This window comes from Tolypothrix sp. FACHB-123 (genome assembly GCF_014697075.1).
Lineage (GTDB): Bacteria > Cyanobacteriota > Cyanobacteriia > Cyanobacteriales > Nostocaceae > Aulosira.
Genome location: NZ_JACJRE010000043.1, coordinates 1 through 57,671 on the forward strand (window position 1 = coordinate 1; position 57,671 = coordinate 57,671).

Sequence of the window (57,671 nt, forward strand, 5' to 3'; positions counted from 1 at the left end):
TGTTCGCACTTGTTTTTAATTTTCTTGATTTTTCCCTATACCCGACACCCTACCCCCTAAACCCTGCCCTGACTAGGTTTCACGTTTTCTTAGTGCCATTCGAGCAAGACCAATGGCAGCCAGAAGGTGCAAGCTACTACAACGGCGAACTAATTTTGCAACCCCAACAGCGCTGGACAAGGGAGGAACAATTAGAGTTACTTGATTGGCATCCAATGTTTACTGGCAAATGCCCTCGGTGTGGTGCTGAGTTTGAGCGCGATTATACCGCACGGGTACATTGGGATTGCCCTGAATGTGGGTGGATGGATGATAGCGTGTAGGGCGTGTCGTGTTTTTTCTAATATGATTCATTTTTTAAAAGGTGTGCATTTAAAAGTTGAGCCATTGCTTTGCCACCTTGCTGCATAATGACGTTGTGATTCCATTCCATCAAGGGGCGAATGAAAATTGCTAGTAGATTCATCCAAACTTTGGTAGTTTTCACAGTCCAGGTATAGCGAACAATTGTGCCATTTTCGACTGCTTCTAGTTCCCATAAACCCATTCCTTCTACTTCACCGTGGGCAACTGCTTCCATTAAAACAGGAGCATCAATTCTTTGAATGCAAGTGTCAAAGGCCAGTTTATAAGACAGGGGAGTTTTCCAAGTAAAACGCCGAATGTTCCCCACCCCACTGGGTTCACCTACCTGTAGCTCAACTACGCTTTCGACTGCTTTCCAGTAATCTGGCCAGCGTTCGGAATGGATAATTGCATCCCAAACCTTCTCAATAGGCGCATCTAAGTGCCAAATAGTCAAAAAGCGGTAGTCTGCCATACTTCCTAGATGAGCCTTACAAGTAGCGATCGCGATTATTTTAGCTGATAGTACAGCCTATCTCTTGATGAGTATAATAACGAATCTCAACTTGAGTAAATCCTGTTGGGAAATGTAGTTTCTAGGCGATCGCTCAAGTTTCCTCGCTTGAAACTACTGCCTTTAAGCGATGCCTAACGGCGGCAAGCAATTTCCCCCTGACCGCGTTCCTTGCTCGGTTGATGCTAGCTGCGGCTCGCCTGAGATAGCGGAGATTGGCTTTTTTCTAGCAATTGTATGGAAACTAGCGTGCTTGGCTGAAACTTAGGCAGAGCGAACTTTTTTAGTCTTAATATTTTTTTTGAGGTAAATACCGAATCCAAATACAGTTAGGGAGCCGAAGATAGTCAGTGGTTCAGGAACTGATTGGATAGTGACAACTTGTTCTGGTGCTGTATCCCAAAACACAGCGTTTGGGTTAGAGATCGATTGACCCAGTGTACCTGGTGGACACCCTTCACCAGGTAAGCAGCTACGGTTGAGTTCGTACACTCCCTCAAACAAATTAATCTTTGTATTGAATACGAATGGATAGAATGAAGAGAAAGACCAACCCGTGCCATTAAAGCCAGATACATTAATTAAAGTCCTTAAGGCATTGAAACTAATATTGTTAAAAGAAACTAAGCCTTGAGGATCTATAGATGCAGAATCAAAGGAAAAATTTCCTGTTAATGTAGATCCGGGATAAAGGCTAGGAATTAAAGGATCAGTAAAGCTACCCTTAATAATTACAGCAGATGCTGATTCATTAATAGGTACTAATGAAGTGAAAGTTGCTGCTAATACTGGAAGAAGTTTAGCGAATTGCATATTTATCCTTTTTCTCCTAGATTTTGTAGGTAAATGAGATCTCAAGAATATTTTTAATTTATGACATAATCTGTCCTAAAAATCAGAGTATAAGACTAAGAGATTTTGTCAATATCTCTAAAGCTAGACTTCAATTGATACAGCCAAAACAAGCTTTTTCTCTGTTTTTTGGGAAAAAGAGCAATTTTATTTTTGTAAGCCTTTCCTAGCAAGACTTACAGGCTTTGCGTGGCGGCTCGTGTCAGACTCGCTACTTTCACCCCTAATCCTACTAGTGATCACTCTTAGGCGGTGATGTTAAACCTGCGGCAGGTGCAAAGCGCTGCTGTCGCCTGGTCGGATATGAATATAACCTGATGTTGTAGCAATATCTGCATGACCTAATGTTTGCTGAATCAACGGTACAGGCGTTCGCCTAACAGCGTTGTGCGTAGCGTGACTATGCCTGAGCCAGTGACAGCTAACTTTTTCTGTCAGTCCTGCCCTTAAGAAAATGCAACTGAGCGATCGCTTTCACTTTACAATCAGTTCATTGCTATCAAAATTGATATCATGGCTGACCACAAGACTCCACCAAGCGAAATGATTCGCGTGCCTAATGCTTTAATTCCAGTAGTACGCCAACTATCTAAACTACATCGTCAAGGTCATACAATTGCCTTGCTGCAAGCCTTAGAGGAATTAGTATCGCAATTTGATAGCAAAATTGATATCGATATAACAGCAGGCAGTAAATCAGTTAAGCAGCTAGAACAGAAGCTAGAGAACCTGGAATCTCGTCTTGCTGCAAGTGGCTCCTCGGTGGATACAAAACTAGAAGCCATCACCAAGAAGCTGGAGCAAATCGAACGGGCGGTTGCTTCTGGTAGATATAACAACACTCGACCTCAAAGACAAGTGTACTCGCACCAACAACCCCAAGTTGAACTGCAACCCAGGAATAATGAAAGTTTAGCTCAAAGACTAGCTGTTAGCCCCCAAAGCTTGATTGCGGAAAGAAAAAAATTAAGCACCAAAGAATTTATCAGCTGGTCACGTAACCGCGACCCCATGAGTACGGGATGGGAATGGAACGCTAAAACTGAACGCTACCATCCAGTGAAATAATCCTTTTAATCGGATATATCTACTAATATATGAAGCAAAAATGTTGGCAATATTTTAGGCGTTGCGCTTTGGTAGTTCTTCTAGCGTTGACTTTGGGGGGATGGGGTGTGGAATCAGCACACGCTCTGCTGCGGCAACATCACGAAACAAGTGGCGTTTTGCGCTACCATGTCACCTGACCCGAAAAAGCGCGGGTTGCCATTGAGCGATCGCGCAATTAAACGGTTGATTCAGGATATATCTGAAGTGGCCAAAATAGAATTTTCTTGTCACTGGCTAAGGCACTCTCATGCAACCAGGGCGGTGGATAGTAAATCAATTTTTGAGGTGCAAGACCAGTTGGGGCATAGAAAGTCTGATACTACCAAGGGATATGTTCGTCCCAAAAAGGATGCTGGGACGGGTACAGTGCTGCCAAGGTTTTAACCCACATTCCGCAGGTGTGATCGCATCTTCTATTGCAGTGTGGATGCACAAGCATGATTATACGTTAAAAATTGTGTTGGTTCGTTTATGTAGGTTCGCACATTTAAAATGGTTGTCTGTCAGGTAATCTACAGAAATTTACCTATTTCTTTATCAATAACTCTTTAACAATATCCCAGATTTTATCTAAGAAATATGTAAGTATAGCAAGACTAACAATAAATTGAGTTTTTACCCATTGAAAGCGTCTTTCCATAAACTCACATTCTTTTCTAGTAGATTCTATCATTTCAAAAATACCAAAATTTTTATAAGCAGCTTTTAGAAGTCCTTCAGCTTCTACCGAGCTAATGGGAGGAGCTATTACAAAGTTTCTCTCTAGCCTAGAAAAAGAGCTTTGCAGTTTATTGACAGCCCAAGGATTAGGGTTTATTACTGATAAAGAAGAAGAAATTTTCTCACTTTTTGCAGAAATATTTTTAAACACTCTGCGTAAAAGAATACAGGTTTCAAAAATTTGGGCTGCACGAAATAAAGATAACTCATATTCATTATCTTTAATATAATTACTATAAACAGCTAGTGCATCTGTCCAACGAATAAAAAGTCTCTCATAGTGGCGGCTACTAATATTATTATGTTTTATGTATTTTTCGAGCCTTTCCTCCTCTTCATGCTCATAACCACCTGTAAATAATCTTCCAAGCATTGCTGCATTTTCAGAACAGAATTGCGAAATATTATCTGAGTTTATTTGGATAGAAGCAAAAGGATAATGGCGTTCTATTCCTTCAATATCTAAATCAGAAAATAATTTAAATACAGAATCAATTTCTGAACACCTAGTACCATCAAAATTCCAAACTTTCTGTTTAGATTCTATTGGATTATTAACATTTCTAAATGTTTGCCATATTGAAACAATTCCAATACCATATTCTTGATTTACAAGAATAGAACAATCTTTACCTGTAGAGGTTGATATTGGTATCTTAAAGTAAAATCTCTGAAAATCTCGAAATAAACCTTGATAAAATATCCATCGGTAGCTTGATTTATAAATAGTTTCAATCTCTGTTTTTTCATTCATTTTCTCCAGCTTGTGCATAGTTGATGAAGAAATTGAATCTCCTACAAAATCTAAATCAAAAATCGAAATAATATCTGTTCTCAAATAATTCATAAATTCCTTATGTCTTTATAGTCACCTTTTATACCACATAAGGAGGGATAATTTATCGGATACAACAAAGGCTTATGTCCGCACGAAAAAAGACGCAGGGACGGGTACAGTGCTGCCAAGGTTTTAAATAAGCGATCGCGCTACGCTATATATAAGATATGCTGCAAATTTCTCACAAAATTCTCATTCCAGATAGCGAACTCGAAATTAGCGCGATTCGCTCACAAGGAGCAGGCGGTCAAAATGTTAACAAGGTTGCTACCGCTATCCACTTACGCTTTGACATTGGAGCTTCATCATTACCCGCTTTTTATAAAGAGCAGCTTTTGAAGCTAAACGACCGACGCATTACCCAAGAGGGAGTAATTGTCATCAAAGCCCAAGAACACCGCAGCCAGGAGCAGAACCGAGAGGAGGCTTTAGAAAGACTCAAAGAACTTATTAAAAGCGCAATTGTATTGAAGAAAAAACGTAAATCTACTAAGCCAACGCGCAGTTCTCAAAAAAAACGCCTAGATAGTAAAACTAAGCGCGGACAGATTAAATCCGCTAGAAGGCAGGTCATTGATTAAAATGCGATCGCCAAGCAAGCGCGATTCTTCAGGTCTTTACTTGCCGGGGTAGTTCTCATCGAAAGTGCGAAGGAGCGATCGCAACCATGAGAGGAGGAGATCGCTTGTCTGTGGTTCTCTTAGAAAAGTAGGCAATTGAGGAGTTCGCTACTAATCTTTATTTAGCATTGGGTATCTTTAGCTGTTCGCATTCCCCCAATCAAGGTTTCAAAAATAACGCATCGCTTCAAATTACCGGCTGTTGTCAAACTACCTGGTCTTGGTAATGCTACAACAACTTTTAAACCTGTATCAGCAGCACTACCATCTGTTTTTGCGGCTAAAGCACCCATGTAGTCAAAAGTAATGGTTTTTGCTGTAGTTAAATTGTTAAATACTACAGTATTAGGGGATGCTAACGTATTAGCGCCGTTGAGATTTGTACCAATTATTACTTGTCCTTGCTTAATACCAACATCTTTGCCGAAAGTTTGCCAGTTACTTGGTGTAGTACCAGAATAAATGGCAATTTCTGATAGGCTATTGTTAGTTCTAAAACTGACACTATAATTACGTTTATTTCTCTTTGCTTGTCGCTGTGCTTCCTGTAAAGCTGCCACAATGTTATCACTAGCTTTATTTAGGCGTTGTCGATTCAAAAAAGCAAGCCAATTAGGAGCAATAATTGCTGATAAAATCCCTACTATCAACACCACTACTAAGACTTCTAGTAGGGTAAAACCATACTGGGCTTGCTGTTTTAGCTCTTTTGGTTTGGGTTGAGAGAATAAGAGTAATTTCATTTGTCACAAGGGGAAGCAACTATAAACAGTGTTCCCAACTTTAGGGTGCGTAGATACACCCCCTAAGCTAGAGAGTGCGATCGCTCGCGTATTCGGATTAAGCGATGTTGCCGCTTGCAACAAAGCCTGACGATGCTCCTCCCGTTTCAAAATGGGCAGGCAATAAAAATGGGGGCGAAGGCCGCCTTTGAATAGGGCATTACGGTTAAACAACAAATGTTGTGGCGTAATTGTTGCCGCGATGGTGTTGGCAGACAGGACATACTGCACCGCATCGGAGGTGGTGATATGCTCAAGCACCACCCGCAGGTTGGGAAATCGCTGCTTAAGTTCTATTAAATGTCGCTCGATAAACACCTTCTCGCGATCAAACGTATCAACATCGTTAATAAGGGAACTCCAAAAAATAAATTATTCCGTTCAAGTCGTTGACGGTTGACAATTCACTGTTAACAGTCAACTGTCAACAGTGAACAATAGTAATGGTAGTAATGGAATATTTTTTTACTTGGAAGTCCCTAAGGGCCTCATGAGAATAGGGGCGATCGCCATTGAACGCAGGCTCAAGGCTCAATGTCGAATGGCACTAAGAAAAGCTGAAAGCTCGTCTGGGTAGGGTGTTGGGGGCAGGGTGTTGGGTGTAGGGGGAAATTAAGAAAACGAAATATCGAGTACGAACATAAATATTTTCCTTCTTGCCTACGGCACGCTACGCGAACACTACACCCGACACCCGACACCCGACACCCCACACCCAAAAGCCTTATAGGTAATGGGTTTGGCGTTATCTTAGTGCCATTCGCTCAATGTCAAAGTAAGCAAGAATTAAGCAATCGCATATATGACTTGCTTAAAAGTCATGTAAGGCAAGGATTGTAGCAGCCAATGTGGTTCACCATTCTTGCCCGGTCGCGGCAGCCGCAGATTCCTAAGCTTAGGAAATCTTTTTTGGCATAGTGATCCCTGGCATTAAGTAAAGAAATATAACTTATTTACAAATTTGCATAAATGCGGTCGGTAGTTGCAAGGAATTCGCCCAGGCTACTGGATGAGAGGAAACCACCTTTGTTGAGCGATCGCCCTTGAACGAATTTACTCACAGAGAGTGGCAATCGCCAAGCAAAATTCAATTTCAGAATGTGCCAAATCTTTGATACTCAATCTAATTTGGCAATATCCATCCCACATTAATTGTAAGAAACGGAAAAATATTATGTCACCTCAATGGTTCAAGCCTTCGGGGCCCGATGTTGCCGCCTTTGCTGAATTTGATGAAGCAATGCAGGCATTTATGACCCAAGCAAATGTACGAGGCGGATCGTTAGCTCTAATAAAAGATGGTCGCCTTGTCTACGCTCGCGGTTACACCTACGACGAACCAAATAGCATACAAATACAGCCTACGCATCTATTTCGCATCGCTAGTTGCACCAAACCACTTACCAGTCTGACAATCTATCAACTGATCGAAAAATTCAACGATCCCAACAAAATCAGTTTAGACAGCAAAATAGAATCGCTTGTGCTGCCACTGTTGCAGTCAAAAGTGCCTAATGCACCATTACCCGCTAACGATCCAAAGCCATCTGATCCACGGCTTGATGGAAATTATTTTAATGCCATTACTGTCCGCCACCTTTTGTCTCATCAGGGAGGCTGGAATCGCGATGTAGCGGGCGAACCTACCTTCTATCGCGATCCTGATGTTGCCGCTGCTTTAGGGGTTAGTCTCCCAATTTCCTCTTATCAGCTTGCAGCTTGGGGAGTGGCGCAACAGATGCAGTTCTACCCTGGTAGTGAAACTCACTATAGTAATTTCGGCTATAGCCTCCTAGGCCGGGTCATCGAGCAAATGACCGGACAAACATATATTGAAGCGGTAAAGCAGCGACTCTTAAAGCCACTTGGAATTAATCACCCTCGCCTTTCGTTGCCAGAGGCAAGCGATCGCGCTCCTGGTGAAGTTACATATCAAGTGATTCCGCCTGAAAATCGCCCTAGTATGATGCACAGCGATCGCCGTAACGTTCCGATCCAGTATGGCGGGGAAAATAATGCCAACTTCGACTCATTCGGCGGTTGGATTATGTCTGCACCGGATTATGCGCGCGTCCTTGCCGCTTTCACAATGAAGCAGGCACCAATGCCCAAGGTTAGTGCTGATGACATGTTGGGATGGAATAAGTATAGTCTGTCTTCAGGGATTAAAGTCTACGATCATGGTGGCATGTTACCTGGTACATGGTCGTACGCAGCAGCGCGCTCGGATAACACTGGCATTGTCGTGCTTTGGAATACGACAACAGCAGTGCAGAACTTCACCTTTAAGGGTACAACCTACGGAATCGGCAATCATCCCACTCTTTGGCACAAACTTCTAGACAGCATCCCAGCAAATCAATGGCCGACCCACAACCTGTTTCCTCCCATGCTGAATGAGCTGCCAATCAATAACCCCAGCATGATGGTGACGGCAGCTTGGCAACCAGGTGGAGTTGATGAAATTCGGATACACGATTGGTCATACGCTGACTATCGCCAGAAGTATGATGAACTGTGGAATCAGGGCTGGCGGCTACATATACTTGAAAACCGCGTGGTCAATAATCAAGTTCGTTATACAGCAGTGTGGCGACCCAGTACCTCTGGTGAAGTCCAGGTTTATGAATGGTCATACGCTGACTATCGCCAGAAGTATGACGAGCTGTGGAATCAGGGTTGGCGCTTGCACATCCTCAATAACTTTGTTGTAAATGGACAAGTTCGTTATACAGCAGTGTGGCGACCCAGTACCTCTGGTGAAATCCAAGTTTACGGCTGGTCGTATGAAGACTATCGCAAAAAATATGACGAACTCTGGAATCAGGGTTGGCGCTTGCATATTCTCACTAACTTCGTTGTGAATGGACAAGTTCTCTATACAGCAGTGTGGCGACCCAGTACCTCTGGTGAAGTCCAAGTTTACGGCTGGTCATATGAAGACTATCGCAAAAAATATGACGAACTGTGGAATCAGGGTTGGCGCTTGCACATTCTCAATAACTTCGTTGTGAATGGGCAAGTTCTCTATACAGCAGTGTGGAAGCCAAGTAGCGAAGGAGAAATTCAGATTTACAGCTGGTCGTATCAAGACTATCGCCAGAAATATGACCAACTGTGGAGTCAGGGTTGGCGCTTGAAGTTAATCGCCACCTATTAGCCCATTCCATCGCCTCATAAAAGTAGCGATCGCTCGTTTGTAGGTGCGTTATCAAACAAGCGCTCGCCTATCTCGGCTCAACCCCGATTACCTATCCACTCACGCCCTGCTCTCTTTGCAGATTCAGTCGTGTAATAAATCTTGCGTTCACTCCTCACCGCACCAGCAGGGAATGGCACTAAGAAAACGTGAAACCTAGTCAGGGCAGGGTTTAGGGGGTAGGGTGTCGGGTATAGGGAAAAATCAAGAAAATTAAAAACAAGTGCGAACATTAATAAACTTCTTTGCTACGCAACGCTGCGCGAACGCCACTACACCCCACACCCTAGACCCCACACCCAAAAGCCTTATGAATATTGGATTTGCCGATATCTTAGTGCCATTCGCACCAGCAGGACTAATCAAGCGAAACTGCCAGCAATGGGCTTCGGTATAAAACACCAACAAGGTAAATTCCTCAATGCCAACGACGAGGTGAACTGTGGTTTTAGCCATCAGTTATTTCAGATGGTTCTAATTTGACTTGACTAAGCAACCCCTGCCGAATTGCTTTTTCAATTAACTCACTTCTAGTTATCCCCAATTCCTCAGATACCTTGTCAAGTTCAGCCGAAGCAGTTTCAGTCAACATAATCTGATATCGCTGCTTCGTCTCGCCGTATTTATCTTTTTGCGCTCGTTTTGGTCTTGGCATTATATACACATATCAACACCTCAACACTTTACAAATCTATTAGACTACGTAACTACATATATACACACCTACACACTATAATTAAGTGCATAACAAAGGCGATCGCTCTCCGGCCAAGAAGTTGCGATCGCCCTTTGTAGACCTGTAGTAAAAGGTTTATTTAATAATGACACAGAAAGATACTTGGGATGCTCAAGCCCAGGCTCAGTTTGAGTTGGAGCAGTACATCAACGAGCAAGCCCAGGATGTAGCACCAGAGTTTGAAATTGACTCTGTGGATGATGCTGATTTCGGTACTCTTTACCGAGTTTGGTCTGGTATGAAGCTGCTGGGCACTTTCTACCGTGCTGTTGATGGGTTATGGGTAGCCCAGCCGTGCAATGTTGAACAGCGCCCCCGGTGCGAAACTCCAGAACAAGCACAACTCATCATCGTTGTCCTGAGTGGGTTGCTAGTAGCTGACGCTGCGTAACGAATATTTTCCCATCACATTGAGGTGCGCTTTAGGCGTACCTCTTACTTGACCATACAATTTTCAAAGTATTTCACCATGAACGAATGGCACTAAGATATCGGCAAATCCAATATTCATAAGGCTTTTGGGTGTGGGGTGTAGGGTGTGGGGTGTAGTGGCGTTCGCGCAGCGTTGCGTAGCAAAGAAGTTTATTAATGTTCGCACTTGTTTTTAATTTTCTTGATTTTTCCCTATACCCGACACCCTACCCCCTAAACCCTGCCCTGACTAGGTTTCACGTTTTCTTAGTGCCATTCGTTCAAATCCCCTTGATTCCATTGATGGTGTCTGAAGCCAAAGCGGTCGCGGCGCTGGTTTGTGTGACATGGAAGGGGAAACATCCGGTGGTTAAGCTAGTGCATGAAACCTATGAAACTGGGGTGAAGCTTAAAAAAAAGCTATGTCTCATATTGAAAGACAAATCCAACGTTTAACTAATTCTACCCATGAACTTTATCCGAATATAGGTAATTGGTTTATTGATATCTGTTGTAGAAAAACTTAATTATTTGATTTAGGTAAAAGCAATTATCAAACTTTAAGTCATATTAAATCATGACAATTTTACAGTTTACCCTGTCGCGAAATGATAGGTGTATAAATTCTTTATGACTAATTACAAACTGCTTAATTGGTAAGCTTTACAGCTTTTCTTAGTGCCATTCCTCTCATCACCCCAAATTCCGGATAATTCCATATGACTTGTCAAAAAACACTGTTGCTGTGCCTGTATCGGCGTGGCGAGATTTAGCCACGATCAGTTCTAAAATTCCTTGGTCTTCTGTGTCTGGGTTATAGTACTCATCCCGGTAAGCCAAGATGATATTATCGGCAACCATCTCTAAAATTCCCGACTGGCTGAGGTCACTCATCATAGGACGCTTATTCTGCCTACCCTCTACTCCTCTGGAGATTTGAGAAAGTGCCAACACAGGAACATTTAAATCACCAGCCATTTTGTAAAGTCCCCTGGCGACATCTCCTAGTTCATAACTGCGATTACCCCCTGAGTCTTCTGCCATCATTTGCAGGTAATCAACTACAACTAATCCCAGCTTTCCTTCTTTGGCTTTTATCTGACGACATTCGGAAGCAATTCCAGAAACAGTAATGCCTCTTGAGTCATTCATATAAAGCGGTAATTCTGAGGCGATACCAACAATTTTGGCAATACTGGTGAATTCCCAGCCTTCTAAAGGTTGATTACCTGAACGATGTCTGCGGATGCGATCGCTCTTCAGTGGGATCAAGTCTAAATGCTTGTAGGCATTGGTAACACTAATTAAACTCCACAGTCTGTACTCCAATTGCTTTTTTGTCATCTCCAGAGAGAAGATAGCTACAGGTAAGTCGTGGAGCAGTATCATCTGGAACGCCAGGAACAGCGCGATGAAAGATTTCCCCATTGATGGCCTACCCCCAACTATGGTGAGTGTACCATCTTCAAATCCCAGCATTAAATTATCAAGCTCATGAAGTCCTGTGGGGTAGATGGGATTATCTGAATCTAATTCTTCGTAAGCAGCAATATTAATCGTGCTGTTGTGTTCAGTATTGTTTGTAATAGTTTGATTAGATAGTTGAAAAACCTTTTGCTCTGCCTGATCTAGGACAATTGGTAACTCCTTTTCGGTCTCATAACCCAGATGCACAATTTCATTACCCGCTTTAATCAACTGCCGTCGCAGATACTTGTCCATCACCAAAACAGCTAAGGCATCGATGTTAACTGCTGACACTGTGCGGTCTACAAGGGTGGCTAATTTATTTTTCCCGCCAATCCGGTCAAGTAAATTGTGGTCAGCTAGCCAACTGGTGACTGAGAGTAAATCTGTGGGTAAAGATTGGCTCAACAGCCGCAGCGCAGCTTGATAAATATCTTTATGGGCGCTGATGTAAAAAGCTTCTGGAATTAAGCGATCGCAAATCCTGCTTATTGCTTCTGGGTCTAGCATAATTCCGCCCAAAATGGCCTCTTCTGCCTCGATGTTTTGGGGTGGCAGGCGGTCAGCTGTCCCTTGAAAACTTAGTTCTTCAGTCATAAGCAACTTGAGATTTTCAATTCACACAGACCCTTCTCTACGAGAGGCTGCGCCAACGGGGCGGGAACTCTTAACAGGGAATAGGGAACAGAGGGGAAATTAGCCCTGAAGCAAGGTTTAAAGCCTCGCCCCTTGTGGGCGAAGGAATCCTTGTATCGCAAGGTAGGTTGAAACCCCAACGCCAGTTCTCTCAAGTCACGGTCGCTACGGAGACTGGCTCCCCCTTGTGGGTGGCTTTGATTTCCCTGTTGCCCGTTGCCCGTTCCCTGTTCCCTTTCATAGGAAAAAGCTTTTTTAAGGGGGTTCAAGCTCACTCTACCGATTGCTTCTGGGTTTGGCATTATCCAACCTAAACTGGCTTTTCTAATTTCAAGAACACTCGCAGCAATCATAATTTCTCCTTATAAGTTTCCATAGCTTGCTGACGTTGTTGCTCAATTTCTTCTTGAAACTTTTTCATCATTTGGCTACTGCGACGATTTTGAGATTTTTTGGATTGTGCTTGTTGCCAAGCCAGAAATTTCTTGTAGTAAACCTCCCAGCGATTTTGTCCAGCTTTATTCTGGTGAGCCAACCAAGCTTCAATGTCGTTGACTGGCTGACTAAGATTCTTGGTTTTTTCTTCACAAAAGTTCAAAAAATTCGCTCGCTCATCTTCTGAGAGAGTCTGAATAAATTCTGTATAAGTCTGAGAGATCTGAGGGGATCTAGAACCATTACTGTACAAGGGTTCTAGCTCTTGATTTGGACAATTCTGTCCAACTCCGGACAATTCTGTCTTAGTTTGGACAATTTTGTCCAACTCCGGACAATTTTGTCCAACTCCGGACAATTCTGTCATTTTTCTCTCGTGAGAAAATTTAGTTTTACTATCTGATTCTGGACTGTCCAACTCCGGACAATTCTGTCCAACTCCGGACAATTCTGTCATTTTTCTCTCGTGAGAAAATTTAGTTTTACTTTCAGATTGATTTGCTTTTTTCTTTTGGCGTAGTTCTTTGGCTTGCTTACCTGCTAAATTCTGTCCACGAATTACTACAGGTTCCCATCGGTAAAGTTCTAAATCTTCAAGTTTTGCCAGAGAACGTTTAACCTGTCTTTCACTGACACCGATTGCTTCTGCAATTTCTGGAATTCTTGGTAGTTCTACCATGCGATCGCCGAAAGGCTCAATCATTTGTAGATAAGCCCATAGTGACCAGTCAGCAGCAGTTAACTTGCCGCGAATAGCTTTAATTGCCATTGAGTTAGGAGTTTGGTAGAAACCATCTAATTCGATACCAAGCATTGGGCAATCAGGGACTACCGTAAGTTGAGTTTGGTTTGACATAGCTAGTCCCTTTGTGCTGGTGTGAGTTCACGGTAGGCTTTCAGCCACTCTTCATGCTGAAGTGGGTAAAAACGTCCTTGATTTTTTGAATTTGGCTGTGTCATAGTTCTGCTCAGACAAAATAACAGGACAATAAGACAAAATAACAAGACAAAATTTCACCTCTTTCCCAACGGGATCGAGGCTGATTTTTTAGATGTCTATCATTTATGCTCAGTCAACAAATTTTTATGTTTAATCGTGACAAGGCATTAATTTGATGGTTATGCTAGTGGTTAGAAGATTAAAGATATGTCTAGTGAAAAGCACTTCTAGCAAGAGTTTGGTAAGATTAAGTTAGACATCATCGTTGTTGTTTCATCGGACAACACATAGTATAACCGTTAAACCTAAGTATAATTAACAAAGCAATGCAAAGTTTTGTATCAGAGAAAACTCAACGTTATCAGCAGTTATTCGATGAGATGATGAATCGCTTCCAAATTGAAGGGAAGACAACGGCTGAACAGGCAAAAGTTTCAGAAGTGATGTTATCCCGCTTTCGTCGCGGGAAGGCGGATTTAGGAGCATCAAAACTAATAGCGCTACTTTTGGCTGTTCCGGTAGAAGCCAGGGTATGGTATTTATCTGAGTTATTTGGTCAAAGGCCAGGAGTTAGCCTGCGATCGCTGATTGCTGAAGCACCTCCTGAAGAACAAGCTGAAGTTTTACGACTAATTGCTGACATTTTTGTGAATAATAGCCGTGAGGCTACAGACTCAGTGCAGTTACTTAAAGCTTTTTGACACTCCCCGACCTAAAGGTGCGGGGATTCTTAAGACATTACTGACTTAATATCCCTATTACTAGGGTTCCCAGGCTCAACACGATTGCCGCGAGGGCGTGCTGATAACTCCTTGCATTGTTTTGGGCGTTTAAGTTCCGGGCAGTCCACCCGTACTATAGAATAAGCTCTATCTCTGATGTTTTTAGCTGCATTAATGTCAGCGTGGTCAAAATGTCCACACTGAGTACAAATGAACTTTTCGCCATCACGATTAGACGCATCAACATGACCACAGTTTTGACATTTTTGGCTGGTGTATTTTGGGCTTACCTTAAGTACAACCTTTCCATGCTTTGCAGCAAGATAATCGATTTTCAATACCAATTCACCCCAGCTAGCATCAAAGATTGAACGATTTAAACCTTTCTTTCTTGATTGTCCATTCTTTAAAAATCTACCACTCTCTTCATCTACTTTCGGCTTACAACGTCTCTTCATTGCTGAAACATTTAAGTCTTCAATGGCAATAGCATCAACGTTTCTAGAAACAATTTTGTTAGCTACATACCATTGATAGCAGTCGCGTTTATCTGCAATCTTTTTGTGAAACTTACCTACATTTGTAGCTGCTTTTTTACGATTTTTACTCCCTTTAGCTTTCCGATTAACTCTACGTTGTCTGATTTTTAAAGTGACTTTAGTTTTCTTATTGGTAGCAAATTTAGGATTTTCAATCTGGTAGCCATCAGATAGATGCACTAACTTGGTGATACCTAAATCGCACCCGATTATATTGTTAACTTCAGTGAAAGGTTTAACAATATAATCTGGTACTGCTCTATCCTCAATTCTTAGCGATACATACCACCCATCTTGACGTTTACGGATTGTGGCAGCTTTAATTTTAAAACCATCAGGTATTGGTCGAGAGTTAAAGAATCTCATCCAACCAAGCTTGGGGAGGTAGATTTTATTCCCTTGGACTTTCACACCAATTACGTATGTAAAAGATGTGAAGTTAGAACGGTTTTTAAATTTAGGAAATCCACGTCCATCAAAGAAATTTTTGTAGGCAACATCCAAGCGTTTTACATTTTGCTGCAACACTGTTGAATCAATATCAGCATACCAAGGTCTAGCCTTTTTTAATGTAGGTAATGCCGCATCTTGAATCATTCCCGCACTACGTCTAGGATTTTTATCTCCTGAATTCTTCCAAGGTTCTCCCGTTGCACCATTTTTGCTAACAAAACAAGTTATAGGACAAGCAAGAGCCTTGGTTCTAATATTACAATAGTCACCCTGGATAAATTGTTGGGCATATTGGGTTAATCTGTCATTCAAACACCAGTTGTAGTGCGAACGTAACATATCCACCCAATTACTCATTGTTGATGATTGTGTAATGTTAGGACGTAGCTTATACACATAGTTTGTTAGCAAGTTGTATCACCTCCTTGTTTGTTTCATCTCCAAGTAAAGTACCATTAATATGTACAAATTAAATACATATCATGGCTAAAAAAGGTTTGCATATTCTTTTAAGCGAACGCCGCATTAATAAGTTACGCTTATTAGCTGTTGAAAAAGATAAAACCATGACTCAAATCATTGAAGATTTGATTGATACGCTTCCAGAACCAAAAAAATCTAACAGCACTCAGCCCTAAAGGGCTTAAACGGCTTTCATCCCTTGTCTGAAGCACGTATGTGTATCTTTGCCACGCTTCGATACACATACTCAAGGGCTTTCAGCCTGTCTTTCTGTAAGTTTAAATAAATAGCCGAAGAATTGGTTGATAAAAGGCTACTGAATCAGGTTAATTTAAGAAAATATTGAGCATTGCGATCGCCGATCAGTTGCAGAAAAACCTAACTGATGAAACACTGGTAAGGTTACTATTCAAGTAAGATTTCATTCTCCTTTAATTTTGCTAAAAGCCTCATCTGTTTGTTAACAAGCGAATTAAGCAAAAGAGTTGACTTTTAGCCCATGAAGTAGCCATGCAATGAGTATGTATTGCTGGTGATTATAGTTACAAATCAAAATCAAGGGTGAACGTTTCACCGTTTAAATCCTTTTGTTCTTCGAGTGCAGATGGATTTGTAGTCTGCTCCTCAAGTTGATTTTGGTTTATGGTAATAGGATTAACAACAGGTGTATGTGAAACTGCTTGTTGTATTGGGAATGCACCCTTTTTAAAGGCAAAATAGCAGTCAATAATAAAGTAAAGCGTTTCCAGATAACTTTTATCTAGTTGTTGTGACTCAGCAAAGATACGTTCACGATAGCTATCTTTAATCCGGATTTTTTCTGGTGTTAAATTTTGTTTATCTGCCATTGTGATTATTTCTCAAATGTGATGAGCTTTCTTTTAGGGTTTGGATTTCAGAGTACGAGAGTTCACCAATCTATAATTTTCAACGAGGCATTGAGCCAATCTGATATGGGTTCACGAATTTTTTTTCACAATCGCTTTAGCCATTTCTAGAAGTCCACAAGCATTAGCTTCTACGGGATTATCCAGAATTTTGAACCCGTTCTTCTCTAAGAGCTTCTTAAATCCAGGCAACAAGCAACCTCCACCAATCGCCCAAATTTCATCTCCAGTGTGTTTGGCATCAAGTGTGAGATTCACAACTTTCTTCAAGTATTTTTCATACCAGTCTTTTAAACAAGCGCTATAAACATCTTTGATATCAATGTCACGGCTATACTTGGTATGTCCCATTTCTAGACAAAATCTAATTTTTGATGGGTCACCGATTTTCCCGCCATTAAGATGTTTCATCTTTTGGGAGATATCCTCTATGAGGACTTCTACACCCGTGGGATAAGGAGTGTGAACTTCACGCTTACCTTGGCTGTAACGGGAATACAGAGTAGTACCGTTGCCAAAGTCTAAAACAGTTAATTTTGGGGGAAGTTGTTGCCCAAACAATGCACCCATTCCCTCTGGGACGACTTTGAGTACTTCAATCTTTACCTCTGAAACTTTGCCAGCAAGTATTGGTTGGTATTCACCGTTGAGTACTTGTTTCAAGTCTTCTGCCAAAGCGACATCATGTAAACTAACAACTAACTTTAAATGCCAAGCTTTACGATGTGGTAAATGTGCCAAGGCACCCAATAATGTAATTAGTGCATTATTGACTTTGTTCTCGTTGTTATCTGTATTGCGGTCGAAATGATAACCTGTACGAAAAGCAGATTCTCCTACTGTGTAGGCAGTACCATTGAAAACTACTCTTCCGGGAACATCTTCCATCTCAACAGAAGAGATATAACTGGGGACGCGAACAACATCAAAGCCATCGACTAAAAGTTTGATGCTACCGTAACCGTTATCAAAGCCGGAGGGAAAAATTTTTTGTAAGGCATGAATGTTGGTCATAGGGGTCAAGTGGGGTATAAAGTATTAATGAGTCAAAAATACCCTAAGCATCACCTATATATACCCTAAATAGGGGTTAAATTGAGAAAGAAAATTCCCAAGTATTTATGGGGTATATATAGCACCCATTTATACCCCATAAAAAATTGTGAAACTTTTTAGGAGAAGTTTTGCAGCTCTACTTAACTGCTATTCTGCTCTGAAATACTTACCTAAACTTATTTAAACTTGTTGATTACTCCCGGTTCGCTCATTTTTTGAGGAGTTAGGAAAAGAAGTATACCGAAAGACATATTTCCAAAAATGAGTAAATCGGTATAGGTTCAGAATTATGGCAACTGAACCCATAATTACAAACGAAAGAGTCGATGATATACCCGTACTTCTGACACAAATACAGAAGATGGGGATAGGCAAGTTAATCGATAAGCACTTTCCGACACATGGAAATTGGCAAGGTGAGAGTTTGGGGAGCGTAGCGGTAATTTGGTTAACACACATATTATCGCAAGCAGATCATCGTTTAAATCACGTCCAAGGCTGGGCTTCCAAGCGTTTGGAAACTTTAAAAACACTGATGGGCGATTCCTTACAGGAATTAGACTTGACGGATGATCGGCTAGAAGCGGTATTACGCTACCTTAATTGTGATGAAAACTGGTCTGTATTTGAGTCAGAACTAGGGAGTAATTTGCTGTGTGTCTACGATCTCAAACCAGAACGGGTACGTTTGGATAGTACAACCGCATCGAGCCACTGTGGGGTAAATCCCGAAGGACTATTTCAATGGGGACATAGCAAAGATCATCGTCCGGACTTGGCACAAGTCAAGGAGGATGTTATCGACATTAGACCCATTAGGGATGCCAATTGCAACGGAAATCTTGTCAGGGGAAAAAGCCGATGACCCGTTATATATTCCAGCCATAGAAAGAGTACGTTCAACAATAAAACAGTCAGAATTACTATATATTGGTGACTGTAAAATGGCATCAATTGGGACGAGAACCCATATTGTGTTGGGTGGTGATTTTTATCTATGTCCTTTAAATGCCAAGCAATCGCCAAGAGAAAAATTAATAGAATATCTTCAACCAGTTTGGGATATAAAACAAGAGTTGACTATTATCAATTACGATTATGCAGACGGAAAAACTAGAGATATTGCTGTTCGCGGAGCGTCCCGCAGGGAAGGATTTGAACTAAAATTTCTCCAAAAGGTAGAGATTGACGGACAACGCCAGTTCGCTCAACGGGGGGAACCCCCGCACGCGACTGGCTCAGAAATATCTTGGGAAGAGCGACAATTAGTAGTACGTTCATTTGCCATTGCACAGACAGAAGAAAATTATCTACGCGAACGTATACAGAAAAGCTCTGATGCTCTCGAACAACTCAAAATACCTCGGCGTGGCAAGAAAAAACTCACCTCACCTGATGAATGGGAATCATCTGTAGCAGCTATTCTTAAACGTTATCGAACTAATGGTTTATTTAAAATTGATATTCAAACCCAACGAGTTCAAAAAGCTAAAAGGCGATATTTAGAACGTCAACCTCAAATAGTAGAAGAAGTTTCGTTTCACCTGGATTTTAGAATTGATGAAGATGCGCTTCGACAACAAGTTCAACTGTTAGGGTGGCGTGTATATGTCACTAATAAACCTGAGTCTCAACTGACTTTGAAGCAAGCAGTTCGTGCTTATCGAGATGAGTACTTAACAGAACGAGGATTTGCTCGACTTAAAGGCTTCCCTCTCTCTTTAACTCCGATTTATTTACAATGGATTCTATAGAAAATTAATTATTCGCGAAGCATTACTCTTGCTGCATTAATGCTTCGAGTTGTGCCAGCAGTTTTTCTACTTGTGTTTTTTTCTTGGGGTCATCCCACAATTTAGCTTTTTTGAATCGTCGCAGGGTATCATCAACACGCTCTTTGAGGTCTGTCGTCTCTGTTTGAGAAGATGAGCGCGATTCAGACTGCTGCTCAATAACTTGGATTTTCTGTTTGATTTCGCTCAGGGATAGATTATGTTCAATTGCTATGTTTAGCAGTTCATCTCTGGTTTTTTCATTTTTAACTCGTGCGATCGCTCGTGCTTTAGTGTACTCAAGTTTCCCCGAACGCAAAACTGACAGCACATCAGACGGCAGACTAAGCAGTGGAAGGCGGTTGCGAACAAAAGAATCCCACTTCATGCGTCCTAAAGCTATAAATACCTCTTCAACAAGCAGAGTTTGAGAGTTACCCGTAACGTTACGGGTAATTTTACCTTTAGCTTCATTGTCCATTTTTTGCAACAGTTTGACGGTTTCGTCAACGCTGATTTCTAACCGCAACGCCAACAGTTCGAGGATACCTTCAGTTTCTTCTAGGGGGTTGAGGTCTTCACGTTGTAGGTTTTCAACGAGGCGTACTTGATATGTAGTCGCATCGTCCATTTCCCTGGCAACAATAGGTACTTCGATTAATCCTGCCATTGTTGCCGCTCTGTAGCGTCGTTCCCCTGCGACCAATTCATAATGTCCCCCAGGCAGTGGACGTACTAACAGAGGTTCGAGAATACCTAATTCTTTGATCGAGCGTGATAGTTCTTCAAGCTTTTGGGGATCGAAATAGCGCCGGGGTTGCGAGGAAGGCAGCTTGATTTTAGTAATGTCAATAGTGGAACTAGCATTGGCTTGATTATCAGGCTGCGTGGTATCTGCACTGCTACCGAACAGCAGTTCAACGGGTTTTTTGATGGCGGCGTAGGGTTCGTTACGCTTTTTATTCACTGTTTTACTTCGAGTTTATCTAAACTGTTGGCAATTTTTTTGAGTACGCTGACAGCAGAATGATTTTTATCAAACAATGCTAAAGGTACTCTACGCTCGGACGCATCGGCAAAAGCAATAGATTTTGGAATGGGTGGGTATACAGTACCAATATCTGATAGTTGTTCTTGCACAGCTTTCACAGTCCGAGACTCTTGGGCAGTGCGACCATCAAACATTGTGGGAACAAACCCCGCAAATTGTAAACTGGGGTTTGTATGACTGCGTACTTGGGCTACCGTACTAAGTAAAAGTTCTGTTCCTTTGAATGATTTAAACTGGCATTGTATCGGAACAAGAATGTGAGTAGCAGCAGTCAAACTAATAACACTGAGTAACCCTAAAGAAGGGGGACAGTCGATCAGAATAAAGTCGTAATTATCCTGCACTGTGGCAAGTGCATTTTTTAGACGATATTCTCTGGCGATCGCACTTGCTAACTGCATTTCACTAACCGCTAGGTTAATATCAGCAGGGACAAGCGCCATACCGTGAATCAGTTCAGGATAAATAGGTAATGACTTGTTGTCAACAATTGTTTGTTGGATACTTTGCTCTAATTCGTCGGGTTCAAGCCCCATGAAAGTAGTCAGGCTAGCTTGTGGGTCCATGTCTACCAACAAGACACGACGTTTTTTAAGTGCCAGATGATAGCCTAAATTTTGAGTAAGTGTGGTTTTAGCAACACCACCACTTTGGTTAAACAGCGTAATAATGCAGGTTTTGTTCACAATTTTTGATAAAAGATTTTTTAGATCTGTCCTTAATACGCCAAATTTTATCGGAGGGGGTGATTTTACACAATCTGTAGCGAGTGCGATCGCATTCTTTTTCTGTGATGCAGCAGCTAAGTAAGCACAATAAACAAATTTTTCTAAATAGTTGAAGTCAATCAATCTTACAGTACTAGCGTGAACTACCTACACTGACCTTGCGGTACAGTGTAGGCTTCCCAATTCATTGGGGATTGCCTCAACCTTCGTAGATTTTTTACGTCCCGAAGATTTTGGTCTTACATCCCCTCCAAGGGCAGAAGAGCTAGTTCCTAACTCCAAAAGTCGCAACCCTTCATTTCTAATATTTATTGCAGCATTAATATCTCTATCATGCTGTTTTTGGCAGTGTGGACAATCTACAAACCTTACACCCAAAGAATCATACCCTTTCTGCAACATTGGGATTGGTAGTAGAGTCTCGCTACAAAGCTGAGAAGATGGGAAGAACCTTCCTATTTCTTGATAAGTGTGTCCAAATTTCTCAGCTTTGTATTTGAGCATGGTTTGAAACATACCCCAACCTTGATCTGATATCGATTTGGTAAGGTTGGGATTTTTAACCATATTCTTCACTGCTAAATCTTCTACACAAATAACTTGGTTTTCGTATGCTATTTTGTGAGATAGCTTGTGTAGAAAATCTTCACGGACTCTAGCTATTTTGCTAGAAACTTTTGCAACTAAACGCTTTGCTTTACAACGTTTGTTTGAAGCTTTATCTGTCTTTTTAGCTAATTTTTTCTGTTTACGCTTTCTATTTTTTTCTAGTTTGGCTAATTGCTTCTTAGGTAGATCGTATTTTGAACCTTCCGAAGTTATGGCAAAATTCTTTAATCCTAAATCAACTCCTATAGCTTCTCTAATCGCAACTACAGGATTGTCATTTTGGTTGAAAAGAATAGAAGCGTAATATTTACCATCTGCATTTCTCGATATTGTTACAGTCGTGAATTTCGCATCGGGTAGTTTCTTATGGAACACGGTTTTCATTATCCCTAAATTACCAGGAAACTTAATTACAGAGTTTTCTGGCATCAGTTTCACATTCTGAGGATATTGAATCGATTGTTTACCATGTTTAGATTTAAAGTTAGGGAATTTAGTACGACCTTCAAAGAAGTTGACAAACGCACTAGAAAGGTTAAATGTGTTCTCTACCTATTGATAGAGCCACTTTCTTGTGTAGACTACACAAAATTGATGTATAAATTAAAAAATAATTTTATGTATATTTACTTTATTTTATGAATATCATCCATATTTATAATTACTTAGGATTATATATTTTATGTAGAGTTACACAATTCAAAACTAATTTTCAGTAATCAATTTATCCAGAATAAATCATCAATTCTGAGAAAGAATAAATTGATAATATTCTCACATTAGGCTGATTATTATTAGGATATATACAAGTTATTAAAGATATAGAAAACTTGGTTGTGATTCTCTATGTCTTCAATAAAGCTGTATCCAGAACGCCACATACAGAAGTATTCAACTAATCTGTATCCCCTGGTAATTACTGCAAACGTGGCAATGGTCTTAGATGTAATTATTAACCATAGTCCCCTGAGCTTTTTAACATTTAGTTTAACAACATTAGGGACAGCAGTAATTATTTGGCGGCGTGAGTTAGATGGGCTGCTTAATTTTTGTACCAAGCTAAATCGACGCTATAAATTCACTACACCTGCATTGACAATGCTAGGAACTTTTTCATTGTTAGATGCACTATCAACTCCCGCAAAAGCACAGTTCTTCCAAAATGCACAAACTTGGATGACATCAAACTTTACAGGTGCTGGTCAAGCTATTCCTTTAGTCTTTAACGTGCTGCGTGGTTTATTTTTGATTTACTTGGGAATTTCTTTAGTAAAAGTCATACAATCCGCTCGTCAAGACGAAGATTGGCAAAATTTAGCCAGAACACCAATGATTATTCTAATTGCAGTGACTATGGGTGATATCTTGGCGAACTTAATTATTGGCAGTGGTGGTACAACTGGTTGAGGTCGAAAATGGTTGATAGTAAATCCAAAACACGCACTGTTAATACCACCATTGGTAAGCAGCCTAACATTGGGCCATTTCCATCTGATCAATTAATTCCTTGGGTAGTGATTTCTGGGGTTTCCTATTATTTATTTCATGGCTTTTTGCGACTTAACTGGATTTGGACTCTAACTCTAGCAACTTGGGGAATTTCGACTTGGTGGGTGCTGACTGCTAACGGAGCTTGGAGAATTTTATCAAAGTTTTTAGCTATTCCTAATTGGACGCGAGTACGTGTGCTGTATCAACCAATTTTGCAGTCCAATGCTAAAAAAGGTCAGAAAACAGAAAAACTGCCAACAAATTTGAAATTTAGAAAATAGTCAATCAATTTTGGATTTTAGATTTTGGATTTTAGATTTTAGATTAAACCCATGCACGTCACTTGCAACAAGCGCGGGAACCCTTCCACCGCAGTAGCTTTAATTAAAAATTTTCGATGCATGGATTTATTCCACGAATTAATTCGGGAGCTTGAGACCTGTTGAAATTTTAAATTTTGAATGTTCTCCTGACACAGAGGCTACGCCAACAATCCAAAATTTAAAATCTAAAATCTAAAATTCGGTCAGGATGGGATATTAGTTAACTTTCCCAAAAGGGTTGACTTAGGAGGTGAGATTTCGGTGAAGTCGAAAGTTGGTAAGCGCATTGTTGATAATGGGGAACGCAAAGTTCGTTTAACACCTCTGGAAGATGCTTTTGCACTAGTTACAATGTTGCAGATTAACCTTCAAGGACGTTCTGTTGGTGCTTACGTACTGCGTAAAGGTACTAACAACTTTATGATTCACTTTGGGTTTGAGTGTGCTGGGATTCACTCAACGTTGCGTACTGAACAAATTGATCCAGTTTTCGACGCTATTGAATCGGGCTTGAAAGATTTACCAGAGGGTGAACGACTGACAATACATTTGAGTTCGTTTACTGATGATAGTTTCAGGCAACAACAACTCAAGAATTTGAGCGATCGCTCACCCAACAAAGAATTACAATATCTCCTGATGGGAGAACGCTGTCGTACTCAAGAACTGACGAAACTCGGCATCCGTAAACCCAAAACCCTGCGCTTGTACTGTACCTATACAGTAGAACCAGATACCACTGGCACCAGCGATGTCATAGAACAACTGCTCTCAAAACTAGAGCGTTCATGGAAATCTTTCACTGGCGAAATTAACGAGTTACAGTTTCTTCGCATTGAACGTCTGCTGCACGCATCGTTTACTGATGGCTTTCAACTTTGGGAACAATTGCTGTCCAACAAAATGGGGTTAAATGTTCGCCCTTACGATGCTGAAGAACTTTGGACAATTCTCTGGCAACGTTTCAACTCGACTCCACCACGACCAATTCCCCAACTTTTGATTTTAGATGAGGAGGGACTGCGCGAAGAAATTTACTCAGAAGTTGCGCCTACTTCCATGTTAATGGAGTCCGAATCATCGATTCCTATTGCAGATCGCCGTTGGGTGCATCTACTAGACAAATATATTGGAGCGCTAACCTTTGTTGATAAACCTGGCGGTTGGACAGATAAGGAACACCAGATGCGCTATCTTTGGGAAATTTTATCCAGAGAACGGGTGTATGACACCGAAATTTACTGCCAATTGATGCGGGCTAACGAGACTTTAGTCAAAACCAATATGCAGCGCCTAACTAAACAGGCGAATACAAGCGCAGTTTTGGCACATGAAAAAAATTCCGTTGATGTCAAATCTTTAGTCAATATCAAAAAGTCAATTGCTGCTCAGGAAGAACTTTATGAAGGTGCTGTTCCCATTCATACTGGGATCGTGTTTTTAGTTTACCGCTCATCCCGTGAAAAATTAGATGAAGCTTGCCGGTATTTGCAATCTTGTTTTTTGCGTCCAGCCTGGGTAGTCCGCGAAACTGAATATCCTTGGCGGATGTGGTTGCAGACTCTTCCGATAACTTGGGAGCGTTTAATGACTGTTCCCTTTAATCGACGGCTAGTTTACTTAAGCGGTGAAGTACCTGGGTTTATGCCATTAGTACGAACTCAAGCTAGAGACGATAGGGGCTTGGAACTAATTGCCGAAGAAGGAGGAACGCCAGTATTTCTCAATTTGTACACCCAGCACAAGAACTTGGGGCTATTCGCTACTACCCGTGCAGGTAAAAGCGTCTTGGCATCGGGCATCCTCACCCAAGCTTTAGCGCATGGAATGCCGGTGGTAGCAATGGATTATCCTAAGCCTGATGGCAGCAGTACTTTTACGGACTACACCCAATTTATGGGTGACGATGGAGCTTACTTTGATATCGGTAAAGAATCAAGTAATTTATTTGAATTGCCGAATTTAGGCTCTCTCCCACCTAAGTTGCAGCAAGAACGATTTGAGGATTACAAAGAATTCCTAGCGACGGCAATACTGGCAATGGTTGTGGGGACTCGTAGGGGTGTAACCAATGCCTCGCAAACACTTACGGACGCGATACGTTCCATCATTGCTTTGGCCCTGAAAGCTTTTTTTAACGATGAATTAATCCGCGATCGCTATGCCGCAGCCTACATTAATGGTTTTGGTTCACAAGAATGGTTGGTAATGCCCACCTTGCAAGATTTCTTAAGTTTTTGTTCTCATGAGCGTTTACAGCTAGATTCTTCAGGGGGCGATATCAAAGCAGCCCTAGAAACCATAAAGTTAAGATTGCGATTCTGGCTTTCTAGTAGAGTTGGACAAGCTCTGGCTCAACCTTCCACCTTCCGCAGTGATGCACAGCTATTAATCTTTGCACTGCGTAACTTATCCAATGACGACGATGCAGCAATTTTAAGTTTAAGTGCTTACAGTGCAGCCCTGCGTCGAGCCTTAGCAGCCCCAGCCAGCGTGTTTTTTATTGATGAAAGTCCTATCCTGTTTGAATACGATTCGATTGCCGCACTGGTGGGTAGACTGTGTGCCAATGGAGCAAAAGCCGGAATCCGAGTAATTTTATCTGCTCAAGACCCTGATACCATTGCCCAATCTCCAACAGGTGCGAAGATTTTCCAAAATCTAACCACTCGACTGATTGGACGTATCCAACCTACTGCTGTTGATAGCTTTGCGAACATTTTGAAATATCCCCCAGAAATCATTTCTCGCAACGCTACAGAAAGTTTTTTCCCAAAAAAGGAAGGAGTTTATTCCCAGTGGCTGCTAGACGATAACGGGATTTTTACTTTTTGTCGCTACTATCCCGCTTTTAATTTGTTGGCAGCAGTGGCAAACAATCCTGAAGAACAAGAGCAAAGAACTGCTGCTTTATCTCAGCATTCCGATAAATTTGTGGCTTTGACAGAGTTATCCAAACATTTGGTTGAGACGAAGTAAATCTCCAAAAAAGGAGGAGTGATGATGCACAAAATTAAGCGAGCTACTATTATTGGAGCGATCGCCGTCTCTGCAATTGGATTCACTAGCGCTCAGGCATTTTCATTACCAATTTTTCAAGATAGCTCCTCTGCAAGATTCTTCGAGCAATGGCGACAGCAATTGAATCCATTCACTCAAGATGCTTCCTCCCTGGCTCAAAAACTGGAACCTTTAACGAAGTTCTTAGGTAAAGATTTGCAAGCTGCGATTACGGAAGCAATGGGTGTATTGGGTTTACCAGATGCTAATGCAGCCAGGGAAAAGGCTGAGGATAGTGCAGCTACTTCAAATAGTGCCATCAATGCAGCTGAACGAGCCACAAATGAAATTGACCGCCAAATTACCCGTACAGAAGCAGATAGTATTCTTAGCAAAGCAGGCCAACAACACACCAAAGAGCGAATTGAAACAACCCAAAATTCAGTTGCCCAAGTTTATGTAGATGCTAATGCTGCTCAAGATGAAGTTGTCACCCAGAATGTCATGAAGCGAATTGCTCAACAAAATGTCCAAACCGCAGCAATTTTAGGGGAAATGCGGGCTGATGGATTGAAATTACGGCAGTCTCAAAATTTGGCGAACCTCAACTTGACAAATATTTCCCGTTCTTTAGATGGTCAAAAGCAAGCGTATCAGAAACAAACGGTGGATCAGGGGTTTAACAATTTAAGGACAGCAGCCCAAGCGCGGTTGTTCTAAAAGGTAGCCTAATGCCCAAAAAATTTCATTGCCATGCATGAAAAAGGAAGAAGGAGGGCGAAGATTGTTGCAATTATTGAAATATGAGTTGATGCTCGCACAAACCCAAACTCCTAATCCAGGGCAAGCAGCTTCCACGATTACTAAAGATGGTGCAGCTGCCAGTGAAGCGATCGCACAGACAATGGAAAAACTTTGGGATGACGTACTCGGTGGAGGATTGTACAGTGCGATCGCCTCACTAGGAGTTTTCTTTGCTGTCGGCACTCTGCTGATTTTCATTGTCCAATGGACACGGGAAATAGTGGATGGTGATAACTCGAAAGCTTTCTCTGAAATGATTTGGCCCATAGTAGTGATAGTTTTGCTAGCCAACAATGCTCAACCCCTGGCGATCGCTACTAAAGGATTGAGAGCCATCATTAATCAAACAAACAACACTCTGCTGACAACCACTTCTGCTTCTATCCAACTCCAAGAAGCATATCAGCAAGTAATGCTCAAGACTGGTAACGCCGATGCCATTCAAGCATTAATTGTCCAGTGCGATGCGATCGCCGATCCAACTCAACAAGCTGAGTGTTTGCAAAAAGCTTCTGGGCAAGCCCAAGAAATTGAAACTCAAACAGATAATCGCCCCGGTTGGATGAAAGGTATTGGCGAATTATTTAACACCAACATTTTTCAATTAACTCTACGTGGTTGGTTATTAGCATTTGGTATTGCTTTTCAATGGATTGTTGAAGTTTCCATGCTATTAACTGCACTTTTAGGGCCTTTGGCTGTGGGAGGTTCATTACTTCCCGTTGGTCAAAAAGCGATTTTTGCATGGTTAACTGGCTTCTTCTCTGTGGGAATGATCAAGCTTTGTTTCAATATTATCTCTGGGTTAGTCGCCACAATGGTGCTGAATGCTGATAATAACGACCCCATGATTTTCGCCTTTGCTATTGGTATTCTCGCACCAATTTTATCTGTTGTTTTGGCTGCGGGTGGCGGTATGGCGATTTTTAGAAGTTTTTCTAGTGTTGCCAGTTTGGGGCTTTCTTCTGTAGTTACCAGATTGGTTAAAAAAGTGTAACTAAATTTTCAGTTTATGACTAGTTCAGATCGACATTCCGGCTCAAGAAATGCTAAACACAAACGGTTGAGATTTTTGAATCTTTCTTCTAAAAACATTTCTACTGGTGATACTTTAGCATTATTTGCAGTAGGCACTTTTAGCTTGCACCTTTTGACTCTGTTCTTACTGTTGCTACTGTATGGTTCCTACTCACAGTTGAGTAGAAAAGCACCTCCGTCTCTAGTACAATTAGAAACAGGCAAATCAATTAAAGTTGCCTCAATAGGTAGTTTAGAACGTACTCCTCAAGTTATTTTACATTTTGTTTCTGACACAATGACTTTGATGATGAATTGGTCAGGAACGCTACCACCCACTACAGTAGAAGAAGCTGCTAAACCCAAGCCAGATACTGGTATAGATATTCGCTCTTCAAGTAACGGAAGTGGTAAAGTAACTTCTTCAGCATGGCAAGCATCTCATGCTTTATCGGAAGACTTCCGCAAAGAATTTTTGCAAATACTAGCTGAAATTACACCACCAGCAGTTTTCAAGGGAACAACGCAAGTAGTTTTAGTTCCACTTTCTATTCAACCTCCCATCAAAATTGCTGAGGGTAAGTGGAAAGTCAAAATGGTTGCTAACCTGAGCATATTTGACCAAGGAAATAAATTGGGAGAAGTAATTCCCTTTAATAAAGAAATCTTCGTACAAGCCGTTGAAGCTCCTGATATGGCTACAACAAATGATGGATTAGCAGCAGCAATTTATCAGATGCGAGCTAGCGGGTTAGAAATTTATGCAATACGGGATTTACCACAGGAGAATTTATAATGCCTGAGCATCAAAATGGTAAAACACCTATAAATGTTCTTGAATTAGAAGAAAACCCTACTACGGCTAACCAAAAATATGAACAAGAGTTCAATGAACAATTTGATGATGAATGGGATGAAGAAAGTCTGGCGCGATTACTCGGTTATGTATATCCTGCGGTAACTTCAACAACTTCTTCCGAAGTGAATGAACATGAAATAACTTCAGAAGAAGTTGAACATACCGAAAATCAAGCTGAAGTATCTTCGCCAAATGTAGTAGCACCCCATGAGTTATTTGATGACCCACAATTAGGTAAAACACAACAAAATTTCTCCACTAATCCATTTTCTAAATTTGGTGTTGTAGGCTTGGGATTGTTTGTGATATTCGGTGTAGGAGCTACTTTTTTAAATATCATTATTTCCGGTAGACCAAAAGCTGCACCAAAAATTGTGGAGCAAGGTTCTGCCCAGCCTACAGTAGAACTTGCAGATAACATAAAACCCCAAGAAGTAGAAACAGGGAAACTAAAAGCAGAATTGGCGTTAGGAAGTCAAGTTGAAAAAATCAAATCTTTAGAAAGTTCCAAAAGTCCTAAAACTTCTGTAGCCAAAGTGCGTAACCAAACTAAGGATGAGTTAAATAAACGAACTACAGTCAAACAGACTCCACCTGATGTGCGTCCATTACCAATTTCTCGTCCAGTTCCAGTTGCTTATGTCCCTCGTCAAACAACACCAAGAGAATATTATTCGCCTCGTTTTACAACAGTTTCTCGGCCTCAACCACCTGTAAGTAAAGTGCCAGTAAATACCACAAGCACAATACCAATATCGCCTCATACAAACCAATCTACCGACCCAATGCAACAATGGGCGGCAATTAATAGATTAGGAAGTTATGGCAGTAGTGAAATTGCGACTAACAATGAATTGGCAACCAAAACTTACGAACAACCAAATAATAGTGCTGTAGATACTGTTACGAACAGACAAGGAAATTCACCAATAATAATTCCTCGTGCCACCCCAGTTTTAGCTGTTGCTAACACAATTGTGGAAACTGCTGATTCTCTAGAACCACTCTACACAGAAGAAAATGCAATTGTTACAGGTGTACCTGTGCGACAACTAACAGTGGGCGCAACTGCATCTGGAAAGTTAATTACTCCGTTAATTTGGGGTGAACGTTCAACTAATAATATTGATGCAAAATCAGTGGCTCCGGCTCAAAAAGACAAGTTTATTGTCCAGCTTGTTGAACCACTAACCGAAGAGGATGGTTTTGTTAGCTTACCAAAAGGTACTCAAATTGTTGTCCATGTACGAGACATTGAGGAATCAGGATTTGTGCAGCTGGAAGCAACCCAAATTGTGATGGATGGTAAGGAGTATGTGCTGCCACCAGGAGCAATTACTATTCGCGGCAACTCCGGCCGTCCATTAATGGCATCAAAGTCGAATGATAAAGGTGGCGAAATTGCTTCACGAGATGCAGAAACATTCGTAGTTGGTTCTTTGGCTAAAGTGGGCAAGGTACTCAATCAACCTCAAGACGAACAATACTCAACTTCCACTGGGTTTGGTGGTACAACAACTTTTTCTTCCACCAGGCGAGGTGGCCCTAATATCTTGGGTGCAGTTTTGGAAGGAGGATTTGAACCTCTGACTGAACAAATTTTAGAACGAAATAAGCGATCGCTAAGAGAAATCGAACAACGAAAAACAATTTGGTACGTCCGTGCAGGCTCAGATATTCAGGTTTTTGTCAACCAATCTTTTCAATTTTAAACACTCATTACTCTTTCAAGGTATACCCCCACAATTACCCAGAGAGCATAAAAATCTTATCCCTTCTGCTCTCTATGTTGAAAGAAGCAACAGGCAAGAGTCATGAATTATTTTTCTTGTCTCCCTTGTCCCTTTTTTATTGGGACTGCTTTAACCCAGCACATAATTTACTCAGTATGAATTCGATGAAAGTTTTTCTGCAAAATTTGACTTTAACTGCTTCCATCTATACTGTGCTAACTTTTGCTACTAGCCTTCTACCAGTAGTTGCAGGTGAAACATCTCGTTCCAGCCAAACTCCTCAAGGACTGCGACGTATTTCACAGGATACAGCCACTGGGCAGAGTGGAAGTGAAATACCTCTAATTGAATTATCGCCGGGGTATGGAGTCAATATTTCCTTTATCTCCAGTGGTGAGATAGTAGAGAAAGTTTGGTTAGATAATCCAGCGATCGCTTCTCTTGATGTTGATGGTTGTTTGTCAGGCTTGGGACGTGAATGTAACTCTCCAGGGGCAACAGTATTACATCTGCGACGGATCAACCCAATAGATATACCGCAGTTGCCGAAGATGAATAGCAGCTTGCTGACAGTAGTAGCAAAAGGTAACTCTGGGCGGCGAGTGTATTTATTTCGGGTCGCTACAGCTAATGCAAAACCCAAATATCACACAATCGAGGTTACACCTCACACTCAAGAACAACCTGAAATTAGAGAACTTCTACCACATTATCAAAATTTACAAGCTATAAGTCGGGGTCTGGAAATTGCCCAAAAACAACGTTTAATTTCGCCTGAATCGCCCTTGTGGCAGCGAATAAAAAACTTTTTAACAAATGTGAAGTCAGGAGAATCAATATCTAATGCTGCCCGGAAAGCTGGCATTACTTTGCAGCTAGTTAATCGGCTGATAGAACTGGGACAAACTACTCCCGTTAATACTTTAAGGCAGCGTTTAGTAAATCAATCAAATTACTCAAATAAGATTTGAAATTAAGGCAATGAAATTCCTGAAAATTCCTTTTAGCTTGATATCTGGGCTAAGTTTAACTATCTTAATTTCTGGTACAACTTTAATTTCAGCACAAGAGCAAGGATTATCAAATTCTCAGTTAAGACAATCGGGCGTTCCTACAAGCAATTGGCAAAATACTCGTCTGCCTAATTGGAATCAAATTACCTTTGCTAAAATGCCTGGTATTGCCGAATCTGGTTCTTTTCAAGTACCAGCAGGTGTGGCGGAAAAGTTGGGATACGACCCCTCACGTAGTTGGAATGCTGGACAGACACCTGATTCTTACATGATGTTAGGTGACTTTCAGGATGCTTTCAAACTTCAAAATTTATCAATAAGTGATATTGCCAAAACTGTTGATTTGGATTTAAGCCAAGTTGATTTAGACAAATTTGGCGTAATGAAATTCCAAACTTTGGAGAGTTTAAGCGATGCTGTCCCTGATTTGAAAGATACACCTATTGCTGAAGTTAAACCAGTTTTGGATTTATTATCTCAAAAACTAGAAACTTCTTTTGATTCCAATCAACCAATAGGAAAGCTATTGCAACAGTCCCCGCATTTAAGAAAACTACAGTTTGCATCTTTGAACTTAGCATCTTATAGTTTGGATTCTATTCCTGGTTTGGTAACAACACCAATTGGTGCATTTAAAAAATGGCAAGGTGTCCATATTAATGAAATTCCTGGGTTGCCTGATGTACCGTTTTCTCAATTTCCTAATCCGATTAATGCTGTGGGTGGAAATGTAGGTATTGTTGATATTGCTTTTGCAACCGACGAACAACAGCGCGATCGCACAATTTCTGGTAGTAATAAAGAAGGCTTTGCTGTGCCATGTCAAAAAGATTGCGCTCACATAGAATTATCTGGTTCAGCTTCAGTTTCAGGTAAAGCCTGGGTTAGCGGTAAATATCAACTAGTTAAGGGTGGTAAGGGAATCCTCAGTTCAGCGAATGGGGGTAAAGAACCAACAGGTCGTCATCCCTTTGGTGATGCTTTCAAAGTCGCAGTGTGGGATATTTCAGAAGTAGATGGCATGATTTCTCAAGCTTTATTCTTCCGGGCTTGTATGCGGAATACTTTTGTGGATTTAGGCTGTACACCCTATTTTATTGGGCCTGTACCATTCATGACTTTCAAAGAGCAAGAACCTATATTTTTAGGGTTAATTGCAGGAGAAAGCTCTAATTCAGTTTCCACAACCACAGGATTGAAGAGTACGGGATTTAGATTTAAACAATCTCCTGATAGTTCAACAAATAAGTTGTCTAATTTACTGCCCACAATTAAAGGTGATTGCAAGAATCTTCATTCATCAGGAACAAATATCGATGCTTTGATTGCTGCTTTCTCTAGTGTCGAAGAAAATTACAACTTAATCGGTAATTATGTCTGCGACTCATCCGGTAACTGTGGACGTGGACTCGGTGAAATGCAGTTTATGTCATATCGTCCAGATGTACGAAAGATTATCTCCAGTAAATCTGGGGGTGCAGAGTTTCTATCTAAATTGGATGCAGGTGAAAAAGTTACAGGTGAGGATATGATGCAATATTTTTCACCTGCTGAACAACAAACTTTAATTAAAGCTGATATCACCAACTTACTGAACAGCGCATCTCAACAAATCGACCCAATGACCCAAAAGCCTTTTATAGGCGAGCGATTAATTGAACGTGCTGCTCAAATGAATTTCGCTGGTGTAGGTATCCCTATCGATATGGCTGTCAGTGATGTGGATGGAAAAATATCAGTCAGAGGATATAGCAACAAAACATCTGCTAAATATTTTCAATCTCTGCAATTAATGGGCTGTTCCTAGACTAAAGAAATCCTGTTTAATTTCTGTATTTTTGGTTCAAGTTATGAGTTTTCCATTTCAGGATTTATTCAAAACATTAAGCAGAATATAATATGCAATTAAAATTTAATAAATTCATCCGATTAAAATTGTTTAAATATAAAGCAATATTAGCTATTGCTACTATTTTCAGTTTCCTTGTTACAGCATTTTTATTCAAAGCCCATATTGCAAATGAAAATCGTACAACAACATGGAGAAATGCCAAAGAAATTGCACCACCATTGCTTATTAAAAAAGTCCTATCTTTAAATTCCATAGCTAGGATTGATGACAAATCAGTCAAAGTCATGCAAATCCCATCTCAAGGTGCAGGAGATTTATACATATTTGATTTACGCTCACCTCAGCTTTGTGGTATGGGTGGTTGTCTTTATCTGATTTATCACGAATCCGGTAAGTTGCTTTTGCCCTTAATCGCTAATCCAAACTTACCACCCAAAGAAGAGTTAATGCGTGCTTCAAACACAATAACTGGTGAATTTCCTTGCTTGGTAATTACGCAACCGACGTTGAATGAGAACATACTATCTCGTACCAAATATTGCTACCAAAATAAAAGATTTATACGTTTTAATGAAGAATTTTTTAGTAGCAACTAAAAGTTAGATGTATATAATACAAGCTAATGAAAAATTTAACTTCAAATTACTCTTTAGGGATTCAAGTACCGCCTGCCAAATTAGAGACATTACAAATTCAAAGATTGACAGAATTGATGAAATCGCAGTCTGGTCTGGTACTTTTGAGTTGCTTGATTGCACTTGCTATTTTTCGAGTTCTTTCGGGTGGGAATCGCAAAGGTAAACTTGCTACCAGTTACTGGGGTGGTGGTCGTGAAAAATCTTTGGCTGCACGTAAAGCTAAACAGCAGATATCTAATCCTACGCGCAATTGTGCGGCACTTTACATTGGTACACCTCAGCAAATGCGATCGCGTATTGAAAATGAGTGGCGTACCGCAGGTTTACTGAAAGCCAAACCAACTCTGACTCAAAAATTACACAACTTAATATCGCCTAACTCTACTCTGTACGTTCCTGATGTCCAAAGAGGAATAGCCGTTATAGGTGCAGCAGGTTCCGGCAAGACATTCTCTGTAATCGACCCTCTAATTCGTAGCGCTTTTGACCAGGGTTTTCCTGTATGTGCGTATGATTTCAAATATCCCGCACAGACCAAACGGGCTGTAGCTTACGCTATGAAGCGCGGTTACACCGTCAGAATATTTGCGCCAGGGTTTCCTGAAAGTGAAACCTGCAATCCTCTAGATCTGCTGAAAGACGAGGAAGATGCGATCGCAGCAGGTCAAATTACCAGCGTCATTTCGCGTAACTTCGACCGTGGGGGTAATACCAGCAGCGATAAATTCTTTGAAGAAGCTGGGGATAGTTTGGTTGAGGGTATTTTACTACTCACCAAGGCAGTTAAAACCCTAACTGGTGACGACAAATATTGCGATCTGATGATGGCGCAAGCAATTTTATCTTTACCCAATCTGCCAGTAAGATTAGAAGCTGCTTCCAAGGACAAGCTGAAAATTTGGACAACACGACCATTATCTCAGCTAATCAGCGTCAAGGACTCTGAAAAAACTACTGCCAGCATTATTGGAACCGCGCAGCGTATATTTCAGCGATTCCTCAAGAAAGACTTTGTGGGCGCATTCTGTGGTCAGACAACATTACCACTGGACTTGGATGGTAAACAGCTAATTGTGTTTGGGCTAAACAGGAACAACCGTGACATTATCAGTCCACTGCTGGCGGCTATTTTACACATGATTGTTACGCGCAATGTATCCCGTATCCTACCCAGAAAAGACCCGTTAGTAGTGGCTTTAGACGAACTACCCACTTTGTACTTGCCAGCCCTTGTCAATTGGTTGAATGAAAGCCGTGAAGACGGTTTTGTAGGGATTTTGGGATATCAAAACATTGTCCAGTTAGAGAAAGTCTATGGTAAAGAACTGACACGGGCCATCTTAGGAGGTACAGCCACCAAGTTTATTTTCAACCCGCAAGATCCGGACTCTGCAAAGTTGTTCAGTGACTACTTGGGCGAGACGGAAATCAAATTTAATTCCAAATCGCGCAGTACAGGAAAAGGAGGTGCTTCACACAGCACTAACGAACAGCATCAAAAACGCCATTTATTTGAAGCAGCACAATTTGCCAAGATGAGTACGGGTAAGGCGGTAATTATCAATCCAGCTTACACTCGCGGCACAGAAGCTTATGTTCCCATATTGCAGAATATAAAAGTTCCGGCTGCTGATATTGCTGAGATGAACTGGTCGGAAGGAAAGTGGGATTTTGTGAGAGACAGACTGATTCAAAACAATTCTGTGCAAATTAGCGACTCTGAACGTTCTCAGCAATTTATGGAAAGGCGCGAATTAGCTGAAAAATTATTTCCTATGCCTGAACAATCTAATTCTCTGCCTTCTCCAGAAGAAGTTGCCAATGTTTTTTAGGGGTTTTGGGAATGAAATCTTCACAGGTTAATTGGAGTAAACAAGTTTCGTCTGTCTTAGCACGTTATCCGCAGTGGCAACACATAGTTATTGAAGCATCGAATAAGCCTTTATTCGATGTAAATTATTGCCCAGAGACTATAGAAATATTTGACCAGTTTGGCTTATTAGCTGGTAGAGTATTGAATTCTATTTCTTATGAAAGCACTCGTAATTCTCTCGATAAAAGTGAATTTATTGCTTGGTTATTTGATGGAGAACTTGGAGCTTTTTACGTAAATGATGAGGTAGTTATCAATCGACTGCAATTGTTGACAGAAGTTGGCGGAGGTTATCACCATGACTGATATATTTAAGGTTGCATCTGGAGAAGCTGCTGCCATTCAAAGGCATTATGAACAAATAATAGAAGTTTTGTTGCAAACTTTACTCAATGCCAAACATGATAATCAGCGCCAAGGATTAAAAATATTTGATGGTAACAGACTTGTTTATGGACATGATAAAAATCAATTCCGTGATGAAGTTTCGGGATTATCAGGACAACTTTTAAATCCTCAAATCATTGTCCAGCTACAACAACTGCGTTCTGCAAGAGTGGGAGGTATGGTAGAAGGAGCGACTAATAAAACAGTTGAGTTAGATGGACGCATTGTTTTGCAATCTGATGAACAGGGTAGGGTAATTATTAATAATTTATTACAGCCTGAAGTAGTTAAATCTACAAAAAATTACCAGACGCTTGATGCGGAGGAGTCTACCAACCCTGAAGTAGTTAAATCTACAAACAATTACCAGATGCTTGATGAGGATAAGCCTACTAACAGAGAGCATCCAAAACAATTTGATAATCCTGAATTGTTAACTAATAGTACTGGTAGAGAAGAAAAAGAAGTACAAGAAGATAAAAACTTATTTAATAATCCAGGCTCAACACGAGTAATAAAATCTCTCCAAGCTTTAGAAGATAGTCCTTTCAAAAATTTACTGGCTAATGAAATTGTCCAGCTACAAGCAGAAATCAAAGCATTACGACAACAGCAAAATGTGTATCAAACCTTAATTGAAAAAAGGTTGCTACAGCCACAAAATTTTTCTTGGTGGCAGCAATCAATTAATAATATCTCACTTGTGGTAGAGAGTGTGAATTATGCTGTGAAGATGGGAATTAAAGAATTTAAACAACATTCAGCACAACACCGAATTGCAACATCTTTAAAAACCTTATTTCATACTCAGACGCACCCAGGAGCTTTAGAATACCAAGCGACTCAATACCAAATCTCTCGTGATGGTTCATTGTATAAAATTACGGAATCAGAAACAGGCAAACTTTTAATGCAGTTTCGTTCTACAAATTTGGGTGTGCGGGTGGAAGCTGGAAATTTGGAACCTACGCATATTAAAGATATTAATGCTTTAGAGCGATCGCTTAAACGCCATGAACCTATTCCTGCTTCCTTTACTCCAGTAGGTAAGCAAGAAGCTGAGTATTTTGCTCGCATAGATAAGATTACTAATGCGCTTGTACAATATGCGATCGCTCACCAAAGAGATGTAGAAATTGATGGCTTATTCTCTTATAAATGGCAAGCCACTACCGATGGAAAAGTGAATATTTATGCCAAAGATGGACGTGGAAGTGTATTAGAAAAATCTGAGGGACAACTCAAAAGCTCTATGAGTGAGCGGGATTTAATATATTTCGAGCAAATCTTACCCAGATTACAGCCTGCTTACCAACGCCAACAGGAATCAACAGCATTGCGATCGCCTACGGTGGGGCGTAGCCCATCGCCAAAAATTAACAGTAATGAATTAGAGAGATAGCCATGAACCTATCCCAATTGAATCTATTAATTGACTCTGGTATACCTATAGTCTGCATAACCGCTTCAATATCAGAGCGTATGACAGTTTTAAAGCAAATTCACCAGGAATGTGCAATTAACAGAAATCTCCCTCTTTATTTATGGAATGCTGGTTGGGGATGTTTTAAACAAGTCCAATTTGATTCTGAGCGTTGTGTAACTTTTCCAACTGTAGACTCCAGTAAATTACAGCCTCGTGATGATGCAATCTTTGCAGCTTTTGATGATTTATTAAATTCTGAAATCAATGGTATTTTTATTTTTGAAAATTTGCAATCCTTAATTCAGCAAGATTCAACATCATATCTGAAAAATCATGCAATTAAAATAACATCGCAAATAATTAATATTTATTATGAATTAAAAAACACCAATAATCCAAAATATTTAATTATTTTAGCAATGGATGATGTTGAACTACCACATTCATTGACTCAGTTGATTCCAAATCTCTCTACACCGATGCCTTCACATGAGATCATAGATAATTTTATTAGGAAATCTTTATCCCAAAAAATAACCGATTTACCTAATAATTGTGATTTATCTGCTTTGGTAAATGCTGCTTCTGGTTTAACTCTTGAGGAAATACGTTCTGGATGTGCAATAGCAATTAATTCCTGTCCAGAGTTTCATAGTAATACAATAGCCCTACACTTACTAGATTATAAAATTAACCGCTTTCGTGCTTTCAACTTAAACTTTATCTCTCACTCAAACGTAGCTGACTTTGGCGGTTTAGATTTACTCAAGAAGTTTCTTGAAAATGTCAAGCTAGATTTTGCTCCCGAAGCACGATCTGCGAATATTCCCCTTCCAAAAGGTTGTTTACTGGTAGGGCCACCGGGGACAGGAAAGACTCTGGCGGCGCACGTCAGTGCCAAAACTTTAAGATTTCCCCTTGTGTGTATGGATACCGCAGCAGTAGTGAGTGGTAGTGCAACTCATCTCAAACGCTTGCTAGAGCGTATAGAAGCTTGCGCTCCCGTTGTGCTTTACTTTGATGAATTGGATAAATTGTTTGCAGCATCCACTCCTTCAGGTGAAGATATTGACTCGCGGCGAATCTTGGGAACTCTGCTCACTTGGTTGCAAGAAAAACAGAGTGCTGTGTTCGTGGTAGCCAGCCTTAACCGACTCGACGCACTACCACCAGAATTAACCAGGGTTGGCAGATTTGATGAAATATTCTACGTTGGCTTTCCTCAAGCGATAGAGCGAAAGGAAATTTTGATGATGCACCTAGCGAGATTTGACGAACGATACCGCAATGGTGGCGATCGCCTGACTGAGAAAGAATGGCGGATTCTTCTCAACAAAACCATCAACTGTAACGGTGCTGAACTAGCACGAATGGTAGAAAAAGCAGCGCGTGCATTATTTCATCAGGGACGGGACATTCATATTGGGTTGTCAGAACTGTTGGAACAAAGGGAAATGATAGTACCACTCTACGTCAGGGATACCGACAGAATACTGGCTATAGAAAATCGAGCCAAGTATATTTGCCAACCAGCATCGACAAAAGACTCTTCGGTTTTCGCTCCAGCGATTACTACCTATTGGGGAGAACCATGTGTTCACAGTTAACTGTAACAAGCGATCGCTTATCTACAGTTAATCAACTACTGTTCAAACTCAAACAAACCTAAGAGGATTCGCTGTTACAATACGACCAATCCGCTCAATTAAACGAGACACACCGCTTATGATTACTCAAATGATGGTTCAACCCTCATTCTGGGTAGAATCTGGAATCAAACTCACTCAAGTTAGGAACATATATTTATTTAAATTTACTGAAGAATTACAGTCTCGGCTTGAAGAACTGTCTGAGAAGAAAAAAGCCGGATTGCTAACTTCAGAAGAAGATGCTGAATTGGCAGGCATATTGGAACTTGATAGAATTTTTACCTTGCTCAATGCCAAAATTATTTCTGAATCATGACAGTCAATGATGCCACTAAAAAATTAGTCAGACAAAGAGCTAAATTTCTTTGCGAATACTGTCATTCTTTAGAAGAAGCAAGTGCCGCTCTATTTTCTATTGACCATATTGTTCCACAATCACTTTCTGGTTCAGATGACCCCGATAATCTAGCGTTAGCTTGTCAACGTTGTAATGGATATCGTTATAACTTCACAACTGGAATTGATCCAGATACAGGTCAGATGCTACCTCTGTTTAATCCACGTCAGCAAAAGTGGTATGAGCACTTTATTTGGTCAGCAGATGGTCTAAAAATTATTGGCATTACTTCCACAGGACGCGCTACTTGTAATCGTTTAGACCTCAATGATGAACGTCATAACGAAGGATCTATCGTCAAAGCACGTCGTCTTTGGATCAAAGGTGGTTGGCATCCACCGGATGAAGATCCGCGACAAGTATAAGAAAGTCAACCTTGAGTTAAGGTGGCTTTAATTCCTCTTCAAGGCATAAATTTAAAAATTGCTATCTGCTAGATAACAACTTTGCAACTCTAAAGCTAATGCTCTCTTTAGCACAAGCTTTCAAAATAGCAGTAGCTCGTCTGTTTCCCTTATTGGCAAAGTACTCCCAAATAGATAACCAATCATCGCAGCTAAGAGTATATATCTGTTTAATGCCGTCTGAAGCAGGAATAAGACATTTTACAGGAGATGGCGACAACTTTAATTGTGCAAGAGTTTTTGCTTTTTTGGGAGAATCTTCCAGCAACCAATTCGGGTTACATTGAATGCAATTCAACCCTTCATCATAGCCAATGCGATATTCTCCTGATGGCATGGCTAAAATTTCTAAAGTCATGTTGTTGTCTAATTTTATTTGGATTGGCTTGGCTGATACAACTTGATAATTCCTGCTAAAAAATCTAGGGTTTGGTACAAGTGGCTCTCTATTTTGTACATCGTTATTTGTCAATGCTTTGATTAGTTCTTTCCATTCATTACGACTCAAAGATAACGGATGTTGCTCTAACTTATCTTCTTTTAGGAGTTGGTGTAAATAAGTCGCTACTGTAGGTAAGGTATGACCTTTAATTATGACTTTACTAGGAATTTGTACAGGTATTACTTGCAAATTATTTGACTGGACAAAATTTTTGACATTTCCTTTAGATTGCCCAACAATCAGGGCCATTTGCCTATCACTCATGACCTTGATACCGTTTACTAATTCATATGCTGCCCACGAGTGGTGCTTCCACCACCAGCGAATATTAATTGTTTTTGGTATCTGTGTAGCAATATTTTCTGAAATTTTAAAACTTTCTGTTTTTGTATGGTTTATTGTTGTTTCTGGCTTTATGGCTGTGGATAGATTCATAACCTGTCATCCTTAAATTGTAGAAAACCTATTTTATAGGCTTGCTCTATGCAGTACTACGTCTGCATATTTTTAATATTGATACTCATAGTTAAGAAAAAAATTTAGCTTTTGCCTCTAAGCAATTAATTGCTGTGAGTAAGCATGAAATTCACAAATATAAATAACTGTCTCGTTAAGCGAAAGTTATTTAAGAAAAATTTCGTTAGTACATTCAAATCTTTAATTTAACTCGGGAATTAAAGATATTTTTTTTGCAATTCTACAAACCTAGCTATTAACTACTAAATTGTTTTTAGTCCAATCTATAATAGTCGTGGCCGATTTTAGTTTTAAGCATAGCTTAACAACTGCTTATTACTAGTATAGGCAAATAAGAAAAATCGAAAATTAAAAAAATATAAAAAAATAGCTTTTAAATAAATTACTTATACAACGTAAAGAAAACATATTGATTTTTCTATCATAAAAAATATTTCATTTCCTGTTTAAATTTATATTTTATGTATGCCTAATTGAATCTAATAAAAAATCTCACAAAAGTGAGATTAGTTAAAAAATAATTCCGTGGTTGGCGGTATTAAATAAGTAAATATCTATTATTTATAGTATTCATATTTGATTTTTGAAAAAAACTCAGTATACTTTGATTCCTTATTCCCTGTTCTCTGTTCCCTGTTCCCTCCCTACGCAAATAATTTCAGGAATCAAAGCGGATTCCTATAGATAGGACTATTATTTTATTTTTGTGAAGCTAGGTACACTTTTATTCCTTCTTCCCTGTTCCCGTGTTATCGCGCTTGCACTGCGCGTAAAGCCTGCGGCATAGCTACGCCCTAAGCGTAGCCGACGCACCAGAAGCGCACCAAGCAAATAATTTCTGCGAATTAAATCGGATTACTATATATTTTAAGAATTATGTCTATGTTATTAGCTTCTTGCTTGTTACCTTCTTTCAAGTAAAGGTTTTTAGCCTGAGCAAGTGATTGTCTACCAGCCTGCTTGTTGTTTTGACAAATCAAGCTCATTCCTCTTCCTTGATAACCAAAAGCTAATTTGGAGTTGAGAGCGATCGCTTTTTCAAAGTATTGTAGAGCAGTTTTACAATTAGCTTGACGACGCTCTGGATTGATTCTAGCTATTTCTGGCATATCGGCGTTCATAATTTTGTAGCCCCAATCCACATAATCAGTAGCAGTTTCTAGTTGTTTCGGTTGTGGCGAAATATTTGATGTTGGTTTGAACCAGATGTATAGTCCCCCCAAAAATCCCAGCGCTGCCATTCCCAGCAGATATGCCACAGGGTTAAAAGTAATGAAAAGAGAATGTAACATCATTTCCCTTCGTTCGTCATCCCAACGTGACATAGCTTGTATCTCCCTGAAGTTGTTGCAGCTGTCGATTCCAAGAAGTTCTCGGTTCTAAATGTTTAGCATAAGATAGCTCTCTCTGAAGTGTGATTGCTGCTACCTTGGGCATAGCTACAATTACTGTGGGTACGTTTTTGAGAAATTCCACAGGTGCAGGTGCGTGTTCCCTATCAGCTACTAAATATAGAGTTCTCTTTTGATGAGGAGCGTTTAACGCTGCTAGGGACATAGCTTCGATAGGTGTAGAAACTAACATTGCCATGATGGTGGGGCTGTTGAAGTTTCCACCCATACTCAAGTGAAACCAACCATGCTGAGATATTAAGCGTCGCCTACTGCAAAAACTAAAAGCATCACCAGTAGCTCTAGGCGGGTGCAAATATGCTCCCGTCACCTCAGCAGAAAGACTGCGGGCTAAAAATACTGCGTTACCTGTAATATCTGCATATATCAATCCACGCTGGTACAGAGTTTGTACCAATTTTTGAGGAAGAGAGCGATCGCGTGTTAGATATCGCTCAATTTCCAACCACCGATTGCGATCCGGTGTTGGGGCTACAAATATAGATGGCGGAACCTGCTGGGCAATACTTAAAGCTTCTCTTCTAGCGTGGTGAGTAACCGCAGCCAGCATCTGTTCTTCCCCAAAACAATCGCGCAACCAAACAACTGCATCATCGAAACTACACTGGTTAACATGCATTACCAACTCCAACGCACCTTTACCAATGCTGTTGTGCAAATCATCGTGAAACGAAGAGTTGCTAATGGCGATCGCGTGATGGGTTGAAAACCACGTACTCTGATTGTGCTTGTCTTGGTTTAACCCCAGTTCATAAGCCACAGATTCCAAGGGTAAATCTTGTACAAGCTTCATTTCTTGGCGTAGAGCAAGTAATTCTTTTTCTAAACTAGCCCTGAGTTTTTCGCTTCTGGATGCCGTTTTCTCCAATTCGGCTTTTTGTCTGAGCAAGCGAGTGCGATCGCTCAATTGGTAATTAATGATCTCTAGTTTCTCCCTTAGAACTTCAATCACCCGTTCTCGATAGGATTCGCTTGCTTCATGTATTCGAGGTTTAGGCAGGTAACTTTCTAAATCGAGGATTTCAGATTCGCAGGATACGGCAGCGTAATATTTCTTAACTGAGGTGTAGGTAGCAGCACTACCCTTAATGCCACGAGAAATACCTAAATGTGCAACAGCATCAGCAAAACTATCTTGCAGTTGGGATAGCTTTTCTCTAGTGCCAAACAATGCACGACAGTTGAGCTTGCCTTGCTCGTCCAATGGCACAATGTAAGCATGAACGTGGGGTGTAATTTCATCTAAGTGTAATTCAGCCCTCAGCAGGCGATCGCCCCAAGCAGAACATAACCATGTAAGTGTTGCTTGTGCAAAGTTTTCCAAACGCTGTTTATCCTGTGTCCCCGCCTGAAAAAGTCCTTCAGGACGAAAATACTCAGCACTGGCACTCAATATCATCTCCACTGCTAAAACAGCATTCGAGCGGATTTTCTGCAACCCGATTTTATCTTTCACCAAGGCTACTAAATTGGCGTTGTCAGAATTACCAAAGAGCGTAACATTTGTTACTTCTGGGTTTGCATTGAGTGTGTTTCTTGCTCTGGCTGTGTGAGCTTCATTGCCCCCTAGCAATCCCCAGCTTTTAATTTTTTGTATTCTACAGACAGCTAGCGACATAACACTGGCGCGTGATGTAAGTACTTTGTTGATCAGCTGTCACGCTTTTAATTCCAACAAATATTTTTTTCAATCTCTTGTGGGGGAACCACTGCTTTTCAAGGGTAGGTTTTTCAGATTTGACCAATTTTTTGGGTTTTAAAACCAAAATCATCGTCTGAGACCTTAAAACTTTGTTCAATAATTGAGAATATTCTCAATTATTGCTCGGAAAATTAAATACCTATCCTTGAAAGAGAACCACTGCACCCTTCTGACTTGTAGCAAGTAGCGTTAGGACAGAAAGCCCGCCCTGACGCTGCAAGTTGTATGTCCGACAGCTGACATCAATTACATAATTTCATTGGATGTAATTATCACATTACGGTAATTAAAATTGCAATAAAATCTACCTTTAGTCTTACGTATTAATAAAAATCAGGGTCAATTTTTTTATTAAATTTCTGTGTATTTTAACTGATAACATCGCTGTTATAGTTGCTATAGATAGTTACAATTTCCAATACCATATTTGCAAAAATAGTGTAATTATACACAAAATTATTTTTCTGCTTAGTTGCTGTAATTCATGCCAAGTAATGGTTTCAGGATTTTTATCTCGGTTCTGGTAGATAAGTAACTTAATATAACTTGGATCTATTTTTATACAGACTGATTTACTGCTATCTGGGGTAGTAGAGAATCTGTCTGTTGTTCAATGGCAAGGCTTGATCAAAAGTTAGTTACTAAAAGAAGAAAGTAATATTTGAATTTATGGACAGCTTAGTTGAGTTAGCAGACGTTCAACCGCAAAATATTTCTTTTTCATTGATAAGTAGCGCTAATAATCATTTCTGGTTGCTCACAAGAGGAAGTTTCAAATTGGCAGATAGGATGAAATCCAAATTTTTTCAGGGTAAACAAAATAATTTTTGGGAATTTCTCTGCCATCAATTGTGTAGTGAGTTCACAATTTTAATTATGAACTCCCGAAAATTTTTTTCAATGTTAAATCTGGAGACTGCGAGTTATGTATTATCAAAGAAGCTTGGAATTGTTATTCATGTGCTGATATCGAATATTTGAATAATTAAACCGACTCTCAAAGCTTTACTCCAAGCATTTTACGTATTTTCAAGGCATTTATTTTGAGTGGAGCCAAATGGAGCCAAACGGAGCCAAATGGAGCCAGATTTTGTCAGAAAATAAGGCTAATTACATAAGCTCAATTAATAATTAGGCTCCAAATGTCTCCAAAATGTCTCCAAAAGGCTCCAAAAGGCTCCAAATTTTGGATTAAAAAATTAATTCTGATTCTTATCCATGAGAAAAAAAAGTGCGATTAAGAATAATCAGGAAATTCCTCCCCTGGTTGTTATTGCCTTAGATTTTGGAGGAAGTGGTACAAAAGGAATTTATTCTTTATACGGCAGTTCGGAAACTTATTCCCTGTTCATGGAACCGGAAGTAGGAGATGTGACAGTGGAATCAATTAAAACTCACGAACAGAATTTGATGGGAGTGACTGATCCAGAGAATAGGGCGTGGGTGTCGGTGAATGGCAAGACAAAGGTAGTAGGATATTTAGCTCAAAGTAAGTACTACAGCAATACCGGACTAGTTGAGTTGAAGTACGAGCGGGCTGTTTATAAAACCTTAGCCGCAATTTGGGTAGTTAAGGAGAAACTGAAATTGCCATCCAAAATCAGAATTGTTCTCTTAGTTCTGCTACCTCCAGGAGAATTTGAGAACAAAGCGGAATTTGAACGATTAGTGCGTACTTTTGGTGCTGACTACTTAGCTGTTGGTTTGCAAATGCAGGTAGAGTGTGTGATGTTTCAATGCTTACCAGAGGGGGCAGGGGTATTTTTATCGCACCAAAAGCGGGTGGGACAAGCATTGAAACAGAGAGTGTGCGCGGTGGTGATGGTTGGTTTTCGCAATGCATCAGTCTTAATTTCAAAAAGAGGCATTGTTTCCAAGGAAGGAAAAATGTCAGACTTAGGCATGGTGAAGATGGTCGAGAAAGTAGTCGCTGCAACATCAGGTCAAACTGTAGAGCGGTTAACGAGAGCGATCGCTGAAGCCGGAAATGACATTGATACTCGTCCCCTAGTGCGGGTCTTGCGTTCTCGAACTAGAGAAGGACGTACATCTGAGTTAACAACAATGGTAAAAGCAATTAGGGCAGCTCGACATGAATATGTTGCAGCACTAACGAGTTGGCTAGACCAAGTTGTGCCGCCAGATGTAGAAGAAATACTATTTTGCGGTGGTACTGCGGATTATATAAAGAAAGAATTGAATTCACATTACCCAGCTACACCTTGTATATTTTCTGGTGTTTCTATTCCCAAAAATGTAGATCAGCACTTTCTCGGCAATCGCTTGGCAGATGTTTATAGTGCATTTTTGTATTTTGACGAAAGAGTGAAACAGCATTTTGCTCATCATGCTGAGGTGATTGGTCATGTCTAAGCAGATGCGGATGAATTTTCGCTGGCGGTATCAGCCGCGCAACGAAATGGATGCTTTTATGCTCGATTACATTGCTGCTAGTAGTGTTAGAGATACTACGGAAATGATATTGCTAGCACTAAGAGCATTCTGGCTGCCAATAGCTGTTGTTAACTCAAAAGAAATTGATGAGGCTACAAAACAACGGGTAGTTACTGATGCTTGCTACACATTGTTACACCAACTCAGGCAGATTCACGCAGCAGCAGGGTTATCTAATTCTCAAGATTTGCGTTTGACTTTAAATCCAGAGCGATCGCCTTCATCAACCGACTCTAAATCTAATACCCAAACCGTACAAACTCCTCCCACTATAGAAGAACAAAAACAGATGATAGGACAGTTTGATTATGACATCAATTCTTTTGAAAACTGGTAAGTCAGTTCACTACATCAATTCGCCAAATAGGTGAGAATTTTTTCCAATTACTTTTTCCAATATTACTTGAATCACTAACTAATTGGCATTATGAACTTTACAGCACCAACTCCCAATCCAGAAAAAAGAAAAAGAGGCAGACCGAGAAAGAATGCGAATAATTTTTCTAGTGACAACCTTAACCAGTCATCAAACTCCAAAGTAGAAAATGATGCTATGTCTACAATCAATGAAAATCTCAAAATAGAAGATGTCGCTTGGGAACGAGAAATAGAAGATAATTCGATTCAGTTAGAAGGTGATATCCAAGACTTGGATGTCGTAGATCCTAGAGAAGATTTATTGCTAGAAGTAGAAAATGTTGGTAATCCTGCTATATTCCTTGAAGCTGAAGCAGATTTAGCAGCCAATAAAAATCCAGATGAGTTGCAGCTAACAACATCTGTTGATGGCAATGTTAGCCTAAATGATGCCAAAGTTAACCTAAACAAGCCAGAAAAAACATTTAAAATATCTACCACTATTCACATTGTAGATGGGGAAAAAGGAGGCGCAGGTAAATCATTTTTATCCAGAGCATTTATTGAATATTGCGCTGCCATTGGTCATGACGTTTCAATTGTAGATGCGGATACAAGTAACCAGGATATCATCAATATTTACGACAATGTAGAAACGGCATATTTCAGTGATGATGACAAGCTAGCTAAAGAGGCAGACACAATATTTGACTTGGCATTTGAAAACTCAGTAATTGTCAACTTGCCTGCTCAGGTTTACTCAAAAGTGACTAATTGGATAAAAAATAACGATCTGACGGAGATAGGCAAGGAAAATTCGATTAAATTTGTTAAATGGTTTGTGTGTACTGGTGGGGTTGATTCCGTAAATTTCTTCCTTCAGTCTTTAGAAGATTTGGGAGACAGTATGCTCCATGTATTCGTGAGAAATTTGGGATTGTGCGATGACTGGAAATATATTCAGGAGATGCCAGAGTTTGTAGCAGCTCAAACTAAATATAATTTCATCGTCATGGACTTTCCTAAGTTTCCCTTTTGGGAGCGGAACATGGTTGACCGATTGGGAGTGACTTTTGAAGCTGCGATCGCCCATCCCGATCTCAAGGTAATATCAAAGCAACGAGTCAAAAACTTCCTCAAAGAAGCTTATGCAGCCTTTGCTGGTACGGGGTTAGTGCAATGACAAGCAAAGAAGTAGATAGATTTGACGAAGATTTTTTTCCCACCCCTACTGACCAACCAGCCGTACCTTTTACTCCCGATAAATTGCTAGCCGAAGCCTTGCAGGGAAAAAGCGAAGCCTTTAAGCGCCGAGTCATGGATTTTGCCCTTAGTAGCGGTCTATCCCAAGACGACCCTTTATTCTTGGTGTTAGTTGCTACCGGACAATTAGAAGCAATGCTGAAAGATGCACCAGAGACTTTGCAGTTGCTGTTCAAGAATTGGAATCGGGACTTAGCTCGTAACTTGGAACTAGTGGAACACGTAGCAGTCGAGCGGCAGAAGGTTGCTATAGACCGAGCGGCCCACGCCCTCATTCACAAAGCACAGCTAGCAGAGGGAAGACAAATTCTCTCCGCCGTATTCCCTGCCGCCCTCTTAATGTTTTTTATCCTGGGCATGGGCTTCATTATGGGCCTGAGCGTCCCACCTTTGATTACTGGGATACTGGGTGGAGGATATACAGATGTACAGTCAAACCTCTTGACTTGGAATCAATTGGAGGCAATGAATTGGGCGCTGTCCAAAGAGGGGAAGTTTGCCAAAAATTTAATTGACTGGAATAAAGGCTACCTAGAAAATGGAGAATGTCTCAAGGATGTCCAAAAGTTAGGGATCGTCTTGTCACAATACGGACGTAAGGCCAAGTCAGGGCATTGCCTTATCTGGGCTACCCCGCCGGAGAAGCGTAAGTTTGTTGAGTGAACGCAAACAATAAAGTTCTAAACCCAGACGTAAACTCAGATGTAAATTTGTAACTAAGTAAGTCAGTAATTTCACTCAACTATGTACTTTATGTAAATAGACTTGACAAATGACTAAGGACAAATGACAGCCGTCGCAAGTTATCTTTAATTGCGCCGACTTACTTAGCTATAAGAATTTGCTTAATTCAGCATTTGGCTAAAACTCTTCGCCCTCTTGTTGCCAACCGCTTTCTCTCACCTGTTGTTTTTCTTCTATAAGTGCCTTTTTCTCCTGCTCTTCATTAGGGTCGTATAAGTCATCAAGACTTACATACCCTTCACTGAGCAGTTCTTCAGCAGTCATCGATGCTACTAGCTGGTATCTACTTGTTTTTGGTTGCTTAACCATCTGCTTCGCCTCTTGTGCGATACCAACTCCTATTCTAATTTGTATTCACCGAATTTTGGATTTTGCATTGAAAATTCAAAATTTAAATATATTCCAGAGCCAGTGAATTTATACTCACTCCGCGAGAAGCAAGCTACGTGTAAAAAATCAAAAATTATTTCACTTATTCTTCGGAACTGAGTTCTCCACAAAAGTTTTTAATAGTGCCTAATATGCTTCTATGACTCTAACGCTCAATCATTTTGATACAAAAACCAAGCAAGATACAGGGGTAAAAGAAAAACTTGATAACACACTTGCTGAATATTTATTTCCAGGTGTGCAGTTTAGCATTGGTACAGCTTATCCCGAAGCGACAGTACCGGAAGATTTAGGAGAGCATAACGGGATGACTCTACAATTTTCGGCAGGTAAGAGGATGTTCTTTGCCAACAACCCTACTGTCCGCCAACAACTTTACCCCAACCCTTCAGATGGAGCGGCTTACCCTTTACCTTTCACACCCTGTCGAACTTTTCAAGAATTACGAAACGTGAGAATTTTGGTAATTGATGATACGACCGGAGAAAATGGCAGTGTTATAGCCAACAACGATGCCAAAATGTTGGTTGGTGATTGTAAGGGTTTAATAGATAAAGATTTTGCTCAAGCCAATAATATAGAACTGCGTGCTTTTCAGTTCAGACTTGGTATTAAACCCCAACAAGAAAATCCAGAGATGCGAATTGCCAAAGGCACGCTTGCACCTGCAAGGTTAGATAAATTTGGAGAGTCTTTTTTTAGAATGGGCGGCGGTCTAAAAACAAGTAATTTGCGTACTAAAACAGGCTACGACATGGTCATGGCAACCTCTTCCTTTAAAGGTAGGAAAGGAGAAGATGCCATTAAGCCAGGAGAATATATGCTCACCATTGGTTTGGGTGTCAAAGCAGTGGCTCAATATCGGGAACACAGTTTAGGAACTCAAATTTTAGTCAATTATCCTCAAGCAGTGAAGCAAGAAATATTGCCTATTATCAAGCAGCAAGCAGAAAAACTAGCTCAAGACCAAAAAGACCCCAGGCGATTGGCACTGCGATATGTTGAAACTTACGAACGCCGCAGAGCATTATTGTCCAAAATTATAGGAATTGAACCAGATATCAAAGCAGATATAGAAGACAAATTTGCTATCTTTGATACTTTAAGTTCGGGTAGTGAAGGCGAAGATATCCAAGAAAGTGAATCTTTAAAGCCAGAACCAAAAGATTTATTAATGTATTCGTTATTAAAAACTGACTTAGAGAATTATTGTCAGATTATTGAACATCCCAAAATCATTACTGAACTTCAAAATTTTGTACGTAAACAATGGGTTGAAATTGCTACTGGACGCTCTATCAAGTTTACATCTGGTCTGGCTCAACCAAGTTTAGATTTACAGAGTGATGAAATCTGTATACCTTATATTCAAGAGGGAGAAGAAATTATAGTTACTCGTTCGCCATTGATTAACTCGAATGGTGTCATTACTTTAAAAAACAAGCATCTGCCAGAAATGCTAGATGGTTGTGTCTACATACATCCTAAAACTGCAATGGAAAATATGCAGTGTGATTTTGATGGTGATTTATTAGCTTTTGCTCAAGCTAAAGACTTTCCTCAGCTAGCAGCAGAAGTGAAAGAAAAAAACTTGCCAGAAAATCGTTATCCCGATATCGTCAAGAAAGCTAAAGTTCCATATCAAGGTAGGTTTGAGGAAATTGCTGTATCAGCAATGGAGAATAAAATTGGGATTATTGCTAATGAAATTCAAAAAAATGTAGCACTGCAATGTGAAATTGATGCACTACCCCACGCAGAAAAAAATAAATATCTGAGTCAAGTATCGGCGCATTTAGGAAAGGTATTGGCTAAATACCAAGCAGGTAAATTACAAATTCCAGATAAAATACTTCAGCAGATAAGTCAAGTTACTCAACTACAAGGTGCGGCTATAGATAATAATCAAGTCGAAAATCAATTGCAGTTAATCCAAAAATTATTGAAAGACTGTTTAGCTGAACTAGGTAATGAGCTACAAGTAGCGGCTGATGGGCCAAAAAGTGCTTTACGACCTGAAGATTCTATTATTCAATACTGTCAGACTATAACGGCTTACAAAGAAATCGAGTGGTTGGTTGATAAAAAAAATCCAGAGGCTTTTACGAATAGAAGTATGAAGACTAATGGTTATAGTCCAATTGATTTAATGATTAAGCAGACAAATCAAATTTTTGAACCAAATCAACTTGTATCTCAACCCATTGAAACTTTTAGAAACTTGTATCCAGGAGTTGAATATACCCCTGTTCAGAAAGAGTATGCTCAAGAGATAAAAAATAATTATAACTTATTAGTTAAACAACAGATTGAATTAGAAGAGCAGAGAAAGCTAGAAATAGGCCCATATATGGTCATTACTTCTCCAACTAGTGGGAGAACATTAGAAATTACTAATTTAATTACCTATGAGCCTGCTAAAAACCCAGAATTTTGGAAAAATACAGAAATAAATATTCAGATAAAATCGAGAAAACCGACTCCTAAAATGCCACATCATTTGTTGGCTTGTATTAAATACAATACCTCTGATGGTGCAGAAACAGTTGTACCAATTGGCACAATTAGCCTTAAATCAGTTCAAGAGCATAATCCACAGCCAGGAATGATAATTAATCAAGGTAGTATAAAATTTAAATTTGGCATTAGTGAGGGTATGATAGATGCCCTAAAACAGCAAAATCAAGAATATATAGAATCTATCAAAAATAATCTTCAACCTGTAGAAAAGTTACAGTTAGCAGCAGTTATTCACGATGTAAGTCATACAGAAGAAAGTAAAAAATATTCTGGTTTACGTCGAGCTAGTGTAGCGTTTTCTCTGTTCAATGATGAGGTATTAGCTCAACTGAAGCAGTTGCAATTTACTAATATGAGAGTAATTGGAACTCAGTTTAATGAATGTGCTAACAGAAATTTTAGAGGTGAAAAGGTTGCCATTAAGCTTGAGAATGCTGCTCATCCCCGCGACCCATGCCTGACCGCTCGTTGGATAATAGTCGAAGGTAGAAAACTCGGTACTATTGATGCTCGTTCTCCTCATCTGCTTCCTGGATGTGAAGCGATCGCCACTATTACGTCCTCTCCTAGTACTAGCTTTATTGTTACAAGTTTAAAAAATTCCCATCATAAGTTACAGATTGATAATATTAATAAATATGCTTTCGCTACTCATCAATGGCAAGGAGAGCAAGCTAATATAACTCTGGAAGTGCAGCGAAAAGACCCTCACCAAGCACCAATAGTTTTTGCTAAGATTGGAAATCAAATATTGGGAAGTTTAAACAAACAATCAGTAAATTTTTTACAAGAAAGACTAGCGACAGTCGGTAGAAAAATTCATGGTTTTACGATTGTTGGTACTGTTAGTCATGCCCCTGCTAGTTATGTAGATATCGTCATTGATCCCGCGACTGTTAAGTATCCAGAAATTCAAATAGAAGAACAAGTTAGTCAAAATTCGCGTAAAGACAAAGTAGCTGTCGCATTTCCTAAAAAGCAAGAAGAGATTGAGCATAAAATTGCCACTGTCGTATTTTTTGAAGCCCCGGTTGACCAAGCACATCAAGCTAAAACCAATATGGTTATGTGTAATATGGTAAAGCGTGCTGTTGACCGAGCAATTGAGCGAGGTTGTAATACAGTTCACTTTGTGAATGCTTCACCATACAAGTCAGAAAACTCCTCATCAGTTTTGCTGACAATTCAACAACTGGCGCAAGCGCGAGAAGATATTAAAATCGACTTATCTACCGCAGCCAATGTAAAAATTGCTATGCAGCTTTTAAAACAACCGAATGATATCGTTATTGGCGTTAGCAGCATAGAAACATCTGGAATTATTAACTATGCAGCTCATCAAGGAATATCTGTGGCAGCATACATTCCAGAAAATGGAGAGTTTGATAGGCGTAATTTACCTGAGAGAGAGGCTGCTACTCAGAAGGTCGTTACAGTAAAAACAAAAGATTTAGAATACGAACGCTAGGTAAGTTTGTATTTAGCCGAATAATTGAGGAGCCAACAATAAGGGATCTATCCCACTAATACTAGAAATGTGATAATCTGCTTTTCAAATCGCCATTATGCAACGCCTTCAAATCAAAAAAGTGTAATCACGTTATGGCTGGGCGGTTTGAAGGATTAACAGACTTAGAGTGGAGGCTGTTTGAAGATTTACAGAATAATGAAGTCTTCTTCCCTCAGCTGCCCTATAAAGTTCTCTAGAGTAGCTAACACTTTTCCTGTGCCTCGCTCTATGATTTCAGTGTAGCCATCACCAAATTTTGAAGTATACACAATCCTGGTAGTGAGTCCTGTAAATGTGAGTCCCCCTACCAAACCAATGCGATCTCGTCCTTGAGAGAAATCTAAGATCCTATCCTTACCATTGTCATCTGACAAAACAAAGATGTCGCTGCCTTCACCTCCATATAAGACATCATTATCTTCTTGACCGTTTAGAGTATCGTTGCCAAAGCCACCATTTAGGAAATCATCACCTGAATTACCAATTAGTAAATCATTGCCAGCACCACCAAATAACCCATCGTTTTCCTGACTCCCGTACAATACATCATCATCATTAGAGGTCACGTTTATAGGAACAATAGCGAAATCTTCACGCTTCAGTGATACGTTTTTTACGAAAGCTAGCACCTCTCCGGTACTAGTCACTTCAATATAAGTTCCATACTTATCGATGCGAAGATTTAGTTGACTAAAGGTAAGGGTGCCACTTAAACCGATTAGGTCTTGTCCCTGTTGAAAATCTTTAATTGTATCAGTACCTTCACTTGTTCCAAGAAGAAATACGTCAAAACCAGCACCTCCTGTTAAAGTATCATTTCCACTACCACCAATCAGACAGTCATCGCTACTGCCGCCATTGATTTCATCATCTCCATAAGTACCATTGGTAGTAGATAGTGAAACAAAATCTTCACTTTTAAGGCTACCGTTGAAATTTTCCAAAATAGCTAATGTTTTTCCAGTATTTGAATCTTCAATAGCATAGTAATTAACTACTTTGGAGAGAACACGCCTGAAGGTGAGCTGGCTAAATGTTAAGCCTCCTGCCAAGCCAATAATATCTTGTCCCAATTGGAAGTCTTGAATGGTGTCAGTACCTTTGTCGATAGACAGAACAAAAATGTCGTTCCCGTTACCACCATTAAGCGTGTCATCTCCCCCATCTCCGCTGAGAAAATCATTACCTTCATCACCATTAAGCCTGTCATTGCCAGAACCACCAAATAGGTAATCATTCCCCATGCCGCCAAAGAGAACATCATTAGACTTGTTACCAAAGAGAACATCTTCTCCTGCATTTCCAGTCAATGTATCACTACGATCGCTACCATCAATGCTTTTACCGACAATTAAAGTAACAACACCGATTCTGTTAAGACTGCCATCACTAAGTTCGTAGCGGAAAGCTGTAGACCCAGAAAATCTAGAATTAAAGGTAGGTGTAAAGACAAGATAGTCATCAGTAAAATTGGTAGGGGTATTGTTGTCACTTAGAGTAATAGTTCCAATTGAAGAACTAAGATCGCTGACAGCAATAATACGAAGAGTTGTTGAAATATCTGGATCGCTATCATTTCTTAGAAGGCTACTCACAGAAAAAGTTTTAGTTGTGCTTTGATTTACAGTTAGTGTGTCTGGATTTGCAATGGGTGCTTCATTAATATTGAGAACGGTAATTGTGAATGCTTGCTCTTTGCTCAATCCACCACTATCTGTTGCAGTCATCAATAGATTAATTGTAGGAATTATTTCATAGTTTAAACTGATACTATTCTTCAGTTTGAGTTGATTATTCACAACTTCAAAGCGTGTATCACTCACACTGAATATGTGGCTATCGTTGGCATCTGGATCGATGACGGTAAGCATACCGATGACTGCACCAGATGCATTTTCTGTCACAGAGGTATTGCTGAGCGTAATCGTGATTGGTGCTTCATTGACATTGACTACACTAATTGTGAATGCTTGTTCTTTGCTGAATCCACCGCTATCAGTTGCTGTTACCAATAAATCAATCGTAGGAGTGGTTTCATAATCTATACTGATACCATTTTTCAGTTTTAGTTGATTATTTACAAATTCAAAACGATTATCACCAAGATTGAACGTATGAGTATCATTGACATCTGGATCGGTGACGGTGAGTGTCCCGACGACTGCACCAGATGCATTTTCTATCACAGAGGTATTACTCAGCGTAATTGCGGTTGGTGCTACTTTCTCATCGACATTAAGAACTGTAATTGTGAATGACTGCTCTTTGCTCAAGCCACCGCTATCAGTTACCGTTACCAATAAATCAATCGTAGGAGTTGTTTCATAGTCTAGACTGATACCATTTTTCAGTTTCAGTAGTCCATTTTCCACTACGAAGCGATCGTCGCTCACACTGAAAACGTGACTGTCGTTGGCATCTAGATCGGTGACGGTAAGCGTACCGATGACTGCACCGGATGCATTTTCTGTCTCAACAGTATTGCTGAGTGCAATCGCGGTTGGTGCTTCATTGGTATTGAGAACCGTAATTGAGAATGACTGCTCTTTGCTTAATCCACCACTATCAACTGCGGTTACGAAGAGATTGATTGCCGGAGTTGTTTCATAATCGAGACTGACATCACTCCGCAGTTTGAGTAGTCCATTTGCCACGACAAAGCGATCATCACTCACACTGAAAACATGAGTGTCGTTGGCATCTGGATCTATAACCGTAAGTAAACCAATAGTTGCACCTGGTTCATTCTCTATCACAGAAGTATTGCTCAGCGTAATTGCGGTGGCTGCTGCATTCTCATTGACATTAAGAACTGTAATTGTGAATGACTGCTCTTTGCTTAATCCACCACTATCTGCTGCGGTCACAAATAGATTAACTGTGGGTGTTGTTTCGTAGTCTAGACTGACATCACTCCGCAATCTTAGTTGACCATATTGCACGACAAAGCGATCATCACTCACGCTGAAAACATGAGTGTCGTTGGCATCTGGATCTATAACAGTGAGTACACCAATAGCTGCACCCAGTTCATTCTCAGTGACAGAGGTGTTGCTCAACGTAATTGCTGTTGGTGCTTGATTGACATCTTCAATGACATCATTAATTGCTATCGTGAACTCTTTGTCAAAGGATAGTTCACCTTGATCGGTGGTTCTTACCCGAATAGTGTAAGTAGATTTTGTCTCAAAATCAGGAGAAATGTTGAGTTGCAACTGATTATTGATGATAGAAAAAGCAGTGTTATCAGAGTAATTAGCAGTGTCAACAAGACTGTAAGTGAAACTGTTACTGTCAACATCAGTGGTTGAGAACGTACCAATTAATCCAATAGGCACATTCTCATCAATGCTGGTGACACTAAGGGCTAAATCAGTGGGGGTATCATTGACAGCAGCAAGTGTAATCGTAACCGTTGCTACATCTGAGGTTGTTAATCCGTCACTCAACTGATAGGTGAAAGTGTCTGTTCCGTTAAAGTTAATCTGTGGAAGATAGCTAAACGTACCATCTGGGTTGAGATTAAAACTACTTGCATTCGAGGGGGTTTGCACCAGTTGAACCGTCAGTGGATTGTTGTCTGGGTCGCTATCAGCACCATTACCATTATCAGCTAAGACATTGCCGCTTAATGGCGTATCTTCATTTAC

Annotated in this window: 48 protein-coding genes and 3 pseudogenes (1 of these 51 running past the window's edge); 32 read left to right on the forward strand and 19 right to left on the reverse strand. The window is 40.2% G+C overall.

Features of this window, described 5'->3' with window-relative positions:
• A pseudogene (locus tag H6G41_RS23905) lies at nt 1–323 on the forward strand (hypothetical protein); the annotation flags it as partial.
• Between the two features lie 17 nt (nt 324–340).
• On the opposite strand, the gene H6G41_RS23910 reads toward H6G41_RS23905, so the two are convergent.
• The 3 genes from H6G41_RS23910 to H6G41_RS23920 all read right to left on the reverse strand — a co-directional run bounded on the left by H6G41_RS23910 (nt 341) and on the right by H6G41_RS23920 (nt 2,167).
• Complete coding sequence (locus tag H6G41_RS23910) at nt 341–820, reverse strand: SRPBCC family protein (RefSeq protein ID WP_190749305.1); 480 nt, start codon at nt 818–820, stop codon at nt 341–343.
• Between the two features lie 303 nt (nt 821–1,123).
• On the reverse strand, nt 1,124–1,672 hold the full coding sequence (locus H6G41_RS23915) for a PEP-CTERM sorting domain-containing protein (protein ID WP_190749307.1): 549 nt from the start codon (nt 1,670–1,672) through the stop codon (nt 1,124–1,126).
• A gap of 297 nt (nt 1,673–1,969) precedes the next feature.
• Complete coding sequence (locus H6G41_RS23920; protein ID WP_190749383.1) at nt 1,970–2,167, reverse strand: tyrosine-type recombinase/integrase; 198 nt, start codon at nt 2,165–2,167, stop codon at nt 1,970–1,972.
• A gap of 57 nt (nt 2,168–2,224) precedes the next feature.
• Here H6G41_RS23920 and H6G41_RS23925 point away from each other — a divergent pair, with 57 nt between their 5' ends.
• Entirely contained in the window at nt 2,225–2,779 is a 555-nt protein-coding gene (locus H6G41_RS23925; RefSeq protein ID WP_190749309.1) for a hypothetical protein, read from the forward strand.
• A 168-nt stretch (nt 2,780–2,947) separates the two neighbouring features.
• The gene (locus H6G41_RS23930; RefSeq protein ID WP_190749385.1) at nt 2,948–3,205 is read left to right on the forward strand and encodes a site-specific integrase; all 258 of its coding nucleotides are present in this window, start codon (nt 2,948–2,950) and stop codon (nt 3,203–3,205) included.
• A 142-nt stretch (nt 3,206–3,347) separates the two neighbouring features.
• Here the strand turns inward: H6G41_RS23930 and H6G41_RS23935 are convergent, their stop codons facing one another.
• Nucleotides 3,348–4,388 carry a hypothetical protein gene (locus H6G41_RS23935; RefSeq protein ID WP_096648750.1) on the reverse strand — a complete coding sequence of 347 codons (1,041 nt, stop codon included), beginning with the start codon at nt 4,386–4,388 and terminating at the stop codon, nt 3,348–3,350.
• 158 nt (nt 4,389–4,546) lie between these two features.
• On the opposite strand from H6G41_RS23935, the gene arfB reads away from it, so the two are divergent.
• A complete protein-coding gene (gene arfB / locus H6G41_RS23940) occupies nt 4,547–4,960 on the forward strand; it encodes an alternative ribosome rescue aminoacyl-tRNA hydrolase ArfB (RefSeq protein ID WP_190749311.1) in 414 nt (137 codons plus the stop codon).
• Between the two features lie 161 nt (nt 4,961–5,121).
• On the opposite strand, the gene H6G41_RS23945 is transcribed toward arfB, so the two are convergent.
• Nucleotides 5,122–5,742, reverse strand: coding sequence for a prepilin-type N-terminal cleavage/methylation domain-containing protein (locus H6G41_RS23945; protein ID WP_190749313.1), 621 nt, complete (start codon nt 5,740–5,742; stop codon nt 5,122–5,124).
• A 1,213-nt stretch (nt 5,743–6,955) separates the two neighbouring features.
• Here H6G41_RS23945 and H6G41_RS23955 point away from each other — a divergent pair.
• Nucleotides 6,956–8,941 (forward strand): serine hydrolase, encoded by a 1,986-nt coding sequence (locus H6G41_RS23955; RefSeq protein ID WP_190749315.1) that lies wholly within the window; start codon nt 6,956–6,958, stop codon nt 8,939–8,941.
• 487 nt (nt 8,942–9,428) lie between these two features.
• On the opposite strand, the gene H6G41_RS23960 is transcribed toward H6G41_RS23955, so the two are convergent.
• Nucleotides 9,429–9,635 carry a ribbon-helix-helix domain-containing protein gene (locus H6G41_RS23960; protein ID WP_190749317.1) on the reverse strand — a complete coding sequence of 69 codons (207 nt, stop codon included), beginning with the start codon at nt 9,633–9,635 and terminating at the stop codon, nt 9,429–9,431.
• Nucleotides 9,636–9,801: 166 nt separating this feature from the next.
• Here H6G41_RS23960 and H6G41_RS23965 point away from each other — a divergent pair, with 166 nt between their 5' ends.
• Together H6G41_RS23965 and H6G41_RS35335 are read left to right on the forward strand one after the other, a co-directional pair.
• Entirely contained in the window at nt 9,802–10,107 is a 306-nt protein-coding gene (locus H6G41_RS23965) for a hypothetical protein (RefSeq protein WP_190749319.1), read from the forward strand.
• Nucleotides 10,108–10,469: 362 nt separating this feature from the next.
• A pseudogene (locus H6G41_RS35335) lies at nt 10,470–10,654 on the forward strand (ISAzo13 family transposase); the annotation flags it as partial.
• Between the two features lie 166 nt (nt 10,655–10,820).
• Here H6G41_RS35335 and dnaB read toward each other — a convergent pair.
• On the reverse strand, nt 10,821–12,191 hold the full coding sequence (dnaB, locus tag H6G41_RS23970; RefSeq protein ID WP_190749321.1) for a replicative DNA helicase: 1,371 nt from the start codon (nt 12,189–12,191) through the stop codon (nt 10,821–10,823).
• Nucleotides 12,192–12,579: 388 nt separating this feature from the next.
• A complete protein-coding gene (locus H6G41_RS35340) occupies nt 12,580–13,521 on the reverse strand; it encodes a hypothetical protein (RefSeq protein WP_242038028.1) in 942 nt (313 codons plus the stop codon).
• A gap of 410 nt (nt 13,522–13,931) precedes the next feature.
• On the opposite strand from H6G41_RS35340, the gene H6G41_RS23985 reads away from it, so the two are divergent.
• Entirely contained in the window at nt 13,932–14,306 is a 375-nt protein-coding gene (locus tag H6G41_RS23985) for an XRE family transcriptional regulator (RefSeq protein ID WP_190749323.1), read from the forward strand.
• 29 nt (nt 14,307–14,335) lie between these two features.
• On the opposite strand, the gene H6G41_RS23990 is transcribed toward H6G41_RS23985, so the two are convergent.
• Nucleotides 14,336–15,715 (reverse strand): transposase, encoded by a 1,380-nt coding sequence (locus H6G41_RS23990; protein WP_308796371.1) that lies wholly within the window; start codon nt 15,713–15,715, stop codon nt 14,336–14,338.
• Between the two features lie 86 nt (nt 15,716–15,801).
• Here H6G41_RS23990 and H6G41_RS23995 point away from each other — a divergent pair, with 86 nt between their 5' ends.
• On the forward strand, nt 15,802–15,957 hold the full coding sequence (locus H6G41_RS23995; protein WP_190749327.1) for a hypothetical protein: 156 nt from the start codon (nt 15,802–15,804) through the stop codon (nt 15,955–15,957).
• A gap of 366 nt (nt 15,958–16,323) precedes the next feature.
• On the opposite strand, the gene H6G41_RS24000 is transcribed toward H6G41_RS23995, so the two are convergent.
• Together H6G41_RS24000 and H6G41_RS24005 are read right to left on the reverse strand one after the other, a co-directional pair.
• Nucleotides 16,324–16,629: a hypothetical protein gene (locus H6G41_RS24000; RefSeq protein ID WP_096648954.1), complete on the reverse strand. Its 306-nt coding sequence runs from the start codon at nt 16,627–16,629 to the stop codon at nt 16,324–16,326.
• A 111-nt stretch (nt 16,630–16,740) separates the two neighbouring features.
• Nucleotides 16,741–17,682 carry a ParM/StbA family protein gene (locus tag H6G41_RS24005; protein ID WP_096648952.1) on the reverse strand — a complete coding sequence of 314 codons (942 nt, stop codon included), beginning with the start codon at nt 17,680–17,682 and terminating at the stop codon, nt 16,741–16,743.
• Nucleotides 17,683–18,013: 331 nt separating this feature from the next.
• Here H6G41_RS24005 and H6G41_RS35345 point away from each other — a divergent pair, with 331 nt between their 5' ends.
• Both H6G41_RS35345 and H6G41_RS35350 read left to right on the forward strand, forming a co-directional pair.
• Complete coding sequence (locus H6G41_RS35345; protein ID WP_242038030.1) at nt 18,014–18,589, forward strand: DUF4277 domain-containing protein; 576 nt, start codon at nt 18,014–18,016, stop codon at nt 18,587–18,589.
• Entirely contained in the window at nt 18,546–19,478 is a 933-nt protein-coding gene (locus H6G41_RS35350) for a hypothetical protein (protein ID WP_242038031.1), read from the forward strand. Before H6G41_RS35345 ends, H6G41_RS35350 begins: the two co-directional genes overlap by 44 nt.
• A 22-nt stretch (nt 19,479–19,500) precedes the next feature.
• On the opposite strand, the gene H6G41_RS24015 is transcribed toward H6G41_RS35350, so the two are convergent.
• The 3 genes and pseudogenes from H6G41_RS24015 to H6G41_RS24025 form a co-directional block, all read right to left on the reverse strand.
• A complete protein-coding gene (locus tag H6G41_RS24015; protein ID WP_190749328.1) occupies nt 19,501–20,463 on the reverse strand; it encodes a ParB/RepB/Spo0J family partition protein in 963 nt (320 codons plus the stop codon).
• A complete protein-coding gene (locus H6G41_RS24020; protein WP_190749387.1) occupies nt 20,460–21,233 on the reverse strand; it encodes a ParA family protein in 774 nt (257 codons plus the stop codon). The genes H6G41_RS24015 and H6G41_RS24020 overlap by 4 nt, the downstream gene beginning before the upstream one ends.
• Before the next feature lie 189 nt (nt 21,234–21,422).
• Nucleotides 21,423–22,409, reverse strand: a pseudogene (locus H6G41_RS24025) (RNA-guided endonuclease InsQ/TnpB family protein); the annotation flags it as partial.
• A gap of 321 nt (nt 22,410–22,730) precedes the next feature.
• On the opposite strand from H6G41_RS24025, the gene H6G41_RS24030 reads away from it, so the two are divergent.
• The 16 genes from H6G41_RS24030 (at nt 22,731) to H6G41_RS24105 (ending at nt 40,711) form a co-directional block, all read left to right on the forward strand.
• The gene (locus H6G41_RS24030; RefSeq protein ID WP_190749330.1) at nt 22,731–23,291 is read left to right on the forward strand and encodes a hypothetical protein; all 561 of its coding nucleotides are present in this window, start codon (nt 22,731–22,733) and stop codon (nt 23,289–23,291) included.
• A gap of 8 nt (nt 23,292–23,299) precedes the next feature.
• Nucleotides 23,300–23,656 (forward strand): hypothetical protein, encoded by a 357-nt coding sequence (locus H6G41_RS24035; protein ID WP_190749332.1) that lies wholly within the window; start codon nt 23,300–23,302, stop codon nt 23,654–23,656.
• A 297-nt stretch (nt 23,657–23,953) separates the two neighbouring features.
• Nucleotides 23,954–26,677 (forward strand): hypothetical protein, encoded by a 2,724-nt coding sequence (locus H6G41_RS24040; RefSeq protein ID WP_190749389.1) that lies wholly within the window; start codon nt 23,954–23,956, stop codon nt 26,675–26,677.
• Between the two features lie 21 nt (nt 26,678–26,698).
• A complete protein-coding gene (locus H6G41_RS24045) occupies nt 26,699–27,418 on the forward strand; it encodes a hypothetical protein (protein ID WP_242038032.1) in 720 nt (239 codons plus the stop codon).
• Between the two features lie 37 nt (nt 27,419–27,455).
• The gene (locus H6G41_RS24050) at nt 27,456–28,499 is read left to right on the forward strand and encodes a hypothetical protein (RefSeq protein WP_190749334.1); all 1,044 of its coding nucleotides are present in this window, start codon (nt 27,456–27,458) and stop codon (nt 28,497–28,499) included.
• Nucleotides 28,500–28,514: 15 nt separating this feature from the next.
• Entirely contained in the window at nt 28,515–29,315 is an 801-nt protein-coding gene (locus tag H6G41_RS24055; protein WP_190749336.1) for a hypothetical protein, read from the forward strand.
• Nucleotides 29,315–31,090 (forward strand): TrbI/VirB10 family protein, encoded by a 1,776-nt coding sequence (locus H6G41_RS24060; RefSeq protein ID WP_190749338.1) that lies wholly within the window; start codon nt 29,315–29,317, stop codon nt 31,088–31,090. Before H6G41_RS24055 ends, H6G41_RS24060 begins: the two co-directional genes overlap by 1 nt.
• A gap of 185 nt (nt 31,091–31,275) precedes the next feature.
• Nucleotides 31,276–32,082 carry a hypothetical protein gene (locus H6G41_RS24065; protein ID WP_190749340.1) on the forward strand — a complete coding sequence of 269 codons (807 nt, stop codon included), beginning with the start codon at nt 31,276–31,278 and terminating at the stop codon, nt 32,080–32,082.
• A 10-nt stretch (nt 32,083–32,092) separates the two neighbouring features.
• Nucleotides 32,093–33,931 carry a hypothetical protein gene (locus H6G41_RS24070; protein ID WP_190749342.1) on the forward strand — a complete coding sequence of 613 codons (1,839 nt, stop codon included), beginning with the start codon at nt 32,093–32,095 and terminating at the stop codon, nt 33,929–33,931.
• Nucleotides 33,932–34,023: 92 nt separating this feature from the next.
• Nucleotides 34,024–34,572, forward strand: a complete 549-nt coding sequence (locus tag H6G41_RS24075) for a histidine kinase (RefSeq protein ID WP_190749344.1) — start codon at nt 34,024–34,026, stop codon at nt 34,570–34,572.
• Nucleotides 34,573–34,598: 26 nt separating this feature from the next.
• On the forward strand, nt 34,599–36,446 hold the full coding sequence (locus H6G41_RS24080) for a type IV secretory system conjugative DNA transfer family protein (RefSeq protein ID WP_242038033.1): 1,848 nt from the start codon (nt 34,599–34,601) through the stop codon (nt 36,444–36,446).
• Between the two features lie 11 nt (nt 36,447–36,457).
• Nucleotides 36,458–36,793, forward strand: a complete 336-nt coding sequence (locus H6G41_RS24085; RefSeq protein ID WP_190749345.1) for a hypothetical protein — start codon at nt 36,458–36,460, stop codon at nt 36,791–36,793.
• Nucleotides 36,786–38,276 (forward strand): hypothetical protein, encoded by a 1,491-nt coding sequence (locus tag H6G41_RS24090; protein WP_190749347.1) that lies wholly within the window; start codon nt 36,786–36,788, stop codon nt 38,274–38,276. Before H6G41_RS24085 ends, H6G41_RS24090 begins: the two co-directional genes overlap by 8 nt.
• 2 nt (nt 38,277–38,278) lie before the next feature.
• Entirely contained in the window at nt 38,279–39,907 is a 1,629-nt protein-coding gene (locus tag H6G41_RS24095; protein WP_190749349.1) for an AAA family ATPase, read from the forward strand.
• Between the two features lie 118 nt (nt 39,908–40,025).
• On the forward strand, nt 40,026–40,265 hold the full coding sequence (locus tag H6G41_RS24100; protein WP_190545877.1) for a hypothetical protein: 240 nt from the start codon (nt 40,026–40,028) through the stop codon (nt 40,263–40,265).
• Nucleotides 40,262–40,711 (forward strand): HNH endonuclease, encoded by a 450-nt coding sequence (locus H6G41_RS24105; protein WP_190545879.1) that lies wholly within the window; start codon nt 40,262–40,264, stop codon nt 40,709–40,711. Before H6G41_RS24100 ends, H6G41_RS24105 begins: the two co-directional genes overlap by 4 nt.
• A gap of 61 nt (nt 40,712–40,772) precedes the next feature.
• Here the strand turns inward: H6G41_RS24105 and H6G41_RS24110 are convergent, their stop codons facing one another.
• The 3 genes from H6G41_RS24110 to mobV form a co-directional block, all read right to left on the reverse strand.
• Entirely contained in the window at nt 40,773–41,627 is an 855-nt protein-coding gene (locus H6G41_RS24110; RefSeq protein WP_190749351.1) for a hypothetical protein, read from the reverse strand.
• An 887-nt stretch (nt 41,628–42,514) separates the two neighbouring features.
• Complete coding sequence (locus tag H6G41_RS24115) at nt 42,515–42,994, reverse strand: hypothetical protein (protein WP_190749352.1); 480 nt, start codon at nt 42,992–42,994, stop codon at nt 42,515–42,517.
• Entirely contained in the window at nt 42,978–44,699 is a 1,722-nt protein-coding gene (mobV, locus tag H6G41_RS24120) for a MobV family relaxase (RefSeq protein WP_190749354.1), read from the reverse strand. The genes H6G41_RS24115 and mobV overlap by 17 nt, the downstream gene beginning before the upstream one ends.
• Nucleotides 44,700–46,001: 1,302 nt before the next feature.
• On the opposite strand from mobV, the gene H6G41_RS24125 reads away from it, so the two are divergent.
• The 4 genes from H6G41_RS24125 (at nt 46,002) to H6G41_RS24140 (ending at nt 49,520) form a co-directional block, all read left to right on the forward strand.
• Nucleotides 46,002–47,156, forward strand: a complete 1,155-nt coding sequence (locus tag H6G41_RS24125) for a ParM/StbA family protein (protein ID WP_190749356.1) — start codon at nt 46,002–46,004, stop codon at nt 47,154–47,156.
• Nucleotides 47,149–47,574 carry a hypothetical protein gene (locus H6G41_RS24130; protein WP_190749358.1) on the forward strand — a complete coding sequence of 142 codons (426 nt, stop codon included), beginning with the start codon at nt 47,149–47,151 and terminating at the stop codon, nt 47,572–47,574. The genes H6G41_RS24125 and H6G41_RS24130 overlap by 8 nt, the downstream gene beginning before the upstream one ends.
• 90 nt (nt 47,575–47,664) lie before the next feature.
• Nucleotides 47,665–48,777 carry a cobalamin biosynthesis protein CobQ gene (locus H6G41_RS24135; RefSeq protein ID WP_190749360.1) on the forward strand — a complete coding sequence of 371 codons (1,113 nt, stop codon included), beginning with the start codon at nt 47,665–47,667 and terminating at the stop codon, nt 48,775–48,777.
• A complete protein-coding gene (locus H6G41_RS24140) occupies nt 48,774–49,520 on the forward strand; it encodes a DUF6753 family protein (protein ID WP_242038034.1) in 747 nt (248 codons plus the stop codon). Before H6G41_RS24135 ends, H6G41_RS24140 begins: the two co-directional genes overlap by 4 nt.
• Nucleotides 49,521–49,718: 198 nt before the next feature.
• Here the strand turns inward: H6G41_RS24140 and H6G41_RS24145 are convergent, their stop codons facing one another.
• Nucleotides 49,719–49,910 (reverse strand): hypothetical protein, encoded by a 192-nt coding sequence (locus H6G41_RS24145; RefSeq protein WP_190749362.1) that lies wholly within the window; start codon nt 49,908–49,910, stop codon nt 49,719–49,721.
• A 220-nt stretch (nt 49,911–50,130) separates the two neighbouring features.
• On the opposite strand from H6G41_RS24145, the gene H6G41_RS24150 reads away from it, so the two are divergent.
• The gene (locus H6G41_RS24150) at nt 50,131–53,979 is read left to right on the forward strand and encodes a hypothetical protein (protein WP_190749364.1); all 3,849 of its coding nucleotides are present in this window, start codon (nt 50,131–50,133) and stop codon (nt 53,977–53,979) included.
• 188 nt (nt 53,980–54,167) lie between these two features.
• On the opposite strand, the gene H6G41_RS24155 is transcribed toward H6G41_RS24150, so the two are convergent.
• On the reverse strand, nt 54,168–57,671 hold the 3' portion of the coding sequence (locus H6G41_RS24155; protein WP_190749366.1) for a DUF4347 domain-containing protein. It continues 1,776 nt past the right edge of the window; 3,504 of the gene's 5,280 nt are visible here — the last part of the coding sequence; the start codon falls outside the window, past its right edge; it ends in the stop codon at nt 54,168–54,170.

Coding starts and splice junctions, on each gene's coding strand:
- H6G41_RS24130 (WP_190749358.1), top strand. CDS start 47,149: ATGTCTAAGCAGATGCGGATGAATTTTCGCTGGCGGTATCAGCCGCGC.
- H6G41_RS23955 (WP_190749315.1), top strand. CDS start 6,956: ATGTCACCTCAATGGTTCAAGCCTTCGGGGCCCGATGTTGCCGCCTTT.
- H6G41_RS24080 (WP_242038033.1), top strand. CDS start 34,599: ATGAAAAATTTAACTTCAAATTACTCTTTAGGGATTCAAGTACCGCCT.
- H6G41_RS24060 (WP_190749338.1), top strand. CDS start 29,315: ATGCCTGAGCATCAAAATGGTAAAACACCTATAAATGTTCTTGAATTA.
- H6G41_RS35345 (WP_242038030.1), top strand. CDS start 18,014: ATGGCAACTGAACCCATAATTACAAACGAAAGAGTCGATGATATACCC.
- H6G41_RS24050 (WP_190749334.1), top strand. CDS start 27,456: ATGAAAAAGGAAGAAGGAGGGCGAAGATTGTTGCAATTATTGAAATAT.
- H6G41_RS23925 (WP_190749309.1), top strand. CDS start 2,225: ATGGCTGACCACAAGACTCCACCAAGCGAAATGATTCGCGTGCCTAAT.
- H6G41_RS35340 (WP_242038028.1), bottom strand. CDS start 13,521: ATGTCAAACCAAACTCAACTTACGGTAGTCCCTGATTGCCCAATGCTT.
- H6G41_RS23915 (WP_190749307.1), bottom strand. CDS start 1,672: ATGCAATTCGCTAAACTTCTTCCAGTATTAGCAGCAACTTTCACTTCA.
- H6G41_RS24085 (WP_190749345.1), top strand. CDS start 36,458: ATGAAATCTTCACAGGTTAATTGGAGTAAACAAGTTTCGTCTGTCTTA.
- H6G41_RS23995 (WP_190749327.1), top strand. CDS start 15,802: ATGGCTAAAAAAGGTTTGCATATTCTTTTAAGCGAACGCCGCATTAAT.
- H6G41_RS24145 (WP_190749362.1), bottom strand. CDS start 49,910: ATGGTTAAGCAACCAAAAACAAGTAGATACCAGCTAGTAGCATCGATG.
- H6G41_RS24115 (WP_190749352.1), bottom strand. CDS start 42,994: ATGTCACGTTGGGATGACGAACGAAGGGAAATGATGTTACATTCTCTT.
- H6G41_RS24045 (WP_242038032.1), top strand. CDS start 26,699: ATGATGCACAAAATTAAGCGAGCTACTATTATTGGAGCGATCGCCGTC.
- H6G41_RS24090 (WP_190749347.1), top strand. CDS start 36,786: ATGACTGATATATTTAAGGTTGCATCTGGAGAAGCTGCTGCCATTCAA.
- H6G41_RS24070 (WP_190749342.1), top strand. CDS start 32,093: ATGAAATTCCTGAAAATTCCTTTTAGCTTGATATCTGGGCTAAGTTTA.
- H6G41_RS23945 (WP_190749313.1), bottom strand. CDS start 5,742: ATGAAATTACTCTTATTCTCTCAACCCAAACCAAAAGAGCTAAAACAG.
- H6G41_RS24135 (WP_190749360.1), top strand. CDS start 47,665: ATGAACTTTACAGCACCAACTCCCAATCCAGAAAAAAGAAAAAGAGGC.
- H6G41_RS24105 (WP_190545879.1), top strand. CDS start 40,262: ATGACAGTCAATGATGCCACTAAAAAATTAGTCAGACAAAGAGCTAAA.
- arfB (WP_190749311.1), top strand. CDS start 4,547: ATGCTGCAAATTTCTCACAAAATTCTCATTCCAGATAGCGAACTCGAA.
- mobV (WP_190749354.1), bottom strand. CDS start 44,699: ATGTCGCTAGCTGTCTGTAGAATACAAAAAATTAAAAGCTGGGGATTG.
- H6G41_RS23965 (WP_190749319.1), top strand. CDS start 9,802: ATGACACAGAAAGATACTTGGGATGCTCAAGCCCAGGCTCAGTTTGAG.
- H6G41_RS35350 (WP_242038031.1), top strand. CDS start 18,546: ATGCCAATTGCAACGGAAATCTTGTCAGGGGAAAAAGCCGATGACCCG.
- H6G41_RS23910 (WP_190749305.1), bottom strand. CDS start 820: ATGGCAGACTACCGCTTTTTGACTATTTGGCACTTAGATGCGCCTATT.
- H6G41_RS24125 (WP_190749356.1), top strand. CDS start 46,002: ATGAGAAAAAAAAGTGCGATTAAGAATAATCAGGAAATTCCTCCCCTG.
- H6G41_RS24150 (WP_190749364.1), top strand. CDS start 50,131: ATGACTCTAACGCTCAATCATTTTGATACAAAAACCAAGCAAGATACA.
- H6G41_RS24030 (WP_190749330.1), top strand. CDS start 22,731: ATGTCTTCAATAAAGCTGTATCCAGAACGCCACATACAGAAGTATTCA.
- H6G41_RS24065 (WP_190749340.1), top strand. CDS start 31,276: ATGAAAGTTTTTCTGCAAAATTTGACTTTAACTGCTTCCATCTATACT.
- H6G41_RS23935 (WP_096648750.1), bottom strand. CDS start 4,388: ATGAATTATTTGAGAACAGATATTATTTCGATTTTTGATTTAGATTTT.
- H6G41_RS24035 (WP_190749332.1), top strand. CDS start 23,300: ATGGTTGATAGTAAATCCAAAACACGCACTGTTAATACCACCATTGGT.
- H6G41_RS24055 (WP_190749336.1), top strand. CDS start 28,515: ATGACTAGTTCAGATCGACATTCCGGCTCAAGAAATGCTAAACACAAA.
- H6G41_RS23930 (WP_190749385.1), top strand. CDS start 2,948: ATGTCACCTGACCCGAAAAAGCGCGGGTTGCCATTGAGCGATCGCGCA.
- H6G41_RS24140 (WP_242038034.1), top strand. CDS start 48,774: ATGACAAGCAAAGAAGTAGATAGATTTGACGAAGATTTTTTTCCCACC.
- H6G41_RS24095 (WP_190749349.1), top strand. CDS start 38,279: ATGAACCTATCCCAATTGAATCTATTAATTGACTCTGGTATACCTATA.
- dnaB (WP_190749321.1), bottom strand. CDS start 12,191: ATGACTGAAGAACTAAGTTTTCAAGGGACAGCTGACCGCCTGCCACCC.
- H6G41_RS24005 (WP_096648952.1), bottom strand. CDS start 17,682: ATGACCAACATTCATGCCTTACAAAAAATTTTTCCCTCCGGCTTTGAT.
- H6G41_RS24100 (WP_190545877.1), top strand. CDS start 40,026: ATGATTACTCAAATGATGGTTCAACCCTCATTCTGGGTAGAATCTGGA.
- H6G41_RS23985 (WP_190749323.1), top strand. CDS start 13,932: ATGCAAAGTTTTGTATCAGAGAAAACTCAACGTTATCAGCAGTTATTC.
- H6G41_RS24075 (WP_190749344.1), top strand. CDS start 34,024: ATGCAATTAAAATTTAATAAATTCATCCGATTAAAATTGTTTAAATAT.
- H6G41_RS24000 (WP_096648954.1), bottom strand. CDS start 16,629: ATGGCAGATAAACAAAATTTAACACCAGAAAAAATCCGGATTAAAGAT.
- H6G41_RS24110 (WP_190749351.1), bottom strand. CDS start 41,627: ATGAATCTATCCACAGCCATAAAGCCAGAAACAACAATAAACCATACA.
- H6G41_RS23960 (WP_190749317.1), bottom strand. CDS start 9,635: ATGCCAAGACCAAAACGAGCGCAAAAAGATAAATACGGCGAGACGAAG.